Genomic DNA, 57,671 nt, shown 5'->3' on the forward strand with positions numbered 1-57,671 from the left:
ATCCTGTCTGATTAAGTCAAAATAACGTTGCCCTTCTAATGCTAATTCTAATTGACGCTCTGTCATAATAGTTTCTTTAGAAACAACAACTCTGTTAGTAGTACTTTTAAAAGCTCTGTCACGAACTTTATCTAAATCTGCTTGTGCTAACCCTGGATTTGAAAGTAAATTCAATTCTGCAGCCATCAGTAATACATCAGCATAGCGAATCATTGCAAGATCCTGATAATTATCAATTTGGAAATTTCCACCATTTGTTTCAACAATTGCTGTACCTGCTGCGTCGGTAATAGGGCAATATTTTTTCCATGAATATCCTGTATACTGACGTTGTTCTCTTGCTTCTGCATCAAAACTTAAACTTTCTTCTGCATAAGCAATAATAGTTGCATCTCTACGAGTATCTCCTCCCTCATATGCTTCATATAATTTAGGGTTAACGGTTGCTCCTCCCCATCCTGTAGCATATTTGTTGTTAACACTTCCACCACGTGGTGCAATGTTTACCTGGAAACGGTTTCCTTCATGTAAGTCCCAATTTCCTTTTCCAGAACTATTAAAACGAACAGCCCAAACCATTTCTGTATTATCTTCTCCTGCAAAATTTGCGAAAGAAGCTGCTAACCAAAGATTAGCAAAATCCGGAACCAATCCGTGTCCGCTATTGCTTACTACATCATTTATGTATGTAATCGCCTGATCTTTGGTAACAACACCAGCTAAATCAGGTTTTTCATAATAATCTGTATAGAATAAAAAAGTTCTTGCCAAATAAGCTTCTGCTGCCCATTTTGTGATACGTCCGAAGTTTGCATTTCCTTTTTGAGAATAATTCTCAGGTCCTAAATTATCTGCCGCAAATTTTAAATCGTTAGCAATTAAGGCATAAGTAACCTCAGCAGCTTGTCTTGGCAATTGAAATTCGCTTGTAGTCACGGTGTGATCTAATGGAACAATTTCTCCAAACATTTTAGCAGCCTGGAAGTGAAAGTGCGCTCTTAAAAAACGAGCTTCAGCTTCGTATTGTGTTTTCAGGGCAGTTTGAGATCCCCAGTTCACTTTATCAAGATTTTCTAATAAAATATTAGCTCTGTAAATTCCTAAATAAGAGTTGGTCCAGATAAGTGCATTCATATCTTTATCTGTCGTATACTGAAAGCGATCCCATTGTAAATCTGTTGTTGGATCTGCAATACCAAATCCTCCAAAACAATCATCAGATGCCTGTTCGCTCACAATTAATTGTGTTCCGTATGCTTCTCTTTGCAACACATCATAAACAGCAACTAATCCTTCAAAAGCGTCAGATGGCGTTTTATAAAAATTGTCTGTTACCTTATCTGTATAAGGCTCATTTTCTAAAAAATCTTCCGAACAAGCTCCTAAAACCAGTAAGCTTGAAAGCGCAAATAATTTTATATATGTTTTCATCGTTTTCATAAATTAAAAGTTAACATTAAGACCCATCATATACGTTCTTGGCTGTGGATAAAATCCAACATCAATTCCTCTTGCCCATTCTTGTCCTACAGTAGTATTTCCGAAACCAATTTCCGGGTCCATACCTTTATATTTTGTGAAAGTGTAAAGGTTATTAGCAGCAACATACAATCTGAATTTGCTAAAGAAATTTAACTTGTTTGTTAATTTTGTCAAATCACATCCGATAGTAATATTCTTAATTCTGAAGAAATCAGAATCCTGAACATATAAATCCGAGAATTTAGTATAGTTTCCATTAGGATCTGTTCCGTAAGTTACTCTCGGTGTTGTGTTAGAAGTTCCTTCAGAAGTCCATCTGTTTAAAACTTCAGTTGTGTTATTTGTATAAGCACGAGTATAATCATGAATTCCAAAAACGTTTTGACCACCTGCAGATCCGTAAGTATTAACCGTTAAGTCAAATGCTTTGTACGATAAATCAAAATTAACTCCATACGTATAATCAGGATTTGGGTTACCAACTTCTGTTTTATCATTGGCATCAATTTGTCCGTCTTTGTTTAAATCAACAAAACGAACGTCTCCAGGTTGTGCATTTGGCTGAACTCCCGCTGCAACTTCTGCTGCATTTTGAAAAATACCAGCTGTTTTTAAACCGTAGAAATATCCCATTGGTTTTCCAACCTCAACACGGTTCATCTCGTCTAAACCTTGAAACAATAAGTTAGATTCTCCGTGAATGATTCCTTCGTTGTTTGCAATTCTAAGTACTTCATTTTTGTTATGAGAAACGTTTGCATTGATACCAAAATTCCAGTTTCCGAAACTTTTACGATATGCTACTGCAACCTCAAAACCTTTGTTGCTTACGTCTCCACCATTAACATAAGGTGCAGAAGCTCCGGCATAAGTTGGAATAGAAGCCAATACTAACCAGTCTTTTGTTTTTTTGTCGTAATAATCAAATGTCAAACTAAAATTAGTAAACAATGTAGCATCAAAACCGAAATCTAATTGTTCTGACGTTTCCCATTTTAAGTTAGGATCTGAAAGCTGATCTGGACTTGAACCTACAAGTAAAGTTTCGTCTCCTGTACCAAAATGATATGTTTTGTCTTTTGAGCTAATTGTTGACATGTAAGCAAATGTTCTTGAGAACTGATCGTTACCATTTTGTCCCCAGCTCGCTCTAAGTTTAAATGTATTTACAACTGCATTTTCTTTAAAGAAAGCTTCGCGGTCTAAATTCCAACCAGCAGAGAATGAAGGGAAAATTGCATATTTATTATTTGGTCCAAATTCTGAAGATCCATCTCTACGTACTGTTGCAGAAAATAAATATTTGTTGTTGTAGTCGTATAACATACGTCCAAAGTAAGATTGGATTGCATAATCTTTACGATTTCCTTTTACCACATTTGATGTTGGATCTTTAGCATTATCTAAATAAGCATGTTCAAAATCAGTAAAAATTAAATTTCTACCCTGACCTTCCATATAATCTGCAGTATTCTTTTTTGCAGAAGTACCTACCAAAAAGTCAAAATTATGGGCTCCTGCAATTGTAGTTTTATATTGAAGTGTGTTTTCAAAAATCCATCCTAAACTTTTAGTTCCGCTTTGTGTAACACTTGAAACTGTATTGTTATCACTTGAAGATAAAGAATAAACAGGTCTGAAAGAACGATAATTACTATCTGTCATATCAACACCATAACTTGTTCTGAAAGTAAAATCTTTAAGAAATTTTAATTCTGCAAAAATATTCCCAACATAACGATTTACCTTAGTCTGGTTGAAATTATTATAATAAAGTGAACCAACCGGGTTGCTCACGTCTGCAGAAATAGTTGATTTAGCAAAATTTCCATCAGCATCATAAGCAGCGTCAATTGGAGCAGCGTTTAAGAAACTTCTAATCCCATTGCTGTAAATACCATCATCTGCAACTCCACTAGATTTTGTATTTGATAAAGTGAAGTTTTCTCCAATTTTCAAGTGATTTTCGATTACTTCTGAAGTTGAATTCACACTAAAAGTAATACGATCGTATTGAGACTGGCTGTTTGCACCACCAATCATACCTTCCTGACCATAGTATGAAATACCTGTAGCAATAGTCGATTTTTTATCACCTCCTGTAATCAAAAGAGAGTGATTTTGTTTCATTGCTCCTTCATTAAACAAATCATCCTGCCAATCGTGATTTGGCAATGCTGCAACCTGAGCTGGCGTGTATAATGGCGTAAGCCCAGAGTTTACACGAGCTTCATTCATGATTGTTGTATATTCCTGTGTATTCATCAAATCAAGTTTTTTAGCAACTTGCTGAAAACCTGTATAAGAATTAAATGACACATTCATTTTTCCGTCTTTACCTTTTTTAGTTGTCACTAAGATAACTCCGTTTGCTGCTCTTGCTCCGTAGATAGAAGCCGCAGAAGCATCTTTAAGTACATCGACCCTTTCGATAACCGAAGGATCAAGATAGGAGATTCCGTTATCAACAACAACACCATCTACCACATAAAGCGGATCACTTTTTCCTGCTGTACCGGCTCCACGAATGTTAACCACCATGTTAGCGCCTGGCTGTCCAGAAGATGAAGTAACGTTTACCCCAGATGCCTGACCTTGCAAAGCATTTGTAACATCAAGACTCGCAACTTGCTGAATATCTTTTCCAGATACTAATGAAGTTGCAGCGGTGTTAACCTTTTTCTTTTGTGTACCGTAACCAATAACTACAATTTCTTTTAGTTCTGCAGTTTCAGCCTGCATGGTTACATTTATTTTTTTATTTTCTCCAACAGTGATTTTTTGCGTTTTATATCCCATAAAACTAAATACCAGTACATCACCGGTCTTCGCTTCAATTTTGTATAATCCATCAAAATCAGTGGCAGTACTTGTCTTAGTTCCCTGTACCAAAATAGTGGCACCAGGAACTCCCATGTTATCATCTGCCGAAATAACATTTCCGCTTACAACCTTGGATTGCTCTTGGGCAAAACCAGATTGTATCATAAATAAGCTAAGCAATAGTGCCATATAATATGGCAGCATTGTTGTTTTTATACAATATTTGCTTTTCATAATAATTAAGAATTGGTTTAAATTTATAGTTAGTTACCTTATAATTTAATATTAGTATGCATTCGAAATAATCTGTTCGAATAATTCTTGTCTACCACTTAATGGTTGAGGCTCTCCGCTTGCACGGGCAATTTTGCTAAGATCTTCAAGAGATAATTCTCCTTTTTCAAACTTGGCTCCGTTACCACCGTCAAACGAACTGTAACGCTGTGTGCGTAATTTTCTGTAATCTGTATTTTGTAAAATTTGATCTGCGCATATTAATCCTCTTGCAAAAACATCCATTCCTGAAATGTGTGCAATGAATTTATCTTCTAAATCGATTGAATTTCTTCTCACTTTTGCATCAAAGTTTACTCCACCACCTTGAATTCCGCCACCTTCAAGGATAACCAACATAGCTTGTGTTACTTCCTGAAGATTGATCGGAAATTGATCTGTATCCCAACCGTTTTGGTAATCTCCGCGGTTAGCGTCAATACTTCCTAACATTCCGGCATCAACAGCAACCTGCAATTCATGTTCGAAAGAATGTCCGGCAAGTGTTGCGTGGTTTACTTCTAAGTTTAATTTGAAATCGTTTTGAAGTCCGTATTTATTAATGAAACCTAATGAAGTCGCTGCATCATAATCATATTGATGTTTCGTTGGTTCCATTGGTTTTGGTTCTATAAGGAAGTTTCCTTTAAAACCTTCTTTACGGGCATAATCTTTACAAGTATTCAAGAATCTTCCCAAATGGTCTAATTCTCTTTTCATGTCTGTGTTCAACAAACTCATATATCCTTCACGACCTCCCCAGAAAACATAATTTTCTCCACCAAGAGCGATAGTAGCATCGATAGCAATTTTTGCCTGAGCTCCGGCGTAAGCCAAAACATCAAAGTTTGGGTTTGTCGCTGCACCGTTCATATAGCGCGGATTACTGAATAAGTTTGAAGTTCCCCACAACAATTTAATTCCAGATTCTTGTTGTTTTTGTTTTGCATATTCAACCATTGTTTGAATACGAGTTTCAAATTCTGCCAAGGTTGGCGCGTCATCCACAACATCAACATCATGAAAACAATAATATGGCAAACCTAATTTTGTCATGAATTCAAAAGCTGCATCCATTTTGTCTTTAGCTCTTAGAATCGCGTTTTCATTTTTATCCCATGCAAAAGTTTCAGTTGAAGCTCCAAACGGATCTCCACCTGTATTACATAGCGTATGCCAGTAAGCCATTGAAAAACGTAAATGTTCTTTCAAAGTTTTTCCTGCAACAACACGATTTTCATCGTACCATTTAAAAGCTAACGGATTGTCACTTTCTCTGCCTTCGAACTTAATTGTATCGATGTTTTTAAAATATTGATTGGTAGTGCTCATTATTATTGTTCTATTTTAATTTGATTTTTCCATTCCTGATAGAAATCCTGATATTGTGAAGTCAGGACTTTGTTGGGTTCAATTCGGTCTAAACACTGCAATCCTGAAAAAGCTTCGTCAAGTGAATTGTAATATCCTAATCCGTAAGCGGCGCCTCTTGCAGCACCTTCTGCTCCCGAAGTATTGTATAATTCTAAAGTAGTTTGGGTGGTATTAGTGAAGATTTCCCTAAAAACCGGACTTAAAAATAAGTTCGAATTTCCTGCACGAACCACAGTTCCGGAAACGCCAACTTCTTTCATAACATCAAAACCGTAGTTCATTGCAAACACGATTCCTTCGCAGGCTGCGCGCACCAAATGTGATGGCTGATGAATATTGAAATTTAAATTCTGAATTCCTGATGTTGCATTTTTATTGTTGAAAATACGTTCAACACCATTTCCGAAAGGGTAAAAACGAAGTCCGTTGCTTCCCGCCTCGACTTTTGCAGCTTCGGCATTTAGTTTTTCGTAGGCGATTAAATCAGCTCTGTCAACAGACATGATTTTACGAAGCCATTGGTATAAAATTCCAGAACCGTTGATGCACAGCATTACGCCATTTTTCTTTTCAGTTTCTGTATTGTTAACGTGTAAAAAAGTATTGATTCTGTTTTGTTTGTCATAAGCATCCTGATCGCTTACGGCATATACAACTGCTGAAGTTCCGGCTGTTGTAGCAATTTCGCCAGGTTTCAAAACATTTAATGACAATGCATTATTTGGCTGATCTCCTGCGCGATAAGTAATTTTTGCATCTGGATTTAATCCTAATTCCTGAGCAATTTCAGAATTAACTGTAGCCTGAATTCCAAAGTTTGAAACAATTTCAGGAACGATATCCGAAGATAATCCCATTTGAGAAAGGATTTCAGTTGCCAATTTTCCTTCCGAAAAATTCCATAAAGCCGCTTCTGATAATCCCGAAGTACTAATTTGAGCTACTTTTGATAATTTCGCAGCAATAAAATCGCCCGGAAGCATCATGTATTTTGCTTTTGCGAAAATTTCTGGCTGGTTCTCTTTTACCCATTTTAGTTTTGAAGCCGTAAAATTTCCCGGACTTCCTAAAATTTGTTTTTGGCAGTTTTCGGCACCAATTTGAGCATAAACTTCATCCCCAATAAGAGCAGCACGGCTATCGCACCATATAATCGAAGAACGAACCGGATTCAAATTTTCATCGGTTAAAACCAAACCATGCATTTGATACGCAATTCCAATTCCTGCAATTTTCTTTAAATCGATATTAGATTTAGCACCCAATTGTTTAATTCCGTCTTTTACATATTGCCACCATGACTCCGGATCTTGTTCTGCCCAGCCAAATTGTTGTGCGATAATGGGCATTTCAAAATCTGGAACGCTTACTGCGCCAATAGTCGTTCCTTTCTCAGGATCGAAAACTGATAATTTTATTGAAGAGCTTCCTAAATCAATTCCTAAAAAAAACATTTGTGGTACTTTTTAATTAGTTATAGATTTGTCCATTTTAAACTTATAGTCAAACTGAACTTATCTTATGGTTATTTTGACTACAAGTGTAAAACATTTTTTCTATATTAACAAAATATTAGATGTTTTTTTTGGCTATTCAGATAAATTGATGTTCATTTTTACAGATACAACAAAAAATGAATTAAAAGTGAAATAAAAATTGTCAAAAAAATAACGAATTATGAATTTGACAATCAGACATTTAAGAATTATAATTTGAAAGTGGAAAAATTGCCAATTAAATAAGGCACTGATTACCAGAAAATTGTTACGTTGAAAAAAATATAAAGCTTTTACGAAGGCAATTATTCATTTTATTTATTTAATTTGTCAAAATTTTAATAGCATATGGTTAAAAATGTAGAGGATAATTCAGTTTTGAAGAACGGACAAACTGCAATGAATGCAATCACGATTGACTGTGTAATATTTGGTTTTGATAAAGGAAGTTTAGAAGTACTTTTGGTACAGCACGGAGAAGGGATTAGTAAAGGAAAATGGGGACTTCCCGGAGGATGGATTTATAAAAAAGAAAGTACAGACAACGCCGCACATCGTTTATTGAATGAACTTACCGGTCTTGACAATATTTATCTGGAGCAGTTAAAAGCGTTTGGCGACCCCGATCGTTTCCCGCTTCGACGCGTTATTACGATTGGTTATTATGCTTTGGTAAAACGCGAAGATTACAATATTAAAGCAGGTTTTACAGCATCTGATGCCAAATGGTATAAAATAAATAATATTCCGGATTTGATTTATGATCATAATGAAATCCTGTCCTACAGTTTAAAACATCTTCAAAACAGAGTTCGCCAGGCTCCGCTTGGATTTAATCTTTTGCCTGAAAAATTTACTTTACTGCAATTAATGCATTTATATGAAGAAATTTTAGGAATCGAAATGGACAAATCTAATTTTCGCCGAAAAATTCTTCACATGAAATTATTGGTCGCTTTAGATGAAAAACAACAAGATGTCTCGCACAGAGCCGCAAAATTGTATAAGTTTGATCCTGATATTTACAAAAAACTGACTGAAAAAGGATTTAATTTTGAATTTTAATGGCTTTTTCTTCTTCTCAAAATATTTCTGAAACGAATACCAATATAACTGCAGATAAAAAAACAGTTATACATGGCATCACGATTGACTGTGTTATTTTTTCTTTCGATAAAAAAAACCTTGAAGTGCTTTTGGTACAACATGCCGGAGGAGCAAGTGTTGGAAAATGGGGACTTTTGGGTGGGGATTTATATTTGGACGAAAGTATTGATAATGCTGCCCTTCGAATAGTATATGAATTGACCAGTCTTGACAACATTTATCTGGAACAGCTAAAAGCTTTTACGGATCCGGATCGTGTAAAAAGTACAAGAGTTGTAACTGTTGGTTATTATACTTTGCTCAATAGGGAAGATTATGATATTAAAGCCAGCATTTCTGTAATTGAAGCCAAATGGTATAAAATTAAGGACATTCCGGATTTGATATTTGACCACAACGAAATTCTCGAATTTAGTTTGATGCAATTGCGTAATCGTGTTCGCCAGGCACCAATTGGTTTTAATCTTTTGCCGGAGAAATTCACTCTTTTGCAGTTAATGCATCTTTATGAAGAAATATTAGGAATTGAATTAGACAAATCCAACTTTCGCAGAAAAATTTTGCACATGAAATTATTAGTTGCACTTGATGAAAAACAAAAAGACGTCTCGCACAGAGCGGCAAAACTCTATAAATTTGATCCTGAAATTTACAAGAAACTGACCGAAAAAGGTTTTAATTTTGAATTTTAAAAGTAATTTTAAAACGCAGATTCTAACAATCAGAGATCTTCATTCCAGAATCCAAAACTTTGCGCTATCTTTGCCCCTTAATAACACGCTCTAAAGCAATTGCCCAAGAGTAAATTTATACCCGGAATTACTTAAACTCGTATAGAGAATTGATATTATAAAATGAAGAAGATACGTAACTTTTGCATTATTGCACACATTGACCACGGTAAAAGTACATTGGCAGACAGATTATTGGGAGCCACACAAACCGTTACAGCTCGTGAAGAAAAAGCACAATTGCTTGACAACATGGATCTGGAGCGCGAGCGTGGAATTACCATTAAAAGTCACGCCATTCAAATGGAATATACTTATAAGGGAGAAGAATATATTTTAAATTTAATTGACACTCCCGGTCACGTTGACTTTTCATACGAAGTTTCTCGTTCGATTGCTGCCTGCGAAGGTGCGCTATTGATTGTTGATGCTGCACAAAGTATTCAGGCACAAACGATTTCAAATTTATATCTTGCTTTAGAAAATGACCTGGAAATTATTCCGGTTTTGAATAAAGTAGATTTACCAAGTGCTAATCCTGAAGAAGTTAGTGATGATATTATCGATTTATTAGGATGTAAATTAGAAGATATTATTCATGCTTCGGGAAAAACAGGTTTTGGTGTTGAGAATATCTTAGCTGCCATTATCGAAAAAATCCCACCTCCGTCAGGAAATGTTGATGAGCCTTTACAAGCTTTGATATTCGATTCGCACTATAATCCGTTTCGTGGAATCGAAGTTATTTTTAGAGTTGTAAACGGGCAAATCAAAAAAGGGCAAAAAATTAAATTCATGGCTACCGGCAATGAATATTTTGCTGACGAAATTGGAACTTTGAAATTAAATCAGGTTCCTAAAAACGTAATTTCTGCTGGTGATGTTGGTTATTTGATTTCCGGAATTAAAGAAGCGAAAGAAGTAAAAGTTGGTGATACCTTAACGGATGCAAAAACGCCAACCACAAATATGATTACAGGTTTTGAGGATGTAAAACCAATGGTTTTCGCCGGAATTTATCCTGTTGATACTGAAGATTATGAAGATTTGCGTTCTTCTATGGAGAAATTGCAATTGAATGATGCTTCGTTAGTTTTTACACCTGAAAGTTCTGCAGCGTTAGGATTTGGTTTCCGTTGCGGATTCTTAGGAATGCTTCACATGGAAATTATTCAGGAACGTTTAGAGCGTGAGTTTGATATGACTGTAATTACTACAGTTCCCAACGTTTCGTATTTGGCTTACACCAAAAAAGATCCTGAAACTCCATTCGTTGTAAATAATCCTTCTGACTTACCTGAACCTTCTCGTTTAGACAGAGTTGAAGAACCTTATATTAAAGCTACAATTATTACAAAAGCTGATTTCGTAGGAAACGTAATGAGTTTGTGTATAGAAAAACGTGGTCAAATTACCAATCAAACATATTTGACTACAGAACGTGTTGAATTGAATTTTGACATGCCTCTTGCTGAGATTGTATTTGATTTTTACGATCGTTTAAAAACAGTTTCTAAAGGTTATGCTTCTTTTGATTATTCCCCTATCGGAATGAGAACGTCGAAATTAGTAAAACTGGATGTTCTTTTGAATGCTCAAACGGTTGATGCACTTTCTGCCTTAATTCACGAAGACAATGCTTATAACATCGGTAAAAAAATGACCGAGAAATTACGCGAATTGATTCCGAGACAACAGTTTGACATTCCGATTCAGGCCGCAATTGGAGCAAAAATTATCGCTCGTGAAACGATTAAAGCACTTCGTAAAGACGTTACCGCAAAATGTTATGGTGGAGATATTTCGCGTAAGCGTAAACTTCTTGAAAAACAGAAAAAAGGTAAAAAACGTATGAGACAAGTTGGAAACGTTGAAATTCCGCAAGAAGCTTTTATGGCTGTTTTGAAATTGAACGATTAGATTTTTGTTTTTTTAGAAGAAAGAAGCAAGAGTAAAGAATATAGATTTAAACCCGATGACGAAAGTTGTTGGGTTTTTTGTTTTTTTTGTTTTGTCTAGACATAATACATTCCACAACGCATATCGTAGAGGCGCACAGCAGTGCGTCTCCCGCAAAGAAATTCGACAATCAATACAAATATTGTGAATACGTTTCCTTTAACGAAACGGACATACGTTGTGAATAAAATGTTCTATTTTTAACCAATAAATCTGTCCTAATTTGGAACATCTTTTTTATTTCTTTAAACTTTGAACCTTTGTATCTTTGAACCTCTGAACCTCAAAAGAAAAAAAATGGACGAAACCCCAAAACGATTTGACCGTATTGTTGCCATTCTGATTCAGTTACAATCTAAAAAAATTGTAAAAGCTCAGGAATTGGCTGATCGTTTTGACTGTAGTTTGAGAACGATTTACAGGGATATTCGAACTTTGGAAGCATCGGGAGTTCCTATTTACAGTGAAGCCGGAGTTGGCTATGCTTTAATGGAAGGTTACAGATTACCGCCTGTAATGTTTACGCGCGAGGAAGTAAGCAGTTTTATTGCTGCCGAAAAACTGATGCAGAAATTTACAGATCCTTCTTTGGGAAATCATTACGCATCGGCGATGTATAAATTGAAATCGGTTTTAAGAAGTAATGACAAAGACTGGCTTTCGAATATTGAATCAAGGGTTGTCATGCAAACTGCAGAACCCATGTTTAACGATAATTCGCCTAATACGCTGGCGGTTCTTTTTGAAAGTATTGCCGAGAAAAAGCAAATTTTGTTATCCTATAAAACCTTTGATAAAGAAGAAGTAACGCAGCGAAATATTGAACCCGTTGGCGTTTTTCACGACCACAATAATTGGTATTTTCTGGGTTATTGTCATTTACGAAAAGATTACAGACAATTTCGAACCGATAGAATTCAGGCAATAAAAAAAACAGACTGTGATTTTACGATCGAACATGATTCATTAGAAACATACTTAAATAAAACAGAAACAATTCCAACGACGAAAGTCCGAATTTTGATTGAAAAGAAAATTGCAAGATATCTTGTATCCGAAAAAAAATATCACGGTTTTGTTTCAGAAAAAGAAGTGGACGGGAAAATTGAAATGACTTTTATGTCCAGCAGTGTCGACAATGGTTTTCCGCGGTGGTTTTTAATGTTTGGAGATTATGCCACAATATTAGAGCCTGAAAGCCTTAAAACTAGAACTTTAGAATTATTAGAAGTCAACAGAAAAAGACTTTTATAAAAAAACTCCCGAGAGAATATCTTCGGGAGTTTTTTATTTTATTGCTGAGTTTTCACAACATTATAAAAGTTATAATCTGTATTTGAGGCATCTGTAATTCCGATGTTTCTTCCCATTGTTACAATCTGGCCTCTGTGATAAGAGCCGTGATTAATAACCTGAAGTAAATAGTCAGAAATTGGAAGTTCACATTCAAACCAGGGATTAATGATTTTAACTTTTTTTACCAAATCTTCTTCTGACAATGAATTAATATAATCGGCCAGTTTTTTAGATGAATTTAATAAACCTGAAAGAATTTCTTCTTTAGACAATTCACTTTCAAGCTTCTTTTCTAATAAAGAAGTTTCAGAAATAACAGAAAACCAATATTCTTCTGTCGACCAAATGTGATCGAGCGTTTTCATAATAGTCGAAAAACTCGAAGGTACTTCTGCATAAAGCAGTTCATCAGATTTCGGCGAAAGCCAATTCACGAATTGTTGATTTACCCATAAATTGTAATCTGCATAATTGGACATTATATTTTTTAGGCTCATGGTCAATAATTTTAGATTTGTTCAATAAAGTTATAATATAAAATTTGTCTAATTATCTTTCCCAGAAAAAAGGAGGTTCAATTCCTAAAGCTCTTAGGTACACATAACCTTGTCCGCGATGATGCACTTCATTATCAATAAAATATAGAATATTCTGAATTACCGGAAATTCATATTGACCAAAAAGATTAAAATTTTCATTAAAATCTTCTATCGAAAGTTTTTGCCAATACTCGTTAATTTCTGCAGTTGCTTCATCCCATTTTTCAAGATATTGTGCTTTAAAAACTAATTTTTCTGAGTCTTCTGCAAATGGTTTTGTTTCTTTAGTCACGATTCCTTTTAAACCCGGAACCGCAATGGCTAAAAGTTCATCGGCTAATTTTGCAAAAGGTCGCATTCCTGCAATAGAAAATTCAAAAAAGTCTTTTTCAGGAAAAGCTTCAATTACACGACGCGTTAAGGCGCGGTGACCTTGCCAATGTTTCAATAAATCTTCCGGAGTAATTACCTGAGCTGCTAATGTTTTCATGATTTTAAAGTTTTAATTATTTAATACTTCAAAATTATTGAGGGTTGGTGACAACAGTTTGTCAACAGGAAATAAAAAAAATAGAAAATTTCTATTTTTTTTATTTCCGTAGAGACGCATTTGTAGAGACGCACAGCAGTGCGTCTCACACAACGTAACCCCATTTTATTCCGTTATGCCAAACCCGACAGGTTTTAAAAACCTGTCGGGTTTAGTATTGCATTTACGATGTGTAATAAATTGTGGTTACGGTGCGGGAGACGCACTGCTGTGCGCCTCTACCATTTAGATCGACGATATAAATTGTGGATAATATCTGTTTCTTTAAATATTATTATTGAAAATTTATTTATTCTCTGTAGACAAACGAAACTCATAATTGATAACTAATAACTTATAACTAAATTACCTATTCTTCAACCATTCAAATAAACGATTGGCATCTTCAAATTTAAATAATTGTGTGCCTTCATTCATTGTTGCGGCAGATCCGCAGGCAACGCCCCAGCGAATTACTTCTTTCAGGTTTTTATTTTGAGATAATGCCCAAACCATTCCGCCCACCATACTATCTCCAGCTCCAACGGTACTTTTTTTAGCCACATTGGGTGCCGGAACAAAATCACAACTATCTTTTGTGACTAAAACTGCTCCTTGCGGACCAAGAGAAACTACTACAATTTCTGCTCCGCCGTTGGCAATGATTTTTTTAGCGGCATCGTCTACTTCTTCCATCTCCAGACGGTCAACGCCTATTAATTTTGCCAGTTCACCAACGTTTGGTTTTATGAGATAAGCACCCGTTTCTAAAACTTTCTTTAAGGCTTCGCCAGAAGTATCTACAACTAATTTTGAGTTTGATGTTTTTGCTATTTCTGCTATTTTTTGATAAAAATCATCAGACAATCCCTCATTTAAGCTTCCGCTTGCCACGAGAAATTTTGGTTTTAAATTCGAAATTGTTTCTAAAATCTTCTCAACTTCTGAATCTTCCAAAACATCACCCGAAAATCCAAAGCGATATTGCGAATTTGTATGATCATCAACAGCAATAAAATTTTCTCTTGTTGCTGTTTTGGTTTCGATTACTTCAAAATCTATTTTTTCTTCTGCAACCAAATTTTTTAGCATTTCTCCAACTGGTCCGCCTGCTGTAAAAACGGCTAATGAATTTCCGCGCAAGCGGGAAATTGCTTTAGAAACATTTATTCCGCCACCGCCTGCGTCAAATTGAGGGTCTTTACATCTTATTTTTTGTTCAGCAATCAACCCCGAAAAATGGGTGCTTTTATCAACCGAAGGATTTACGGTTAGTGTAACTATATCAAATGATTTCATTTTTTCTGTTTTTTAATTCTCTTAAAGATCCGAAAAAAATGTCAATTTTAGTATCCTATTATTAATGGAACCAAAGTGATTCTCATTAAAATAAGCCAAAACCTTTGCTCCCGAAGCTTCGGGATTGTACCTTTGTAGCATAAAAACATTGGAACTTAGAAAAAATGATCGAAGATAAAAATCCGCAACGTACCAGTTTAGCGCAATTAGGCGAGTTTGGCCTGATTGAACATTTAACCAAAAATTTTGATGTTACACAAGAATCTACTTTAAAAAGTATAGGCGATGATGCTGCGGTTCTTGATTTTAAAGATAAAAAAGTAGTTATTTCTACCGATTTATTAATTGAAGGCGTACATTTTGATTTGGCTTATATGCCATTAAAACACTTAGGTTACAAAGCTGTCGTGGTAAATGTGTCTGACATTTGTGCGATGAATGCCAAACCAACGCAAATAACGGTTTCTGTAGCCGTTTCTAATCGTTTTCCACTAGAAGCCCTGGAAGAATTATTTGAAGGCATTACACACGCCGCAAAAGAATATAAAGTTGATGTTATTGGCGGAGATACAACCTCATCTCAAAAAGGATTAATTATTAGCATTACTGCTATTGGTGAAGCTAATGAAGATGAAATTGTTTATAGAAATGGAGCCAAACAAACTGATTTGCTTGTTGTAACGGGTGATATTGGAGCTGCTTATATGGGATTGCAGGTTTTGGAGCGCGAAAAACAGGTTTTTCAGGTTAATCCAAACAGTCAGCCTGATTTAGATCCTTATACTTATTTGGTAGAACGTCAATTAAAACCGGAAGCCCGAAAAGATGTTCGTACTTTATTGCATGCTCTTGAAATTAAGCCAACTTCGATGATTGATATTTCTGATGGATTATCTTCAGAAATTATTCATTTGTGTAAACAATCAAAAGTGGGTTGTAATTTATATGAAGATAAATTGCCGCTTGATCCGCAATTTATTTCGACTTGTGAAGAATTCAATATTGACAGCACAACGGTTGCAATCAATGGCGGAGAAGATTATGAGTTGTTGTTTACGATTGACATTAATGATTTTGATAAAATAAAAGGAAATCCAAACTTTTCTATTATTGGCCACATGGCTGATGAAAGTGAGGGAATAAATCTGGTTACACGCGCAAACACTCAAATTCCTTTAAAAGCTCGTGGCTGGGATGCCTTAAGCGAATAAACTTTTAAATTCCAAAATAAAAATTCCAAATTCCAACGATATGAGTATCAATTGGAATTTGGAATTTTTTTATTGGAATTTTTATTCTAAAAAAGCCCTTTACTTTTGGCTTCTTTGACCAATTCTTCGTCAAGTCCGGATTTTATTTTTAATAGCTCTTTCAGATTGATTTTTCGTTTCTCGATTGCGTTTAAGGAAATCGGAATATATTGTGGCATTTCGTGTGTTGGAGTTCCTTTTGATAAATGAAATAATATTTGTTTATCAAATTCGTCAATTTCAATGGAATTATGAGGCGACTGATTCAGCATTTTTTGAACGGACTGACTGTAATATTTATCATTTTTCATTACTTTATCAAAGGCAAAAAGCAATTCATCAAACGTAAGGTCGTTTTTAATTACTAAACCATTTGGGTTTATGGTTCTGATTATGGTTTTAATTTTTAGTAATTCTGTATACATCGTAAGCAGAATAACACTGCAATTGGGCATTTTTTTCAGAATTAACTTTGCCAGGTCTTCACCAGAATAAAGATCTTTTTCTTCATAAGCCGGCATACTAATATCTAAAAAGGCAACATCGAAATTCGGAGTTGCTTCATTCTCGATTAAATCATAAGCAGATCTGCAATCATAAGCCTGCGAAATAACAAAATCATATTTCTTAGGGTTGTACCGTGTAATAGCATTTTTGTATCCTTCAATAATAAAAGGATGATCGTCAACTATTAATACATTACGTCTAATTAATTGAGAAACTGGGGGGTTTTGTTCAATTGTCATTATTTTGCAGGTTAATTTTTTGATCTATTGGCACTTTTACAACTAGTAAGGTTCCTTCTCCCTGAACAGATTTTATTGACATACTTCCTTTACATTCTGCTGCTCTGTATTCAATATTATGCAAACCTATTCCGTTTTTTGTTCTCTTGGTATTAAACCCAATTCCATCATCATAAATTGATAAAATCAGATAGTTTATTTCACTTTTAAATTCAACAGTAATTTTTTCTGCATTAGCATATTTATTACAGTTTTGAAGTGCTTCCTGAATAATTCTGTACATATTAATCTTTACAGCATTACTCACTAATTCCCACTTTATTTGGGGATCAATAGAAGTGATCAGTTCCGAATCATAAGTATTTTGTTGGTTTTCAAACAATTTGTTTAAAATTAGGACAAAATTATTAATTAGTTCGGATTTTTCTCTATTTAAATCATGGGAAATTTCACGTATATCTTCTTCAATATTTTTAAGCTCCATTAAATATTTTCTTCTTTTCGGTAATGCTTCGTCTTCATCCATTTGTTCCAGGCTGTCAAGGCTTATTCTAATGCCAAACATTCTGCCCAAAACTCCGTCGTGCAATTCTTGGGCAACCTTTTTCTTTTCTTTTATACGTGTTAATTCGATATCGTTTTGCTGAGAAATCAGCAAATTATAAATATCTTCATTGGCAACCTGCTGCTGCTGTTTAAAAAGCAATTCCCTATTACGGGCTTGCTGGGTTTTATAAACGTAGAAAAATAATCCCACCAAAGTACAAATACTAAAAACATAAACTAAAGTTTTGTTCTTTTCCTGTAAGTTGGAGTTTTGATCTTTAATTTCATTGGTTTCGTATTCAATCCGCGAGAATTTCTCCCCCATATTACGTTCAGCTTTCAACATTTTATCATTAAGATGAATATATTCTTTTGAGTAAGAGGAAGCATTTTTTGGATCAACAATTGCAATTTGTTTAAGAGCAATTAAGGTATTAATTAATTTATCTGATGTACGAGCCTGCATTAAGGCTTGTTTTGAAAATTGTATGGCTTTAAATGTATCTTTTTTAAAAGCAAAATACTCTGATAAATGAATTTTGGTGGCTATTATTTCTGCCTTAAGCTTTAAACTATCTCTAATCTTTAAAGATTGGTAAAACAAGTCCGGCAATTGATCAGATTCTTTTAATTTAAATTTAGTGTAAGCCAAATTATCCAATAGTATAGCATATAAGGTTGGTTTGTCCTTAAACAGATTGGTTTGTTCTAATCCTTCTTTAAAAAAAACTTTCGCTTTTTTATAATTATATGTCTTTAAATAAACATATCCTATATTATTTAATGAAGTCGCTTTATATTGAAATTCTAATGGTATTGATTTATCTTCTAATACCAATAAGGCTTTGTTTTGAAACTCGAGTGCCTTGTCATATTCTTCTCTTTCATTATATAATATTCCCAAAATATTATAACTCTCATAAAAAAGATCATTCACATTTTTTTGCTTTTTTAAACTACTTAAAGCCTTAAAGACATTAATTTCACTCTCAAAAAAATCACCTTCGTTATATTGAAGACTAGCTTTATTTAAAAACGTTTTAGCAATATGATATTCATCTTTTAACCTTAAATAAAGTTTTTCAGCCTTATAGTAATTCATAAAAGCACTATCAGCAATAGATTTTACTACATAATAATCTCCTAAATATGAATAGGCTTTAGCAATATTAGCCGAGTCATTAGATTTTTTTGATCGTTCTAAAATTAACCTGGTGGTTTCGGTGTATCCCTTCCAATCGCTCATATTGTAATATCGATTGGCAACTTTAAAAAGATTTACTTTATTTATTGAATCATCTTTTTGATTTAAAATAATAGACAAGGCTTTTCTATTATAATCTTGCTTAAAATTTAAAGGTAATTTTTCTTCATTGGCCAATGAAAGATAAGTTGGAAGACTGTCTGAGGAAGAAATTATATTTTTATCTGAATTTGTTTTTTCAGAACAAGCTCCAAAAACAAAAATTAAAAATAATAGTATGTGAAATTTTCTTTTCAACGTTGTCAATTTCATCAAAAATACTAAAACTATACATACAAAAATAAGGCTGCCAAAATTTTGGCAGCCTAAAATATTATCAGGTAAATTAATTAAAATTAATCTTGCTTTTTGTTTAAGCCTAAAGATTGATTAACAGCTGTAAAATCTAAGTTATTGTTTATTAATGTAGATTGTTCAGTTGGCATTAGTCCATCAACTTTTTTAGTTTGGCCACCTGTTGCACCGCCTCTGGGATCAATAGATTTTTCAAAATAGGTGTTTTTATTTAAAGCATTTGCTGCCATTTCTGGTGCCGTAAATGAAGTTGTTACTACTACTAAAGAAAATAATCCGATTGTTAAAGCTGCTTTTTTCATGTTTTTGAGGTGTTTAGTTTTGATTTATTTTTGGGGCTTATGATTGCTTTGGTTGCAAATCATGGGACAAAGCTAAGACCACGACATAAAAAAATTGTGTGAAAAAATCAGTTTATGGTAAAACATGCCCAATTGATAGTCAATGAACGTCAAATCGATGTAAATACTTAGTTTTTAGACTTCTAAGTAATTTCCTGCAGAAAAATTAGTAATAATCAAATCAACATTTGATTTATAGGTTTTTGAGAAGGGAATTTTTTTCGGAGAATTTTTAATGTAACAAACTGAGTGTCCGCTATGAATTCTGGAAATGTAATTTTGATTGATAATAAAGCTATTGTGAATTCTTACAAACGGGTGCGATAAAACAAACTCAAAATGTTTTAAGGTTTTAAAAGCGGTTATCATTTCGCCGGAACTCAAATAAATATCTGTAGAATTATTATCGGCTTGAAAATAACAAATATCGTCTGTAGATATATAACGATAATCGCCATATGATTTAATGCATAAAATAAGCGGTTTATCAATTTGAGCAGGCTGCAAAGCTGGAATTACTGAAGTATTAATTCTATTTTTAATTTTTGCAGCATTTGCTTCTAAGGTCGTTTTATCCAGCTTTAAAATAATTTTAAGCAAATCAATCTCTAAAACAGGTTTCAGGATATAATCAAAAACATTGTATTGAATCGCATCAAAAGCAAGCTCTTTTGCAGAAGTGGTAACAATTATTTTAGGCACTTCTGTAAGATATCGATGCAATTCATTAATGAAGGAAAGCGATAAATTGCTGGACAATTCTGTGGGATCAATTTCTAAAAAAATAAAAGAGGGCTTATGTTCTAAAACCAAATTCAATCCGTCCTGATAATTTGTAGCCGTTGCAATACAGGTAAGTTCTGAAAACTCTCCGGCCAGCGCGTGAGTTTTCAAAATATCTTCGGCGTTATCATCAATAATAATATAAGAATACTTTTTCAATATTATTTTTAAAATGGTGTTTAGACTTTGTATGCGCATCTAATTTACGCAATTCTGTTAATCAAACATTTCATTGTTAATAAGTATAAACAAATGTTAAAATAAGGAAATAAACACGCCAATGCAAAATTAAAAAATCCCAAACTCCTATTGGAATTTGGGATTTTAATATATGAAATTTAAAAAAATTACATTTTCATCAACCAGTTTTTCATAGAAACTTCGTTTTCGATAATATCTTTCAATTCAGAAATTTTTACACGATCTTGTTTCATGGTATCTCTATGACGAATTGTTACTGTTTCATCATCGATTGTTTGATGATCTACAGTGATACAAAACGGAGTTCCAAGTGCATCTTGTCTTCTGTAACGACGACCTACTGCATCTTTTTCGTCATAAGCTACACTGAAATCCCATTTTAAATCTTCGATGATTTTTCTGGCGATATCCGGTAAACCGTCTTTTTTAACCAATGGTAAAATAGCGGCTTTTGTTGGTGCCAGAACTGATGGTAATTTCAATACTGTTCTAGTTGAACCGTCTTCAAGAGTTTCTTCTTGTAATGAAGTGGCAAAAACAGCCAGGAACATACGATCTAAACCTACTGAAGTTTCGACTACATATGGCACGTAGTTTTCATTTAATTCAGGATCAAAATATTGCAATTTTCTACCAGAATATTGTTCGTGTGCTTTTAAATCAAAATCTGTACGAGAGTGAATTCCTTCTAATTCTTTAAATCCGAACGGGAAGTTAAATTCAATATCGGCAGCAGCATTGGCATAATGGGCTAATTTTTCGTGATCGTGAAAACGATAATTCTCTCTTCCTAATCCCAAAGATAAATGCCAGTTTAAACGGGCTTCTTTCCAGTGGTGATACCATTTCATTTCTTCACCCGGACGAACGAAAAATTGCATTTCCATTTGTTCAAATTCACGCATACGGAAAATGAATTGTCTTGCAACAATTTCATTTCTAAACGCTTTACCCGTTTGAGCAATTCCAAAAGGAACTTTCATACGACCTGATTTTTGAACATTCAGGAAATTCACAAAGATACCCTGAGCTGTTTCCGGACGTAAATATAAATCCATTGCAGAATCTGCAGAAGCTCCTAATTTTGTTCCGAACATTAGGTTGAATTGCTTAACATCTGTCCAGTTTCTTGAACCGGTTTCAGGATCAGCAATTTCTAATTCTTCGATTAAAGCTTTTACATCCTGAAGATCTTCGCTCATTCCTTTTGCAAGTCTTGATAAAATTTCTTTATATTTTGAAAGATATTCTACAACACGAGCATTTGTGGTAACAAATTCTTCTTCATTAAAAGCATCTCCAAAACGAGCTTTTGCTTTTTCAATTTCTTTTTGAGCTTTTTGATTTAGCTTTTCAGCATAATCTTCAACTAAAACATCTGCTCTATATCTTTTTTTCGAATCTTTATTATCAATTAACGGATCATTGAAAGCATCAACGTGGCCTGAAGCTTTCCAGGTTGTTGGATGCATCAATATTGCAGCATCAAGGCCGACAATATTCTCGTTCATCTGAACCATTGATTTCCACCAATATTCACGGATATTCTTTTTTAATTCGACTCCATTTTGTGCGTAATCATACACTGCACTTAATCCGTCGTATACTTCGCTTGACGGAAAAATAAATCCGTACTCTTTTGCGTGCGAAACCACATTCTTAAATATATCTTCTTGTTTTGCCATAGTGATGCAAAAATATAAAAAGTACGTTTAAAAAAAAGAAAAATTATAAAGATTGAAGCATTGATTTAATTATTTTTGTAACTAAATTCTGTCTATTTGTGTTTAATTCTCTTCTTAACCTGTTTTTCCCTAAAGTTTGTGCCGGATGTCGCAAACTTTTATTAGCAACCGAAAATGTTTTATGTACAAATTGTCGTCATGAAATGCCTCTGACTCAATATCATTTGGATAGCAAAAATGAGGCTGTTAAAAAATTTTACGGCAAGATTGAAATCGAGTATGCATCTGCATTTTTATATTTTAATAAAAAAGGAATAGTTCAGGAACTTATTCATAATCTAAAATACAAAGGCCAAGAAGATATTGGTACTATTTTAGGAAACTGGTATATTGAAGATCTAAGAGAACTGCAATTGAAAATTCCTTTTGATGTTGTAATTCCGGTGCCATTACACAAAAGAAAACTTAAGGAACGAGGTTATAATCAGGTTACAACCTTTGGAAAAACTTTGGCAAAAGGTCTAGAAATTGCTTATGATGATACTGTTTTATACAGAAAAAAGTATTCTAAAACACAATCCAAAAAAAATCTTTTGGGGAGATCAGAAAACATCGAAAATATATTTGATGTTCATTCTATAGAAAAGCATCAAAACAAACATTTATTAATTATTGATGATGTACTTACTACAGGCGCCACGCTTGAAGCCTGTTCACGTGCTTTACTAAAAATTCCCGGAATTAAAATAAGCATTGTTTGTATGGCGATGGCGAACTCTTAAAATTTCAATTTTTTAAATACCAAAAAACAATAGATAATTAAACTGGAATTTGGTATTGGATTTTAATAAATAATTATTTTTTTCACTGTTCTTTTATCTCCATCAATAACTGTTACAAAATACATACCCGCTGCTACATCAGATAATTTAATATCTTGTTTAAAGTTTGGTGTACTTTCGAAAGTATTTAAATATATTCTTTTACCTAAAACATTATGAACAAAAACCTGAACTTCGGTTTTTGATTCGGTTGTAAATTGAATTGTAAAACTTCCTTTGTTTGGATTTGGATAAAGAACAAAAGCAACATCATCAGGTTCTTTGACTCCTAAGGTAAATGTCTGACTACAAATATTAATTGATGCTGAATTTATAGTTCCAAATCTGCCTGTAACGGCATCGCGAACTCTTAAAGTCCAGGGTCCTTGCGAATTTTCTCCATTAAAAGCAGCTAAAGCATCAACCGGAAGAACAATTTGAGCTGTTGTTTTGGCACAATCTAATTCAATTCCCGAATCATCATATTGCAATGCTAATGTAGAATCTGTACCTGAACAGCCTTTATTAAATAACTGAACAACAGTTCCGGCTGGACTAACGATTTGAATTTCTAAATCAGAAAATCGTGCATGTGTCACATTCAAATCGACACTTACATTTGACACAGTTTCTGTTGATGTTTGAACAGTGATAGTTCTTGATGTATAAGTACTTGAAGTTGGAATACTAAACGAACTGCCAAAACTATATGAATTACATGTCGTTGTTGATGTATATCCTATTGCAAAAGATTTACTATTTAAAGCGTAATAAATATTTGCTGTTGGCTCAATCAAAATTCTGCAACTTGTTGATGAAACCACACTTGTTGGAATCAAAATGGATTCTGAACCATCATTTGGAGTGTTTGCTGCTAAAATTAGAGGAAATGTTAAACCTCCATCGGTAGATAATTTTATATTTACATTTGATGAACCTTCAAGATTAGTGGTGTTATTTACATTCCATGTAATAGTTTGAAATGATCCTTGTGCCCAACTTAAGTCAGCAGTATTTTGAGACGTAACTGCAAATGGCCCAGCTGAAGAAGATACATTTACAGTCATTTCGTCGGTATTTGTTTGAGCCGTTCCAAAAATCCCATTATCTCTGGCTGTTAAAGTAAAATGTAACATTCTTGCAATAGACGAAACAGATTCCCATGTTGTCGTTAATCTATTTTGAAGAACAGAACTAAAACTTGGCATATATCGAATTAGCGAACTATTAGGAGCTACAGATCTAAATAATGGTCCGTCTGGCTTAGTAGCGTATGCTACACTATTTCCACTTGAAGTTGTTGTTGCATTATCATTTTCTTCCCAATTATAAGTAGTGGCACTGCCTTCAACATTTGATCCTGTACCGGTTAAAACGAAAGGGGTACTAATTGGAATTGTGTAATCTGCCCCCGCGCCAATTGTTGGCGGATTATTAGTTAATGCTGTACTAACCGGACAGCTTTTTCCTGCAAGATTATTTTGAATTTGTAAAATACTAACATAAGCAAAATAGTCGTCAGAATTGCTTTGAACATCATAATCTGTTATTCCGGCATATCCCATAATAGTAGAACCACTTCCCGGTTCAACATTTACGTTTGTTCTTTCTCCGGCATCATATGAAAAAGTATGATTTGCTCCCAATTGATGTCCTATTTCGTGAACTACAAAATCAATATCAAATGTATCACCTTCAGGTTTTCCGTCTGATGGTGAGGTGTAAGCGCTTCCTTTTTCAGAATTTATACAAACGCATCCAATACAATTTGCATTACCTCCTCCGCCAGAAGCTCCAAACAAATGACCAATATCATAATTTCCTTCCCCAATAACACTAGTCAGTGTACTTTGAACTTCCTGATTCCATGCACCATCTACCCCTACTCCCGCGTTTGAATAAGGATCTGCTGAAGCATCTGTATAAATTACGGCATCATTGTTTGCGATTAAAATAAGGTGTAATGCCAAATCTTTATTTAAAACCCCGTTAACTCTTGATAAAGTTGCATTCATTCCTGCTAATGCACCTACCTTAGTACCTCCAAAATACGAAGTGTATTCTCCTGTACATGACAATGCCAATCGCATTGTTTTAAAAACTTTATTATTTGAAGCTTCTTTGGCAGTTTTACCTGAACTATTAGTATCTGTTATAACATTATCTGTTTTACAAATTAATTTTGAAGAAGCAGTTTTATTTGAAGTAAATAAAACATATTCCGATTTATCATCCGGATTTTGCTCTATAAATTCAGATGGTTTATCGGCACGAATTACCATTGTCTGTGTGCCAATTGGTGAAACGCTAAAGTGTATTTTTGCCGATTTATCGTCTATTCCACGGCCTTCGTAAGCTCTAATTTCAGGATATTTTGCCTGTAATTCAGGATCAAAATTTGAAAATTCCCAAACTGAAAATCTTTCCAAAACACCTTCCGAATTAGGAATTGTAATTTCTGAACTACTATTTTTTGAACTTTTATTGGTTGCAGATGAAAGTTTTGCTTTCAGATAATCTGAATTCAATTTATAATATAATTTATGTGAATCAGACGAATTTACACTTTTATTCAAAACTGAACCAGAACTCCTCTGCCATAAATTATCATTTTGAGCATGAACTTTGACACAACAAAAAATAAGTAATAAAAATAGTAGCTGTTTATTCATACTCAAGGGATTTAGAAAAATCAAAATTAAGTGAATTAAATTAAATTCTTACATATATACGACAATTAATGGTTTTTTATCGACCAGCGAGTCAATTATCACAAAAAGTGACTTTATAATCTTAAAAAATCAATTAACCTTAGTGTCAAATTTAAAATAGATAGTATAAATTTGCACCATCCTAAACAATTTGCTTTGAAGCTCTTTCATTCTATAAACGATTTTCAATCACCCAAGAAAACTATTTTAACTCTTGGTACCTTTGATGGCGTACATATTGGTCATAAAAAAATTTTAGAACGAATTACCCAAAATACTGAAAACGGGAAATACGAAAGTTTAGTGCTTACTTTTTTTCCGCATCCGCGAATGGTTCTACAGGAAAAATCAGAAATAAAACTTTTAAATACGATTGCCGAAAAATCGAAACTACTCGAAGAAACCGGAATAGAAAATCTTGTTATTCATCCGTTTAACGAAAGTTTTTCGAGATTAACAGCCGAAGAATTTGTTCATTCTATTTTAGTTGATCAATTTCATATTCAAAAGATAATTATTGGGCATGATCACCGTTTTGGAAGAAACAGAACGGCTAATATTGATGATTTAATCGCTTTTGGTGCTGAATATGGTTTTGAAGTAGAGCAAATTTCGGCACAGGAAATTCAGGATGTTTCGGTAAGCTCTACCAAAATCAGAAAAGCTTTAGATGAAGGAAATATAACTTTGGCCAACGATTATTTGGGTTATGCTTATTTTTTAAGCGGCGAAGTTGTAAAAGGAAAACAATTAGGAAGAACAATTGGTTTCCCAACGGCCAATATCCAAATTGAAGAAGATTATAAAAAAATTCCTAAAAACGGTGTTTATATCGTGAAAACCTTTATTGACAACAAAGAGATTTTTGGAATGATGAATATTGGTTTTAATCCAACTGTAAATGGACAAAAGCAAACTATCGAGGTCAATCTTTTTGATTTTGATGCTGATATTTATGGTCAAAAACTGGAAATCTCTTTATTGGAATATATTCGGGAAGAACAAAAATTCGGTTCGGTAGATTTACTTAAAGAACAATTAAATCAGGATAAAAAGACTGCCTTAGACTTTGTGGGACAACTTTAGGAATATTTTCCATTCATTTTTTATAAATATTTTTTTTGCAGATTATAATATATGTAGTCCCTACGGGACAAAATTGTGCTATCTAATATTTTTTGCTACCAATAGATAATCTCTCCGAGATATTTTAAGATTTTCCATGCCGGGACAAATCCGATATCTAACTATATTTTCTACCAATCTCTCCGAGATATTTATAATGTCAATATTTTACAAAATACTCCGCCAGGAGTTAAATATTGGTAACAAACGAAATCACGATACTCAGAAATGTCCTGTAGGGACTACCCCTGATATCTATTATTGCCACTATATATACTTTATGCCCATTTAAAAAACTTTGTACTTCTTTTTTTAGTAAATTTGATATACAACTCTGTTTGTCAACAATTTACTATTAACTTCTTTAAAAATAACCACTATGAAATTACCTAAAGAAATTACCAACGGTTTTTTAATTTTCCTGGGAATTGGCATCTATTTTTTATTGATGAATCTTTTAGGACTCGCTGATTTGTTTTATTTACGTACGCTAAATGTCTTTTTTATATTTTATGGCGTAAACAGAACCATGCAGATGAATCTTCATGAAGGAGAAACCAACTTCGTATCCAACGCAGTTTCTGCTATGACAACATCTGTCGTTGGTGTATCCATGAGCGTTTTTGGCTTGTTAGTTTACAGTTACGCACGAGGTGGTGATGCATATGTAAAAACACTTTCTGAAGCATTTATGTTTGGAGGAAATCCATCTGTACCAACTTATTGCATTTGTTTATTATTTGAAGGACTCGCCTCTTCTGTTATTGTAACTTTAATGATGATGTTGTATTGGAACAATAAATATGCAGCCGATTAATTTTTTAGAATAAAATACATAATTTAAACACTCTAAAATCATAAAAAGATATAATTATATGATTTTAGAGTGTTTCTTTTTTGAAAATAACTATCAATTGTTCATTTACAGAATTCGGCATTGGTTGATTAGAACAATTTCGTTACTTTTGAAGCTTCAAAAACAATGTACCTAATGAGTATTACAAAACACAACTGGACAAAAGACGAGATAATCGCCATATATAATAAACCGATGATGGACTTGCTGTATGAAGCAGCAACAATTCACAGACAAAAACATGATCCGAACGTAGTTCAGGTATCTACATTACTATCTATCAAAACCGGGGGCTGTCCTGAAGATTGCGGTTATTGCCCTCAAGCTGCACGCTACAACACAGGAGTTGAAGGAAACGACTTGATGAGTGTAAGTCAGGTAAAAGCTCAGGCTTTGCGTGCAAAATCAAGCGGATCATCTCGTGTTTGTATGGGAGCTGCCTGGAGAAATGTAAAAGATGGTGAAGAATTTGATCAGGTTTTAGAAATGGTGCGTACCATCAACAAACTCGATATGGAAGTTTGCTGTACTTTGGGTATGATTACCGAAAACCAGGCGCAACGTTTGGCTGAAGCAGGTTTATATGCTTACAATCACAATTTAGATACTTCTGAAGAATATTATAAAGATGTAATTTCAACACGTGGTTTCGAAGACCGTTTGCAAACTATCGAAAATGTTCGTAAAACGAATGTTACTGTTTGTAGCGGAGGAATTATTGGAATGGGAGAAAGTATCGAAGACAGAGCAGGAATGCTTGTTGCGCTTTCGACTTTAAATCCACAACCAGAATCTGTGCCAATTAATGCTTTGGTTGCTGTTGAAGGAACTCCGATGGAAGAAGAAAAACCAGTTGAAATCTGGGAAATGATTCGTATGGTGGCTACTACAAGAATTGTAATGCCGGATACACAAGTACGTTTATCTGCAGGAAGAACCAATATGAGCCGCGAAGGACAAGCAATGTGCTTTTTTGCAGGTGCCAATTCTATTTTTGCAGGAGACAAATTACTTACAACACCAAATCCGGATGTACACGAAGACATGAAAATGTTTGAAATGTTAGGATTAATTCCGCAAAAACCATTTACAAAAGTTTCGCAGCCAAAAACTGTTGAAGCATCAGATTCTCAATTTGCTCCTTTAGGCGAAAAACCAAAATGGTCAAGACCGGGACATACAATTGAAAGAAATCTTGAGGCTTCGATCAAATCAAAAATTTAAGTTATTGAGTTAATAAATCTCGAAAAATATTTTTAAATTGCTTATAACAAGTGTTATAAGCAATTTTTTTATTTAATAGAGATGAATTTAAAACAAATCGAAAGGGTAAAAAAAATCTCTAAATCTGATTTTATTTCCCAATACGTAAAAAACCAAATTCCCGTTGTCATAGAAGAACTGACTGAAGACTGGCCAGCTTATTCTAAATGGAAATTATCATATATGAAAGAAATCGCAGGTGATACTATCGTTCCTTTATACGATAACAGACCTGTAAACCACGAAGATGGCTTTAATGAAGCGCACACTAAAATGAAGATGAGCGACTACATTGATCTTTTAGAATCTAAGCCAACAAACTACCGCATTTTCCTTTATAATTTAATGAAAGAAATACCAACGCTAAAAGACGACTTTTTATGGCCTGATATTGGTTTGAAATTAGTGAAGCAAATGCCTATGTTGTTTTTTGGTGGAGAAAATTCAAAGGTTTTTATGCATTATGATATTGATTATTCTAATATTTTGCATTTTCATTTTCATGGAGAAAAACAATGCATGCTTTTTGCTCCGGATCAGTCTAAATATATGTACAAAGTTCCGCACGCTTTAATTTCGAGAGAAGACATTGATTTTGATGATCCTGATTATGAAAAATGGCCCGCCCTTAAAAATGCCGAAGGTTATATTACTAATCTTAAACATGGCGAAGTATTGTACATGCCAGAAGGATATTGGCATTATATGAAATACTTAACTCCTGGTTTTTCTATGAGTTTGCGTGCTTTTCCAAAAAATATTGCCCATTTATCAAAGGCGGCTTATAATGTATTTATTATGCGGCATTTTGATGTTTTAATGCGAAAATTTAAAGGTCAAAAATGGATTGACTATAAAAACGAAAAAGCAATTCAGAATACACATCAAAATCTGACGAAATCTGAAAATCTGGCAAAGTCTGCCTGATATAATTAAAAAAGCCGTTGTAAACTTTAAAGTTCACAACGGCTTTTTTATAAAACCATTATTAGAATGCCATTTTTGTAGTAGTTACATTTCCATTATCCAAAATTGTTTTAATCAACAAAACCTGATTAGATTGTAAATTGGATATCTGCAATTCTGTACTATCTATTTTCTTTTTATTATAAAGCAATTTTCCGGTAACATCAAAAATAAAAACCTCTGTGATATTTTCTTTGGTTGATGTTAACTTGATAATTTTCTCTTTTGAAGAAACCAAAATTTTCTGTTCCACATCCTCAATAGCAACTTTTTTCAAAGTTTTATTATTACTATAACGCAGTACAAAACGACCATCAAAAGTACCTGTTGAAGTTGTAAAGGTATAATTGCCGGTTCTTAAGTCATGAATTGAATTGGTTGTTTTGTCTTCTAAATAAATAGCCTGATTAACCAAATTACCATCGGTCTGATCTATAGAAATAGTAAAATTGCCGGCAATTGTGCTTTTATATCCAAGCGGTACAATATCAGTATCCGAAAAAGGTACGGCGCGTCCCTGAATTACAAGTTTATGTCCATTATTTACACTATAAAAATCCAAATATGGATTACCATCAATTGTTTGACCGTCATATCTGGTTTCATAATCGTTAGTAGCTCCTTCAATATAACCAATTAAAATTTGTTTAAAGGCACCACCATCATTAGTCATATTAAGCCATAACCGATTTTTTTCAAGTGCAGCTTTTGAAGTTTTTGCTAGTTTAAAAAACTGACTGTTTGAGCCAAAACGCATCGCATTTGTAAAAGTTACTGTTCCGGACGAGCTTGTTTCAGTAAAAAAACCTTGCCCGGCTGCTATTTTACCGCCTGGTATTTCCTTATTGTTTCCTGATGCTGTGGTTGCTGTTTTGGCTGCAACGCCCCCAGTTAAATTATAACTTGCATAATCATCTGAATTGTATTTATAAGAAGTTCCAAATACTACGGGCGTGTTGTGTGTCCAGAAATATAAGGTTCCGGTTAAAACCGGGTTATTCAAAATAAATTCATCGGCATCTAATGCTGAAGGATAAGGATTTCCCAGCAAATAAAATTTTCCGCTATCTAATGTCGCACTGGTTACATTTCCATTATTAGGAACTCCAATAAAAGAAGCTGTGTAATCGGTCCTGATTGTATTAGAATAATTTTGCGGACCACGAATTATATAACCTTCTCCAACAACCATAGTCGTACTTCTGTTTGTGATTACCCAATTTGTTCCGCTATATCTAAAATATTTATCTCCAAGCGTTAATGGCGAAACATCAACCAGTTTTTGCGGGTTTACGGGAGTTGACCAATATACAAAATCGGCCTGGCGAATTTGCGGGCTTATTCGTTTGTAAATAATATTTCCGGTATTAATTACATTATTACGCTGTATTAAACTTGCATTATTCTCGAATATTAATTTTGTTCCTGTTCCAGATTCTACCGTAAGACCGTTATCAATAAATAATGTATGTGGAGAATTTATTGTCACTTCTTTTCCCCCTTTTACTTTACAAGAGCAACCGCTTATATCTCCTGTTGACTGATAGTTTTCGGCAAATTCAATGATATCAGAAGATATCGGCACGCTCCCTTTCGACCATGTTGTTCCATTCCACGTATTTACATCCGGTGCTTTTATTACAATACTAACTGTTGGCAATGAAGTACAGTTTACACCATCCTGTGCCGTAAAAGTGTATGTGCCGGGAGCTAAATTAGCAATTGTATAATTAGAGCCTGAAAATGAATAAGTTTGAGTTGATGAACCGCTTTGGTTAATTTGTCCATTTGTTGCAGATATAAATCCGTTAAGTTCTACACTTCCTGTTGAGATAACACAAGTTGGTTGTGTAATAGTAACAACATTGGGTGTGGGTAATGAAGATTTAACGGTTACAGTAGTGACTGAAGAAGCAAGACTTTGACATCCTGTAGCATTTGTTACCTGAACAGAATAATTTCCAGATGTTGCTACCACTATACTTTTTGTAGTTGCACCCGTTGACCATAAATAACTTGCTCCAGTAATGGAAGTCAATGTAACATTTCCACCATCACAAAATGTTGTAGCCCCGCTTGTGGATATTGTGGGGACCGCAGGTTTGGCATTAACGGTTGCAAAAATAGTTTTAGAACTGGTATAAACAGATCCTCCATAAGTAGTAGTATAGGTAAGATTGGCTTCATAAGAACCTGATATAGCATTTGCAAAAGATACTACTGATTGTTTATCTGGATAGTTTACAAAAGATGCCGCACCGGGAAGTTTTACAGACCAATGCCAGTTCAATGCAGCTCCGTCTGCCCCATCTTTTGCTGCGGTAAAATTAAGAGTGTTCCCTTCACAAACTGGCGCATTACTTGTAGGGTTTGATTGTAAAGTTCCTCCTAAATTATTAAGCTGCGCGAAAGTATATTCAGCATTGCCACTTCCTACACAAACGGCAAATTTTACTGTACCAATATACAAAGCAACCTGATTTGAGCATCCTCCTCCTGTGTCATCAATTTTCCCCGGTGGATTGATATCTACGATTGTCCCAGCTGGAAAACGAATAGAACTCTGATTTGTATTAAAATCCAGTACTCCATTAATAGTAACAACCAGAATATTTCCTGCAGAAGTTGATACTATTGGATCTCCGGAAGCCAACAATGTTCCGTTTATCGTTAACGATTTTATTGAAACATTTGTGCTAAGCGTTATGGTTGATCCGGAAGCAATAATAACATCATCATTTATAGTAGGTACTGTTCCGCCAATCCATGATGCTGTAGCTGTCCAATTTCCCGTTCCTGTACTTGTTATGGTAGCTCCATTTGAAAATCCAAAACAAAATAACATTGATAAAATAAATAGTAATTTTCGGTTCATCTCACGTGGTATTTAAATTTAACAATAGATCTTTTTTAGTAAATTATTTTTCAAAAAAAGCTCCTAAGATTTTGCTTTTTTTTTAGTCCATCCCTGAGGAAATTTTAAGGCCTTTTTTATCACCTGTTTTTTCCTCAAAACACCATAAACAATTTACAATTTTCTATTAACTAAGGTTAAATTAACACTCTGTATTTCAGTCAATTAAACTCGATTTTGCTATTTTAAGTTATTTCTCATAAATACTTTTTTTTTAAGTAATTCATCATATAAAAAATGCAAATCATCTGATTTTATAAATATGCATTTTTCATTATTTTTCAAAAATTATAATAATTTGAAAAAAAATTATGTTAAAAATAAATTTAACCCAAAAAAAAACGTCTGGAAAACAATATTGAGTCGAAATTTTATTTAAAAAATAGTCGTTCTTTAAACGCGAAATAATCACTCAAAATGGAAGCTAAAAACGTACTAAAATAAAATTTTACGTGTTGAATGATATCCGTTTTTCAACGATATTTTGAGTAGCAAAATTTGATTTTTGGATGATAGATTTTCAATACTAAATCTGGAGTTTTCTATCTTAGTTTTTCTGTAAATCTGTTTACCCGAAATGTCAAAAATTTGAATATTCTTAATATCATTTTTGTTTGCGTCGACAATTATATTATTGTTGTTTACAAAAACTGATATTTGATTTATTTCTCTCTCCGGATTATCTGTTTTTAAATCTTTACTAATGAAATTCAACTCAAAACGTTCATTAAAATTTCCCTTTTTTGTAGAAAATAAATAGGGAGATTCTTTTAGATCATGTTTAATTTTCAAGTCCTTATCTTCAATAAAAACATTTAGATTACTAAACAGTCCATCATCATGATCAATACTAACACTAAATTCGCCATCGATAGTGCTTGAATAGCCTAACAAAATAGACTCAGTATCTTCGAAAGGCAAACCTCTGGCCTGAATTACTAATTTTTTATTTTCAACAACACTATAAAAATCTACAAATTGATTTCCATTAAAAGATTCCGCATCATAACTTTCATCATACAAATTGGTTGCCCCATCGATATATCCAAATAAAATCTGTTTAAAAACGCCTTCGTTATTTTTAAGATTCAACCAGATTCTATGTTTTTCAACAATATTTTCTTTTGTTTTGGCTTGCTTAAAAAAAGCAGAATTTCGACCAGAAATGCGCATACTATTATTGAATTCAGCAATTTCAGAATTTTTACTGATTACAAAAAATGCTTGTCCTGAGGCAATAGTTCCATCGGGAATACTTTCATTTATACCCAATGAAACTGCGCCACGTGTACCAATACCTCCCAGCAAATTGTAAGCAGCATAATCATTAGATGTATATTTATTATTAGTTATTGGTGTATTATGTGTCCAGAAATAAAGAGTCCCTAAAATATTTGACGTGTTGTTAGTCAAAAAAGCATCGGCACTTATTGCTGATGGATATGGATTACCAATTAAATTAAAGCCATTTTGTTTTTCCAAACTTACCTCCACTTTTCCATTAACCGGAACACCTTTAAATGTGGCTTCAAATTTTGAAGGGTTTGTTGTTGAAAATTGCTGTGGACCACGTATACTATATCCTTTGCCGGGAATCATAGTATTTGATGCATTTTCTATCTTCCACTTATCCGAAACAGCATCATAAGAAAAAAACTTATCCTGTAATGTATTGGGTGAAACATTTATTAGTTTTTCATTATAAACAGGTGAAGACCAATAAGTATAATCAAATTTTAATATCGGCGAAGATTTTCTTTTGACAGCAGCAATACCCGTATTTACAATATCATTGTCCCGCTGATATAAACTTGCTGTATTTTCTAAAACTAAAGTACCAAGACCCGAATAGTCGAACTCAATTGCTAAAGTATTTCCACTTAAAAGTGTTACTGTTTTGCCTTCGTTAATATAACAGCTGCAAATATTTGAAGACGTTAAGGCCGGATAATCTTCTTGAAAGTAGATTTGCTTTCCGCCTGACGGTAAACCATTTGACCAGCTGTGACCATTCCAAATTGAGGAATCCAAACAAAGGTTTAAACGTGCAATTCTGTGTTTGGATATTCCTGATACAGAATTGAAATCTCCCCCAATCATTAATTTAAAATCTGATGTGAAGGCCATAGTGTATAATTTACTATTTAAACGGGCATCAAAAGAAGCATCATAATCTCCTGTTTTTAAAAGTCTTATTAATCGTGACGAAACGGAGTTTTTATAAGTTCCGGAAAAAGTTCCACCCACCAGAATACGATCGTCCGGCTGTACCAAAATACTTCGAACGTCACCTTTATTAAAACCTGTACCTGAATCAAAAGTCGTATCTAAACTTCCATTGGTATTTAACCTAAGAATTCTCTTTTGGGACGTGCCATTATAAAATAAAAAACTTCCTCCAACAATAATTTTCCCATCAGACTGCAATGCCATTGCATAAATGTAGTTGTCAAAACCTGCACCAACATTGAAACTGGAGTCAATACTTCCATCCGCATTTAACCTCACCAGTTTTGCAGCAGAATTTCCATTAAAATTATTAAACCTTCCACCAAGCAATATTTTCCCATCTGGCTGAATCAAAACAACTTCGATAATACCATCGGCACCATGACCAATATTAAAACTTAAATCCCGAGTTCCATCAGGTAATAACCTCACTATTCGCGCTGCTGGATTGGCAGTACCATTATAATTTGTAAAGCTTCCCGCCGCAATTATTTTCCCGTCAGACTGAGTTGCCAAAGCGTAAACCTGACTATTAAAACCTGAACCGATATTAAATGTTTGATCAACTGATCCGTCAGACAAAATTCTAATTATCCGATTACAGGCTGTCTCGTTATATTTTGTGAAATTCCCGCCAAGAATAATTTTTCCATCAGGTTGCAAAACGGCTGTTTTAATTAAATTATTCGCACCTGATTGCTTCAAATTAAAACTTTCATCATAAGTTCCATCTTCTAAAAGCCGAACAATTCTTGAAGCCTGTTCGCCATTAAACTTTTTAAAATTTCCAAATACCATTGTCTGTTTATTTTCCAGAGGAATCACTTTATAAACAGAATTATCAAAACCAACTCCTGCTGATAAATATGCTGTATCATATTCTCCTGCCGGATTAATTTTTGCTAATCGGCCTTGATTTAATCCATCGAAAACAGAAAATGAACCACCAACATACCAAGAACCTTCTGCGTCATTTTCTAAAGCTAAAACTGAAGCTGTTGCAGGTCCTGAACCAAAATCCAAATCAGTTCTAATAGTTCCGTCCCGGTTTAAAACACAAATCCGATTCACCTCAGCTCCATTATAAAAACCAGTAAAAGATCCTCCAATCATTATATTACCAGAAATATCTGTTTTTATAACCTGAACTGCGCCTCCATTAAATCCCGATCCTGATAAAAAAGTCGAATCTAAACTTCCGTCTTCATTAATTCGAATAATTCTATTTGCCGAAATTTCATTATAACTGCTAAATTTTCCGCCTAATAGAACTTTTCCATCCGATTGTATAAACATTGCATTTACATCATCGTTAAACCCTGTTCCGATATTAAAACTTTCATCAACTCTTCCTTCGGGAAATAGTTTTATTATTTTATTAGAAGAGATTCCATTGAATGCTGTAAAATTGCCGGACAAAAGTATTTTTCCGTCAGATAAAATTTCGACGTTTGTAATATTTGCTGTTGTGCCAATTCCTGTATTAAACGTAGTATCGATCGCGCCATTGGGCAAAATACGTGCAATTCTATTTACGGTGATACCATTGTATTTTGTAAAACTACCAACGATGATAATTTTTCCATCAGCCTGCTCGCAAACATCATAGATAATTCCTGTTGCTGCACCGATTGTTGTATTAAATGAAGCATCATAGGAACCATCTGAATTTAATCTGACAAGTCTTCCTGAATTATTTCCATTATAGGATGTAAAGCTTCCGCCAACGATTATCTTCCCGTCTCTTTGAATGTGTGAAGTATAAACTTTACCGTTGAACCCTGTGCCAACATGAAAATTTTCATCAAGTATTCCATCCGGATTTAAGCGGGCAAAATAAGGAGAAGGGATTCCGTTAAGATTCAGATAGTCTCCGCCAACAATTAGGTATTGATTAGATTGTATTGATAAAGTTCGAACTGTATTATCAAAACCATCTCCGTTTAGTCCATCATCAATGGTATTAAAATAAGTATCTACTTTGCCTTGCTGGGCCAAAAGTTCCAGACTAATAAAAGGTAAAAAGAGGATCAGGGAAAAAAGTATTTTTTTTATCAAAATGTAAATAAAATTTAGTCAATAATTATTTTGTAAGAATTGGACTAAATTTATAATTCGTTTTGAAACCCTGCAATACCCACTTACCGTGATTTTTCAGGTGTTTTTTTCTGGTTAGTTTGATGTCAAAAAACAAAAAAGACGCACTATTTGTGCGTCTTTTTAGAAATAAACTAATTTATATTTTTAATTAAAAATTATCTTTTTAGTTGCAGTAAAGTCATTATCAAGAGTAACTTTTACAAGCAGTACCTGATTGGATGATTGCAGGTTTTGTATTTGAAGCTCTGTTGTGCCTGCTTTCTTTTTGCTGTAAAGCAGTTTTCCCGAGATATCGAAAACCGTTACCTCTTTTATGTTTTCTGCCGAAGAAGTTACCTTGATGGTTTTGTCTTTTACAGAAACCAGAAGTCCGTTTTCAACATTTTCAAAATCTCCCGTTCCAAGTGTTTTGTTGGTGTAACGCAATACCAAACGATCGCTAAAAGTTCCTTTCTCGGTAGTAAAGGTATAATCGCTTGTTGTTAAATCGTGTATTACCCCGGTTTTCTTGTCTTCCAGATAAATGGCATGGCTGCTCAAATCACCATCGGTCTTATCAATAGAAATCGTAAAATCTCCGGTTATCGTTGTATTGTACCCCAAAGGAACCTGATCTGTATCTGTAAAAGGCAGGGCACGTCCCTGGATAACATAATTGTTTCCGTTGTCAACACTATAGAAATCAACATACGGATTGGCATTAAAACTCACCCCGTCGTATCGGTCTTCGTATTCATTGGTTGCCCCTTGTACATAACCTACCAGCATTTGCTTGAAAACTCCCTTTGTATTGGTCATATTCAGCCATACGTGGTGTGCATCAGTAGTTTCTTTTGATGCGGATTTGAAAAACTGCGTGTTATCGGCAGCTCCAAGTCGCATGTCATTGTTAAAGGTCACTGTTCCGCCAGCTTTGGACGTTGCAAAGAAGGATTGTCCGGCGCCTATGAATCCAGATGGTTCCTCGTTGTTATTTCCGGGTGTTCCTCCGGTAATGGCACGTTCTTTTACCACTGTGCTTCCCGTTAAATTATAACTGGCATAATCATCTGAAGTATAAGTGTAGGCACCTGTTAAGGTAACCGGTGTATTATGGGTCCAGAAATACAGGGTTCCTTCTAAAATAGCTGTGTTTTGGTCCAGGAATTTTTTGGCGCTCAGGGCAGAAGGATATGGGTTTCCGATCAAATACGGTTTGCCTGCCGTTAGTGTTTCACCTAAAATTACACCATTGTTGGGCACGCCGTTAAATTCAGCAGGATAATCTGCTTTTACTGTCAGCGAATAGGTTTGCGGCCCACGGATGATATATCCTTTACCCACTTTCATAACCGTGTTTTTATTGGTAATTACCCAACTATCACCACTGTATCCGAAATATTTATCCCCTAAAGTCAAAGGAGAAACATCAATAAGTTTTTGCGGACTTACCGGTGTTGACCAGTATACGAAATCACCTCGTCTAATTTTTGGGGCAATACGTTTGTATTTTATGTTTCCTGAGTTCACGGCATTGTCGTTTACCTGAACCAGGCTTGAATGGTTCTCGAATGTCAACGATGCAGTTGCAGAAACCGTAAGTGCGTTTACAACTGTAAGGGTATAGTTTGAAGGTACTGTGATGGCTATTGCCGGATTGATGGTAAGGGAGCAGGCAGTCAAATCAGAAGATATTGTAAAGGCTCCTGCAATAATGGCTGCTTTGCTTGCATCAGGAGTACCGTTTGACCACGCTGTGCCGTTCCAGGTCGTAGAGGATTGGTTGGTAATAACAACGTTTCCTGTAGATGGTGATTTACAACCAACGCTATTTGTTACTCTAAAAGTATAGGTTCCGACCGCTAGACCTGTAACTGTATAACTTGTTCCTGAACCAGATGTTGTAACAGCGCCTGGATTTCTTTCTAATGTCCAGGTACCAGAAGGCATATCGGTTAATGTAACAGTTCCTTGGGCAGTACAGGTTACGGGTGTGGGAGTTCCTGTTGTAGGCGGTGTTAATAAAATAGTTGTTGTTGCAATGTTATCATTATTTGTAGCTCCCGAAATATCTTCAATTATATTTAGTGAAGGATCTTTTCCGGTTACTTTTGCCGAATTAACAACTCGGCCAGCGGCCACATCAGCAGATGTAATTGTATAAGTGCCTGTTAATGTTGCTTTTGCTCCTGGAGCCAGCGAAGCGATTGGATTGCCTGTAATAGTTGGTACGAGTGGATCAGTAACAGTGATATCAGTAATTGGCACATCTCTGGTATTGGTAACTTCAAAAGTATAATTGATCTTATCGCCTAATTTGCCACAAGATGACATGGAGGCTTTTTTAACAAGACTTAGTTCTGCAATTTTTAATGAATTACTATTAAAAGCAATAAAGGCGCAATCTGAACTTCCTGAAAAAGTAACAACAAAGCGATCCACTTGTGCAGCATTAGAAGCATTAATCCCAAATGCACTTGCTTCAATCCCTAACATCCTGATATCTCTCGTTGCTGCAGGACTAAAAGCGACAGCACCATTATCAGCCCTAAATAAATCAAGGCTATAAGTGCCAATTGCTGTAACGGTATCAAATTTTATAGATAATACAGTTCCAACTGTGTTTCCTGCCGCATCTATAAATTTAAAAGTATCATATTGATTTCCTGGTTCAGCTACCTGAGTTACTATTATATCCGGAATATTATCATTTAAACCGTTCGTATTTATATTATTGGTTCCAATTTTAAATTCAGCTACCCCAGCTTTTATATTTGCAATACCTGTTCCAAGACTCAAACCATTAGTGCCATCCGTAAGTCTGGAAGCAAGTTCAGCTCCTGTAGAGGTTGTTCCGGTTAGTGCGGGACGTAAAAAAGCGCTACCTGCTGATTCGTCTATCATTGAGCCTTGCAGATAATACATATTTGTATCTAATCCTAAAGTTTGAATTTTTAATGCTCTAAATTTTTGAGCATTAAAAGTTACTCCATTGCTAGTAAGCACATTATCATTAACTCCGGTGGAATAAGTTACACCGTTCCACGAAAACGCCAGTAAATTATTCTCTCTGTCGGGTCTATTTCCTGATCCTGTTATAGCATTTGATGTCCAATATCCTTTCCAGTCGGTATGGATTCTTGAGACAGGAATAATGGTACTTTGGCTTAACATATTAAAGGAAACCAGAAAAAAAAGTATTCCTATATTTTTTAAAAATAAAGAACGAATGGTTAAAAGTATTTTTGGGGACATACAATTTAAGTTTGGTTATAGTTTCTTTGGGGATAATTATAATTATTAGTTTTTTGATTTTATTTTTAAAATATGACTACCTGCATTTTGATTATTATTGCAATTGTCATTATCCAAAAAAATCCAACAACTTTCGCTGTCGGATTTAGTACTAAATTTGAGATATTATCTAAACATTGATTTTACTGTATTTATATGTTCGTTTTCTAATATCACTTTTACAAGAATTATTTGTTGACCAATACCCAGATTGCCTATAGTTAATTGTTTATCATCAACTTGTTTTTTCTTGTATAATAATTTGCCTGAAATATCATAGATATAAACTGTATCAATATTTTCTTTTGATGAATTTATCGTTATCGTTTTATTTTGAACTCCAACCACAACAGTTTCTGCTGTACTTTCAAAATCTCCTGTTCCTAATGTTTTATTTGTATAACGTAGAACAAAACGGTCGTTAAAAGTACCTATAGCTGTAGTAAATTTGTAATCGGTTTGAGATAAATCAGTAATTGTTCCTAATGTTTTATCTTCAATAAAAATATTTTTGCTTGCTAAATCACCATCTGCGTTGTCAATTGCAATTGTAAAATCTCCAGCAATTGTAGATGAATATCCTAAAGGCACAACATCGCTATTGTCTAGGGGCAAAGCACGTCCCTGAATGGATAATAATGTTGATTCATTATAAATGCTGTAGAAATTCACATAGGCATTCTGATTAAAAACTGCTCCGTCAAAATCGTTATCAAAATCGTTTGTTGCTCCGTCAACATATCCAATTAAAGTTTGCTTAAAAGCACCTTCATCATTGGTTAAATTAAGCCATACACGATGTTTTTCTAAACTTGCAGCTTTAAAGAACTGAGAGTTATTTCCAATAGCACGCATACTATTGTTAAAGTATGCATTACCAGCTGTTTTTGTAACAGCAAAGAATGATTGCCCTGCTGCAATTTCTCCTAGTGGAGCATCAGTGTTAACTCCTCCTGTTTTTGAGCTTTCTGCCTTTGTTGCTATTCCTCCAAGTCTGTTATAAGCAGCATAATCATCCGAAGTATATTTGTTTTTCGTAATTTTTGTATTGTGGGTCCAGAAATATATAGTTCCTTCTAAAAATGAATTATTTACGTTTGATAAAAAAGCGTCTGCATCTATTGCTGATGGATATGGATTACCAATTAATTGAGGACTACCAGCCTTAAGTGCTTCACCAGTTATAATTCCGTTATTTGGGATTCCAATAAAATTTACCGGCTGAGCATAAGTAGTTCCTGTCCAATAGTCTTTACCATTTGAATAAATGCTATTTGGTTTAGGAACACGAATAATGTATCCTTTTCCTGCTTTCATTACATTATTACCATTTTCAATTGCCCATGAAGTTCCATTATATGACATATACTTGTCACCTAATGTATTAGGAGATAATACTTTTAATTTTTGTCCTATAACAGGAGATGACCAATAAGTATAATCGAAGTTTTTCATAGGAGTCGAGATACGTTCCATTTGAAATGAATCAGCGCTTCCTGTATATGTAGCGGTATTATTTGTTTGTACTAATGATCCGTTGTTTTTTATAACAAGTTTAGCATTTGTATTTACAACAATGTTTTCGTTAACCGTTAATGTTAAATCTGCAGGTATTGTAAAAGTTTTACCTGCAGCCACTGTACAAGAACAAACTTCCAGATTTCCCGTTAAGGTTAAGTCATTATTTACAATTATTGAAGAACCTGTTGGAATTACATTCGTCGATCCGTCATAAACAGAAGGAGCATCAATAAAATTAATCGCAACATTTGCATCTCCTCCGTCTTCTCTTAAACGTACTTCAACTTTTGAGCTAGCGTTTAAAAGATAAGTCTGCCCATTATTAATTAATGTTGATGCAGTAGTATAACCATTTTGAGTAAATATTTTTGTGCCATCAATATAAATTTCAGCAACATCATCACAGTTTACTAATTGTATTTGGTAACGTCCACAAGCAAATCCTTTACGCTTATATGTGATAGCAAATTGATCTACATCTATTGGGGCTCCTTGCCAGCCTGAGTAATAAGAAGGCGATTTTGTTTTGTTCCAGAATGTCTGCGTGTTGATATTTAAATTAGAATCTACGTAAGTACCTGCATAACTTGCTGCTACTAAAGAAATGTCCGGAAGTGTAAAGCCATAAACGTTCCATTTATAATCTCCAAACGGAAAAGTAGTATCGCCTTTTATAGCACCGTACGAAAATGAAACTCTCGCAGCTTGCGCATTCTCATAATATTCTAATACAAAATTATGTGTTCCGGCTGTTAAAGTATATTGTGCAGCGTATCTGATATAACTATGATCGCCCCATGAATTTGTAGGGCTCATCGTAACCAAATTTCCATCAATATACAATCGAACACCGTCATCTCCTCCAATATTAAAACTGTAAGTTTCAGTTGTTGCTACGTCAGTTTGCATTAAATAACGAACAAAGAATTTATCGCTTGGTGCAGTACCGCAAAAGTTGTTTGCTTCTACAGTTGCATCTCCGGTAATTGTACTTTCACCAACATTTCTGTCAAAAATTGATTTTTCGGCTATAGATCCTACATATGTTGTCGCGGCAGGTGCATTACCTGTATAGGTATAAACAAACCCTTTCCAGTAGTTAATTCCCGGAGTTGGTGTAGCAGTACATAATGGCGCTGTTCCGTTTACATAAACAGTTGCAGAAGAATAATTTGAATTTGCATTACGTAATGTGTATGTAAATGTTGCTGTTCCGGTAAAATTACTTGCCGGTGTAAAAGTGATATTAGTAGTACCGTTTACAGTTACACTTCCGTTTGAAGGTTGTGTAACAGTAATTGCTTGTAAAGCAGAACCACCAACAACATCATTTGCTAAAATTGGAATTACTACAGCTGCATTAATTGGAGTTGATATAAAATCATCGTTTGCAGTTAAGGTGTTAACGTCTTTTACTGTACCGGTTATATATGGACCTTCACTATTACCATTTCCATTTTTTATTTCGAAAGTATTATACGTGCTGTAAACATAAAACCTTACATAAACAGTTTCTGTAGTAAGTACCGGATTTGTATCTGAAGAAAAAGTACCGCTTAAATTTGTCCAATCCGTAGCACTATTTGTTTCAGGAATCAATACTTTAACCCCTGTTGCAAAATTAACATCTTTCGAATATCTAACCTGGAATTTCTGACCGTTTGCCCCTCTGTAAGTAAAGTTAAATTGCTTTAATGTTAATTGATGATTGGAGTCAGGATTTATTTTAAATTGAATGTATTTGTTCGCATCATAACTACCGCCATTTTCCGACGGGTTTGGCCAGCTTCCGGTTTGAAAAAAAGCTGTAGTTGTATTTTGATATTGATAATTTAATGATGCGCCGATAGCTGTTATTGGTGAATTAGAATTAACATAGGCATTTGTAACCGGATTAAAACTATTTGAAGCTCCGTTCCAAAGAGATAATGTATTATCTATATTATCTACAATTGTTATTTTTACAGTAGCTGTTGAAGTTTCGGTTGCATTTGATATTGTATAGCTAAAAGTCACGGAACCCGTAAAACCTACTGCGGGATTAAAAGTTATTGTTTTATCCGGATTAATAATTGCAGTTCCTGTTGACGCTGATGGCGGAGTAGAAATTACAAGTGAAGTAACATTTTCTTTTTTTACGTCGTTATTTAACGGATTGATGTTGACTGCTAATTCTTTTTTTGTATCTACATAATCATTTATAGCCAAAATTTTAGCAGAATCAAAGTTTGTTATTGTTCCTCTTAAAAGAGGTACAATATTGGTGTTTTTTGTACCTGTTTTTATTTCAAAAGTATTGTAAGTACTGTAAGAATAAATTCTGATGTAAACAGTTTCGGTACTTAGAACCGGATTTATTTCTGTAGAAAAACTTGGGCTATAAGTCGTCCAGGAACTTGGAGATGCTGTTTCGGCAACTAAATCTTTAACTCCAGTTGCAAAAGTTGCGTCTTTAGAATACTTAATTCTGAATTTTCCAGATCCAGATCGGCATTCAAAAGTAAAAGTGCTTAAGTCTGCTTTATAATTTGTATTTGGTTTTATTGCAAATTGAATATATTTGGCAGGATCGTACTCTCCGCCTTTATCTGCAGGAGTTGGCCAGCTTCCTGTTTGAAAAAATACACTATCATCATTTTCATAAACATAAGATAAACTTGCGCCGTTTGATGTTACATTTTGACCAGTTACTGTACTTGCAATGTTTGTAGATGTAAATCGATTACTGTTTGATGCCGCATCCCATTTTATTAAGTCAACCTGACTAAATCCAAAAAAAGGTAAAAATAAAAATAAAAGTAAAGTTTTCTTCATGTTAAATGTTTTCTATCAGGTTGTTATGCTGGCATAATAATTTGACCGAGCAAAGATAGATACATCTACGTGTTTGTTTGAAAAGGGGTTTTCTGAAGCGCTATATAATCGATGAAATGTTAAAAAAATCGTTGAACTACATCGAAAAAAATGACAATTAATGTTATTTCTTATAAAACGTCAAAGTCAAAAATAAGAAAAATCTCTAATATAATCAGAAATGGACGTATTTTTTTGGAGTAATTATCAAAAAAACGTCAGATATGGTGAATTATCCTCAAAATAATGATTTTCTGACATTTCTTAAAATGTGTAAAATTATAGGTTTTTTACGACTGTTATTTGAAATGCAAAAGAGATTTTCCTCACAAGCTTTTTAAAGGGAATAATCGTTATAAATTTTGTTCAAAATCTTTCAGTTTATCATAAACCAAATTACTTTCGTAACCTCTTCTTAACAGATAATCACAAAATTTCTTTCGCTTTTTTAAAGTGTTTTTTTCACTTATACTGTGCCAGCATCTTTCAGAAAGTTCGTCAAATGTGTTTTGGTATTCTTCAGCAGAAATTTCCTTCAACGCCAAAGTTATATTAGCATTAGAAATCTGCCTGAATTTCAACTCATTTGTAATTCTGATTTTACCCCAATGTTTAATACGATGCTTTCCCCGGGCAAAACTGCATGCAAAACGAGTTTCATTTAAAAAATTTTCCTGAATTAAGTGAACAATAATCTGGTCCATTTCTTCGGTAGTCATTTTCAAATCATATAGTTTGGAAGTTACCTCAGCATGACAACGTTCCTGATAGGCGCAAAATTGTTCTAATTTTTGTATTGCTTCTTTGATTGTCATATAGTTACAGCAAAATTGATAGTGTGAAAATATTAAACATTTTTAGCCAAAAGTAAGAATTTACAACTAAAAATTTAATTTTTTAAGAAAACAAAGATAGAAAATTTCTAAATATGTAATTCTTGTAAGTAAATAGCGCTTTTATTAATATAAATACCTTTAATTCAATAACTTAGATATAGTGCGTTTTTAAGAAAAAAGTACATGTAATCATTTACTGAAATCAATATTCTTTTTCCTTAAAGATAGCACAGGTAAATTATTTGTTAAACTCTTAAATACCACTATTATGAGGCTAAAACTATCTTTATTATTTTCTATTATCTATGCTTCTTTATGGGCTCAGCCTCCACACACATTTACAGCCAATGGTTCATTAGTAGTTCCTGCGGGAATTACAAGTATGGCAGTTCAGGCTTGGGGAGGTGGCGGAGCCGGAGGTGGAGCTGCTGGCGCTGGATTACTTTTGGGAAGGGGTGCTGCAGGTGGAGGAGGTGGAGCTTATGCAGCGGCTAATATTACAGTTGTTGCAGGTAACACTTTATCGGTCTCAGTTGCAGGAACTACTTCTGGAACCCTTGGTAATGGAAACACGGGAGGAAGTTCTACTATTTTAGGTTTTGAAAGCTCAATTCTCGCAGCCGGAGGCGCCGGAGGCTTTGCAAATACTACAGGTAATACTCCTACAGGAGGTCCAGGAGGCACGACAAGCGCCTCGGTTGGAACAACAAAAAATCCTGGTACAAATGGAGGAAATGGAAGTTCTGCTCTTCTATCGCTAGGACTTACCTCTGGTGCAGGTGGAACAGGAGCTACACCAGGAGGAGGAGCTGGAGGAGCTGCGATCTCAAGTTTAATTTTAGGTACTGGTCCTGGAAATGCCGGAACCGCACCTGGTGGTGGAGGTTCAGGGGCCATTAATTCTGCTTTAGGTGCTGCCCAGATTGGAGGTACAGGAGCACGTGGTCAGGTAATTGTTACCTATACCTGTCCTACTTATCAAATTAACGCAACTTCAGCAGCAAATGTTTGTGTCACATCAGGAACTTCTGAAGTAACAATCACATCTTCCGCTACCTTTTTACCGATAGGGGTTTATACTGTAACTTACAATCGTAGCAGTCCAGCCGGAACTGCCTTAACAGCGCCAATGACAATCACTACAGCAGGTACAGGAACCTTTACTGCTAGTGGTTTTACAACTCTTGGAACGAGTAATATAACTATTACATCATTAACATCTGGTGTTTGTGTTTCTAATATATCTACAAATAATACCGCGACTGTTACTGTATCTCCTGCATCTGTAGGAGGAACGGTTAATGGCGGCACAACAATTTGTAGTGGTTTTACAAGTGCTCAATTAACTTTAACCGGACATACGGGAACAGTTGCAAAATGGCAATCTTCAGTGAGTCCATTTTCAACATGGGCAGATATTGCAAATACATTAACAACTTATACTTCAGGATCACTTACTCAAACAACTCAGTTTAGAGCAATTGTGCAAAGTGGAACATGTGCATCTATAGAGTCAAATTTTACAACTGTAATAGTAAACCCTTTGCCTGCAATTACTTTGGGTACTATCTCACCCGTTTGTGCAACTGGACTTGCTCAAAATACAACTTTAGCATATACCGGTACGACACAATCTCCAACAACTTACAGCATTATCTGGAACGCATCTCCTGCCAATACTTTTGCAGCAGTTACTGATGCTACTTTAAATGCAAGTCCAATTAGTATTGCCGTACCTGCGGGAACGGCTGCCGGAACTTATACCGGAACTATAACTGTCAAAAATGCGAATTCTTGTACTTCAAGTCCGGGTGTAGCTTTTAGTGTGGTCGTCAATCCTTTGCCAACTATAACTCTTGGTACAGTAGCTCCGGTGTGTGCAACGGGACTCGCTCAAAATACAACTTTAGCATATACAGCAACTACAAATTCACCCACAACATACAGCATTAGTTGGAATGCATCTCCTGCCAATACTTTTGCAGCGGTTACAGACGCAACTTTAAATGCGAGTCCAATTTTAATAGCAGTACCAGCGGGAACGGCTTCCGGAACTTATACGGGAACAATAACTGTCAAAAATGCGAATTCTTGTACTTCGAGTCCGGGAGTAGCTTTTAGTGTAGTTGTCAATCCTTTGCCAACCATAACTCTTGGTACAGTAGCTCCGGTGTGTGCAACGGGACTCGCTCAAAATACAACTTTAGCATATACTGCAACTACAAATTCACCCACAACATACAGCATTATCTGGAACGCATCTCCTGCCAATACTTTTGTAGCGGTTACAAACGCAACTTTAAATGCAAGTCCAATTTCAATAGCAGTTCCTGCCGGTACCGCACCCGGAACTTATACTGGAACTTTAACTGTAGCAAATGGTAATTCTTGTCTTTCCAGTTCTGGTGTGGCTTTTAGTGTTGATATTAATCCTCTTCCAACCATTACCTTGGGCACAGTTGCGCCTGTATGTTCAAGTACAAGTTCTCAAAATACAACTTTAGCTTATACGGGAACCACCAATTCTCCAACAACCTATAGTATTGTCTGGAATGCTTCTCCTACGAATAGTTTTGTCGCGGTTACCAATGCAACATTAACAACTAGCCCAATTTCAATAGCTGTTCCGGCCGGAACTGCACCCGGAACTTATAGTGGAACTTTGACTGTAGCAAATGGTAATTCATGCGTTTCCAATTCTGGTGTGGCTTTTAGTGTTGATGTTAATCCTCTGCCAACCATTACCTTGGGTACAGTTGCGCCCGTATGTTCAAGTGCAAGTTCACAAAATACAACTTTAGCTTATACGGGAACCACCAATTCTCCAACAACTTATAGCATTGTCTGGAACGCATCTCCTGCGAATAGTTTTGTAGCGGTTACCAATGCAACATTAACCACTAGTCCAATTTCAATAGCTGTTCCTGCCGGAACTGCACCCGGAACTTATAGTGGAACTTTGACTGTAGCAAATGGTGATTCTTGTGTTTCCAGTTCTGGTGTGGCTTTTAGTATATTGATAAATGAATCACCTGCATCTCCAATTATTGGAGCCATAACACCTGCATCATGTACGGTTGCCACAGGTAGCATCGCTTTAAGCGGATTACCTGTCGGAGGGACATTAACGTTATATCCCGGTGAAATAATAAAACCTTATTCAGGAACAACTGTTACTATTTCCGGACTTTCATCCAATACTTACGCTTTTACAGTAAGTAATGGGATTTGTACTTCGGTAATTTCTGCAAATGCAGTCGTGCCCAGTCTAGTTACAAATACCTACACCACTTCATGGTCTAATGGAACACCTACAGCGGATCAGGACATTATTTTTGCGGGAGATTTCATCTCAGCTGGTGGCGGTGCCGGAGACATTACAGCTTGTAGCTGTACTGTAAATGCAGGAGTAAACATTACAATTCAAGCTTTAGACACTCTTACCTTAATGAATTCATTGTCAAATAATGGAGGAAGTGTAACTTTCGAAAATAATGCCAGTTTATTACAAATAAATAATGCTATCAATACAGGTAATATTACTTATCAACGAACTACTACTCCAATTCTTAGGGGAGATTTTGTCTATTGGTCAACACCTGTAAATCCACAAAGGCTTTTTGATGTATCTCCTTTGACCTTGGGTGATAAATATTTTTCTTATAATGGAGATCGTTGGGCAATCATCAATCGAAACAGTTATATGTTAATTGGAAAAGGGTACAGTATTCGTGCTCCTCAAAATTATTCAAATACTAATAGAGTTACTTTTACGGCTTCTTTTATCGGTCAGCCAAATAATGGTGATTTATTTGGAGAAACCGTAGCGGCGGGTAAATTTTATTTAATTGGAAATCCGTATCCATCTGCTTTAGATGCAAATCTATTTTTAAGCGCAAATCTTTTTTTAGACGGAACTCTATACTTTTGGACACATAACACTCCTGTGGTTTTGGTAGGTGCTTACCGATATAATTCGGATGACTATGCCAGTTATAATTTTACTGGTGGTGTAGGTATAGGAACACCAGCACCAACGGGAACACCACAAAATAACGACAGTACTCCAACCGGTAAAATCGGGGCGGGTCAATCTTTCTTTGCAACCGCTAATAATGCAGGAACAGTTGCATTTACCAATAATATGCGATTGGGAGGTATTGACAATTCTCAGTTTTTTAAACCTGAAAATAATTCAAATTCAGCATTAACTGAAAGACATCGAATATGGTTAAATATGACTAATAGCGAAGGAGCCTTTAAGCAAATGCTGATTGGTTACATTGAAGGAGCAACTAATGATTTTGAAAGCAAATACGATGGCGTAACATTTGATGGTAATCCGTATTTGGATTTTTATAGTATCGCAAATGATAATAAATATGTAATTCAGGGTCGAGCCTTGCCATTTACAAATACAGATATTGTTCCATTAGGTTACAGAAGCACTATTGCCGGCGATTTTACAATTTCAATAGACCACGTTGACGGTGATTTACGCAATCATGCTATTTATATTGAAGATAAAGTCACAAATACAGTTCATAATTTAAACAGCAGCAATTATACATTTTCAACTGCAACGGGAACTTATACAGATCGTTTTGTATTGACTTATGTAAACAAAACATTAGGTTTGGGAGAATTTGAGGCGAACGATAAAAATGTTTTGATTGCCGTGCAAAATAAGGTAATTACTATTACATCCAGTACTGAAAAAGTAGACACAGTTTATATTTATGATCTTACTGGTAAAATGATTTATAAAACAGCAAATTTATCAGATATAGTGGTGAAAATTGACAATTTGAAAGTCAAAAATCAGGTTTTATTAGTGAAAGTAATTTTGGATACCAACGAAACAAAAACATGTAAAATAGTTTACTAGAAAGCAATAATACAGCGAAAAGTCCACTTGTTATAGACGAGTGGACTTTTTTTTTGCGAAAAAATCAAAAAAATCAAGGTATAAAAAGTAGGGTTTTTAAAGCAATCGTTTTTTTGTTAACACAAAAAAATGCATTTGGTCGGTAATTGATGCTATTTGTCGGAAAAGTTAATTTTTAAAATAAAATACTTGTAATAAACTGTTTTTTACGCTTTATTTGGACTAGAATAATCTTAAAAGGAATACTTTATTTTAAAAAGTTCTGATGTTTAAAGAGTTAGCTTTTTTTGAAAGTTGAATTGGTTTTTAATGTATTTATTTTCAAAATTTGTTTGTAAATAAATGCTTTCAAAATGTTAAAATTTATTTTAACATTAACATTTAAAAACTGTTCTAATCATAAAATCGTAAGTGATTAAATATCAGTGTTTTTTATTTTTTAAAGAATGCTGATAAGTTTTTTTCAAAATGTAATCACAAATACCACTACTATATGATTAGAAAACTACTTTTATTAGTAAAGCTTTTATTTACTATAATTTTTACTGAAAAATCTTTTATTCCTAGCGTGAAACTGCTTTGTTTGGGGATGTTTTTTGTTGTTTCATTTGCTAATGCAGCTACTCGATATTCTGTGAATAATGGAAATTGGAATTCTACTGCAACCTGGTCTACAAGTGCAGGTGGTGGTTCAGGTGCAAGTGTTCCGGTAGCAGGAGATGTTGTTTATATAGATGGAAATTCAATTACTGTTACCGCAGATGCTGCTTGTACATCAATTACTTTTCGTGGAAACATCAACACCTTGACAATTAATTCAGGTGTTTCGCTAACTTTAGCAACAACTGCAGCAGGAACAATAATTTATGAGTCTTCAGCTTCCAGTAGCAGATCAACTACTATTACAGGTGGTGGAACCTTAAATTGTACTTCTTTGACTGTTGGTAGTAATGTTAATCCCAATGCACAGTTAAGTACATCAATAACTTCAACTATTTCGAATTTAAACATTACTGGAAATTTGACACTTGACAGTAGAAGAAGTGGTGGTAATACGGTTAATGCAGCATTTTATTTGCAAAGTGGTATTTTAAATTTAGATGGTCAAATTATAACTACTAACGAGCATTCGTCAAATACTTCAACATTTTCTATGGCTAGCGGTGCACAATCTGGGACATTGTTAATTAGTAATACAACTCCCTTTTCACTATCTGGAACAGGAGGCAGTACCGTTGCATTAAATGGAACATCATCAACGGTAAATTATGATGGGGTAAATCAAACAGTTAGATCTACTGCCTATACAAATCTTACACTTTCAAATGGCGGAACAAAAACTTTTGCAGCAGCATTAGCTATTACCAATCTATTATCCATTTCTACAAATACTGTTGCCGCTTTAGGGAGTTTTCAGCATACTGCCGGAATTCTAACTTTAGGAGGTGCCGGACCATTAACTTCTACTTGGGGACATACAAATTCAAATCCGGTAGCTGCAAATACTAATAATACTTTTTTTGCTGCCGCTAATACCGGAAGAATAACAGTCGCCGGAGCACCTTATCCAGCTATTGATAATAATTATGCATCCTACGGTATAACAGGGCAAATAACCGGAGTAAGAGGAGAAAACGATGGAGTTTTAACATTAACAGCTCCAGATGGAACTGTTTTCATAAATGTTAAATTTGCAAGTTATGGCCTTCCGGGCGGAACTTCTCCGAATTTCACAATTGGATCTTGTCATGCATTCAATAGCCGTACTGTTACTACAGGATTGTTAGGTAACACTTCTGCAACTATTCCGGCGTCTGGGGCATTTAACGATACATTTGGCGATCCATGCTTTGGAATTGTTAAAAATTATTATGTTGTGGCAACATACGCCAAGCCTATTTGTTCAGGTACAACTCCAAGCACTATAATTGGTTCTGATCCTTCTGGAGGAAATGGAACTTACAATTATTTATGGGAAGTTAGTACAACTAGTGCCATTGCAGGATATACAACTGCTCCTGGAATAAGTACTGGCAGAGATTATACAATTCCTTCAGCTATTAGTCAAAAAACCTGGTATAGAAGAACTGTAACTTCAGGTATTTATTCCGATCCAACAATTGTGGTAATTCCTGTAAATACAACTTCAGAAATTAGTGCGCCGACTTCAGTAACTTCATCTTCTAGTACAGTTTGTTCTGGGAATGCTATTACACTAACAGCTGTGGGAGGAAGTTTTGGTAGTGCTGGTGGATATGCAGAATGGACTACAGGCTCATGTTCAGGACCGGTAATTGGAACATCTGCTCTTCCAGGTGGGGCTTTAACTTTAACTCCTACAGGAAATGCAACTTATTATGTTAAATATAAAAATTCTTGTGGTGCGACAACATGTGCCTCAATAAGTGTTAACAATCCAACGTCTGTAACATTAACAAATAGTAACTACAGTACTTGTTTTAATTCTACATTGGTACAAAATAGATCTATTACTTATTCTGCTACGACAGGTTCTCCAACTTCATTTAGTATAGATTGGGATACAGCCGCAAATACTGCAGGAATAGCAGATAGAACAAATATAGCTAATACATTTGTCGCTACTCCTTCAACAATTAACAATGCAATTGTAGTGCCTGCAAATACACCAGCTGGAACTTATACCGGGATATTAACTGTAAGAACAGGAACATGCGTAAGTTTTGGAAATACAATAACCATTACAGTTAATGCATTACCAACACCAACATTTACTGCCCAGCCTGCATCATCAACTTGTATTGGAACTTCTGTTACTTATACGACACAAGCGTCAATGTCTAATTATGTTTGGGGATTTCCAGGAACTGCAGGAACAGATTATACAATTGTTTCTGGTGGAGCGACTACTAATAACACAGTTACTTTAAAATATCTTACAGCGGGGAGTAAAACTGTAACTATTAATTATACTAATGTTTCTGATGGATGTACTGCAGCTTCTGCAACATCATCATCTGCAGTTACAGTAAATGCATTACCAACGCCAACTTTTATTGCACAACCAACAGCGTTAACTTGTATTGGCACTGCTGTTACTTATACTACACAAGCGGCAATGTCCAATTATGTTTGGGGATTTCCGGGAACTGCGGGAACAGATTATGCAATTGTTTCTGGTGGAACTAGTGCTGATAATACGGTTACTTTAAGATATCTAACAGCTGGAAGTAAAACAGTAACTATCAATTATACAAATGTTCCTAATAGTTGTACAGCAACTTCAGCGACATCTTCATCTGCAACTACTGTAAATGCGTTACCAACACCAACATTTACTACCCAGCCTGCAGCATCAACTTGTATTGGTACTTCTGTTATTTATACTACACAAGCGGCAATGTCCAATTATGTGTGGGGATTCCCGGGAACCGCAGGAACAGATTACACAATTGTTTCTGGTGGAACTAGCGCTGATAATACAGTTACTTTAAGATATCTAACAGCTGGAAGCAAAACAGTTACGATTAATTATACAAATGTTCCTAATAGTTGTACAGCAACTTCAGCGACATCTTCATCTGCAACTACTGTAAATGCGTTACCAACACCAACATTTACTGCCCAGCCTGCAGCATCAACTTGTATTGGCACTTCTGTTACTTACACTACACAGGTATCAATGTCTAATTATGTATGGGGATTACCGGGAGTAGCAGGAACAGATTATGCAATTATTTCAGGAGGAACTAGCAATGATAGTTCAGTAACGTTAAGATATTTAACAACAGGAAGCAAAACAGTAACTATTAATTATACAACTGTTCCTAATAGTTGTACAGCGACTTCAGCGACATCTTCATCTGCAACTACTGTAAATGCGTTACCAACACCAACATTTACTGCCCAGCCTGCAGCATCAACTTGTATTGGTACTTCTGTTACTTACACTACACAAGGTGCAATGTCCAATTATGTTTGGGGAATCCCGGGAACCGCAGGAACTAATTATACAATTGTTTCTGGTGGAACTAGTGCTGATAATACGGTTACTTTAAGATATCTAACAACTGGAAGTAAAACAGTAACTATTAATTATACAACTGTTCCTAATAGTTGTACAGCAACTTCGGCGACATCTTCATCTGCAACTACTGTAAATGCGTTACCAACGCCAACATTTACTGCCCAACCTGCAGGATCAACTTGTATTGGTACTTCTGTTACTTACACTACTCAAGCGGCAATGTCTACCTATGTGTGGGGATTTCCGGGAACTGCAGGAACAGATTATACAATTGTTTCTGGTGGAACTAGCGCTGATAATACAGTAACTTTAAGATATCTAACATCTGGAAGTAAAACAGTAACTATTAATTATACAACTGTTCCTAATGGATGTACTGCAACTTCGGCGACTTCTTCATCTGCAATTACAGTAAATGCGTTACCAACAACACCAAGTATAGCAGTACAAACAGAGGTTAACTGTACTACTTCGGGAAGTGTAACATTAAATAATTTACCTGCAGGTAACTGGACAATAAATCAAACTGGTTTCGTTTCAAATACAATCAATAACACAGGAACTAGCTATACAGTTACAGGTCTTGCAGCCGGAACATACAGATTTACAGTAAGTAATGGGACTTGTACTTCATCAGTTTCTTCAGATGTTACAATCCTCGATCAATCTTCTACGACGTGGAGCGGTACAGCGTGGTCAAACGGTACCCCTGATGCAAGCAAAGCGGCCATTATTGCAGGAGCTTTTACCATATCTTCTGATTTGACTGCCTGCTCCCTTACCATAAATCCGGCAATAGCCATAACAGTACCTTCAAACTATACCCTTACAGTTGTAAACGCACTTACGGTTTCTGCAACTGCATCGTTGACATTCGAGAACCATTCAAGCCTGGTTCAGGTAAATGACAATGCCGTGAACTCAGGAAACATAAAATACAAACGTATTGCCCCAAAAATCAGGCGAGGTGATTTCGTATACTGGTCAACACCGGTAAGTCCTCAAAAACTTATTGATGTTTCTCCTTTGACTTTAGGGGATAAATATTTCGGATACAGTGGCGATAATTGGGTAATTACCAATAAAAATACGGTTATGAAAGTCGGTAAAGGATATATCATCCGTGGGCCGCAAACCTATTCGCTGACAGTAAAAGCAGATTATCCTGCTGAGTTTAACGGCGTGCCCAACAATGGTGTAATTTTAGGTGAAACACTAACGGCAGGCAAACCGTATTTGATCGGAAACCCATATCCTTCTGCCCTGAGCGCCAAAAAATTCCTGGACCAAAACACAGCTATTTTAGAAGGAACCCTGTATTTCTGGACCCATAATACACCGGTTACCTTAACAGGTGCCTACACTTATACTTCAGATGATTATGCCAGTTATAATTTAACGGGAAGCACAGTTGTAAAAGAACGTGCCATTACCGGAGGAACACCCGGAAATAACAACGAGGAACCATCTGGATTCATAGGCGCCGGACAATCCTTCTTTGCAACGTCCAAAGCTGGCGGAACAGTGACCTTTAACAATGACATGCGACTTGGAGCTGCCGATAACACGCAGTTTTTCAAATCCGCATCAAAAGAAACTACTGATGCACACCACGTATGGCTGAATATGACCAATACAAAGGGAGTCTTCAAGCAAATGCTGGTAGGTTACGTGCAGGGGGCAACCAATGAATACGAGGACAGATACGACGGGGTGAGTTTTAATGCCAATCCGTATGTTGATTTCTATAGTATTGACAACGGAAACAATTATGTAATCCAGGGACGTGCCCTGCCTTTTACAGATACAGATCAGGTTCCTTTGGGGTACAATACAACGATAAACGGAGATTTTACGATTTCTATTGATAAGACCGATGGTGATTTGAGCAGCCATGCCATTTATCTGGAAGACAAGAAAACCGGGGTAATACACGATTTAACAACAAGCGATTATACCTTTACTACCGAGAAAGGAACTTTTAGCGATCGTTTGGTATTGCGTTACACCAACAAAACACTTGGAACGGGAGATTTTGAAAATGTTGAAAACGGACTTCTGGTTTCTGTAAAAGACAAAACCATCAAGGTAACTTCTTCGGCAGAAAACATAAAAGAGGTAACGGTTTTCGATATCTCGGGAAAACTGCTTTACAGCAAAAAGAAAGCAGGCACAACAGAGCTTCAAATACAAAACCTGCAATCATCCAATCAGGTATTGCTTGTAAAAGTTACTCTTGAGAATGACTTTACTGCAACTAAAAAGATTATTTTTAATTAAAAGTGGCAATCTTAAATAAAAAATCCATTCCGCAAAACGGAATGGATTTTTTTATGGCTAAAATTCGATTCAAATACTATGCTTTTTCAATCAAAATACTAACAGCATTTCCACCAAAACCAACAGCATTAATTAAAACCTTTTTTATTGTTTTCGTGTGATTCTGTTTTGCTGAAAAAGGTACTTCAATAAAAGTATTATTTTTCATCATTAAAAGAGCTAACTCTAAACTCAATATTCCGGAAGCACCAAAAGTGTGTCCTATTTTCCATTTATTTGTAGTTAGTAAAGGTAATTTCTCTCCAAATACTTTTTCTATTGCACGCAACTCTGTCAAATCTCCTTTTATTGTTCCCGGTGCATGCATTACAATTGCATCAATATCTTCTAGATTTTCATCTTTTAAAGCCATTTTCATAGACTTTTGAAAACAATCTGCTTCTGCAGAAATTGAAATATTATGCTCTAAAATCTCGGTTGCATAACCTACTCCGGTAATATAAGCAATTGCGTTTTCTTTCTCTCCCGATTCTAAACAGCAAACTGCCGCACCTTCACCCAAAATCATGGTGTTTTGTGTTTTCTCAAAATCAAAAGCCAGATTTGGCCAAAGTTCTTTTTCCTGATCAATACGCGAATATATTTTTAGAGCACGCATTTGAGCAATCGTAAAATCAGTCAACGGAGCTTCACTTCCTCCTACCAAAAATTTATCGGCCATGCCAGATTTCAGCCATGCAACTCCATTCAATACTGCATGAAGCGCTGTAGAACACGTAATAGAGTGTGAAATTTCCGGACCTACACTTTGTAAATCGTGAGCAATCCAGGATGAAATATTTCCTAAAGTAGTTGTTGGCGATGCTAAAGTTTGTGCTTTTCCGCTATCTAAATATGCTGCATAATGTTTCTCGAATAGATCTGTCGCTCCACGTGAAGAACCAATATTAATTCCGAAAACATCATTCGAACTCCAGCCTGCCTGTTCAACCGCTTTTCGTGAAGCCGTTA

General features: G+C 35.0%; 31 protein-coding genes (2 of these 31 running past the window's edge). 12 read left to right on the forward strand and 19 right to left on the reverse strand.

Translation table 11 applies throughout. The features are described from left to right. The 4 genes in view from AC4FQ3_RS10475 to AC4FQ3_RS10490 are tightly spaced (at most 51 nt apart) and all read right to left on the reverse strand, a layout consistent with a single transcriptional unit that may run on beyond the window. Positions 1-1,431 carry the 5' portion of a RagB/SusD family nutrient uptake outer membrane protein gene (locus AC4FQ3_RS10475; protein WP_491181812.1) on the reverse strand. Its footprint begins 150 nt before the window's first position, so the window shows 1,431 of its 1,581 coding nt (coding positions 1-1,431); its start codon is at positions 1,429-1,431; the stop codon falls past the left edge of the window. Positions 1,432-1,443: 12 nt separating this feature from the next. Then, positions 1,444-4,539, reverse strand: coding sequence for a SusC/RagA family TonB-linked outer membrane protein (locus AC4FQ3_RS10480; RefSeq protein WP_491181813.1), 3,096 nt, complete (start codon positions 4,537-4,539; stop codon positions 1,444-1,446). A 51-nt stretch (positions 4,540-4,590) separates the two neighbouring features. After that, positions 4,591-5,910, reverse strand: coding sequence for a xylose isomerase (gene xylA, locus AC4FQ3_RS10485; RefSeq protein ID WP_059116557.1), 1,320 nt, complete (start codon positions 5,908-5,910; stop codon positions 4,591-4,593). Positions 5,911-5,912: 2 nt separating this feature from the next. Further along, complete coding sequence (locus AC4FQ3_RS10490; protein ID WP_491181814.1) at positions 5,913-7,406, reverse strand: xylulokinase; 1,494 nt, start codon at positions 7,404-7,406, stop codon at positions 5,913-5,915. Positions 7,407-7,796: 390 nt separating this feature from the next. On the opposite strand from AC4FQ3_RS10490, the gene AC4FQ3_RS10495 reads away from it, so the two are divergent. From AC4FQ3_RS10495 to AC4FQ3_RS10510, 4 genes are all read left to right on the forward strand, one after another. After that, complete coding sequence (locus AC4FQ3_RS10495; protein WP_491181815.1) at positions 7,797-8,513, forward strand: NUDIX hydrolase; 717 nt, start codon at positions 7,797-7,799, stop codon at positions 8,511-8,513. Further along, on the forward strand, positions 8,513-9,247 hold the full coding sequence (locus AC4FQ3_RS10500; RefSeq protein ID WP_073397403.1) for an NUDIX hydrolase: 735 nt from the start codon (positions 8,513-8,515) through the stop codon (positions 9,245-9,247). Before AC4FQ3_RS10495 ends, AC4FQ3_RS10500 begins: the two co-directional genes overlap by 1 nt. 162 nt (positions 9,248-9,409) lie before the next feature. Then, positions 9,410-11,206 carry a translation elongation factor 4 gene (gene lepA, locus AC4FQ3_RS10505; RefSeq protein ID WP_491181816.1) on the forward strand — a complete coding sequence of 599 codons (1,797 nt, stop codon included), beginning with the start codon at positions 9,410-9,412 and terminating at the stop codon, positions 11,204-11,206. A gap of 336 nt (positions 11,207-11,542) precedes the next feature. After that, complete coding sequence (locus AC4FQ3_RS10510; RefSeq protein WP_491181817.1) at positions 11,543-12,499, forward strand: helix-turn-helix transcriptional regulator; 957 nt, start codon at positions 11,543-11,545, stop codon at positions 12,497-12,499. A 38-nt stretch (positions 12,500-12,537) separates the two neighbouring features. Here the strand turns inward: AC4FQ3_RS10510 and AC4FQ3_RS10515 are convergent, their stop codons facing one another. The 3 genes from AC4FQ3_RS10515 to AC4FQ3_RS10525 all read right to left on the reverse strand — a co-directional run bounded on the left by AC4FQ3_RS10515 (position 12,538) and on the right by AC4FQ3_RS10525 (position 14,908). Beyond that, complete coding sequence (locus AC4FQ3_RS10515; protein ID WP_491181818.1) at positions 12,538-13,038, reverse strand: DinB family protein; 501 nt, start codon at positions 13,036-13,038, stop codon at positions 12,538-12,540. A 52-nt stretch (positions 13,039-13,090) separates the two neighbouring features. Continuing rightward, positions 13,091-13,570, reverse strand: coding sequence for a DinB family protein (locus AC4FQ3_RS10520; RefSeq protein ID WP_302093942.1), 480 nt, complete (start codon positions 13,568-13,570; stop codon positions 13,091-13,093). A gap of 405 nt (positions 13,571-13,975) precedes the next feature. Further along, entirely contained in the window at positions 13,976-14,908 is a 933-nt protein-coding gene (locus tag AC4FQ3_RS10525; RefSeq protein WP_491181819.1) for a 1-phosphofructokinase family hexose kinase, read from the reverse strand. 164 nt (positions 14,909-15,072) lie between these two features. Here AC4FQ3_RS10525 and thiL point away from each other — a divergent pair, with 164 nt between their 5' ends. After that, positions 15,073-16,119 carry a thiamine-phosphate kinase gene (thiL, locus tag AC4FQ3_RS10530; protein WP_073397391.1) on the forward strand — a complete coding sequence of 349 codons (1,047 nt, stop codon included), beginning with the start codon at positions 15,073-15,075 and terminating at the stop codon, positions 16,117-16,119. A gap of 86 nt (positions 16,120-16,205) precedes the next feature. Here thiL and AC4FQ3_RS10535 read toward each other — a convergent pair whose 3' ends face one another. The 5 genes from AC4FQ3_RS10535 to AC4FQ3_RS10555 all read right to left on the reverse strand — a co-directional run bounded on the left by AC4FQ3_RS10535 (position 16,206) and on the right by AC4FQ3_RS10555 (position 22,018). Beyond that, a complete protein-coding gene (locus AC4FQ3_RS10535; RefSeq protein ID WP_042562959.1) occupies positions 16,206-16,904 on the reverse strand; it encodes a response regulator in 699 nt (232 codons plus the stop codon). After that, a complete protein-coding gene (locus AC4FQ3_RS10540) occupies positions 16,894-18,951 on the reverse strand; it encodes a tetratricopeptide repeat-containing sensor histidine kinase (RefSeq protein ID WP_491181820.1) in 2,058 nt (685 codons plus the stop codon). The genes AC4FQ3_RS10535 and AC4FQ3_RS10540 overlap by 11 nt, the downstream gene beginning before the upstream one ends. 98 nt (positions 18,952-19,049) lie before the next feature. Beyond that, positions 19,050-19,310: a hypothetical protein gene (locus AC4FQ3_RS10545; protein WP_491181821.1), complete on the reverse strand. Its 261-nt coding sequence runs from the start codon at positions 19,308-19,310 to the stop codon at positions 19,050-19,052. Positions 19,311-19,484: 174 nt separating this feature from the next. Continuing rightward, entirely contained in the window at positions 19,485-20,291 is an 807-nt protein-coding gene (locus AC4FQ3_RS10550; protein WP_491181822.1) for a LytR/AlgR family response regulator transcription factor, read from the reverse strand. A 188-nt stretch (positions 20,292-20,479) separates the two neighbouring features. Continuing rightward, on the reverse strand, positions 20,480-22,018 hold the full coding sequence (locus tag AC4FQ3_RS10555) for a glycine--tRNA ligase (RefSeq protein WP_463459453.1): 1,539 nt from the start codon (positions 22,016-22,018) through the stop codon (positions 20,480-20,482). A gap of 98 nt (positions 22,019-22,116) precedes the next feature. On the opposite strand from AC4FQ3_RS10555, the gene AC4FQ3_RS10560 reads away from it, so the two are divergent. Then, positions 22,117-22,800, forward strand: coding sequence for a ComF family protein (locus tag AC4FQ3_RS10560; protein WP_073397381.1), 684 nt, complete (start codon positions 22,117-22,119; stop codon positions 22,798-22,800). Positions 22,801-22,862: 62 nt separating this feature from the next. Here the strand turns inward: AC4FQ3_RS10560 and AC4FQ3_RS10565 are convergent, their stop codons facing one another. Further along, complete coding sequence (locus AC4FQ3_RS10565; protein WP_491181823.1) at positions 22,863-25,511, reverse strand: zinc-dependent metalloprotease; 2,649 nt, start codon at positions 25,509-25,511, stop codon at positions 22,863-22,865. A gap of 195 nt (positions 25,512-25,706) precedes the next feature. On the opposite strand from AC4FQ3_RS10565, the gene AC4FQ3_RS10570 reads away from it, so the two are divergent. The 4 genes from AC4FQ3_RS10570 to AC4FQ3_RS10585 all read left to right on the forward strand — a co-directional run bounded on the left by AC4FQ3_RS10570 (position 25,707) and on the right by AC4FQ3_RS10585 (position 29,721). Further along, the gene (locus AC4FQ3_RS10570; RefSeq protein ID WP_491181824.1) at positions 25,707-26,636 is read left to right on the forward strand and encodes a bifunctional riboflavin kinase/FAD synthetase; all 930 of its coding nucleotides are present in this window, start codon (positions 25,707-25,709) and stop codon (positions 26,634-26,636) included. A 418-nt stretch (positions 26,637-27,054) separates the two neighbouring features. Next, positions 27,055-27,492 carry a hypothetical protein gene (locus AC4FQ3_RS10575; RefSeq protein ID WP_073397377.1) on the forward strand — a complete coding sequence of 146 codons (438 nt, stop codon included), beginning with the start codon at positions 27,055-27,057 and terminating at the stop codon, positions 27,490-27,492. A gap of 174 nt (positions 27,493-27,666) precedes the next feature. Beyond that, a complete protein-coding gene (bioB, locus tag AC4FQ3_RS10580) occupies positions 27,667-28,755 on the forward strand; it encodes a biotin synthase BioB (RefSeq protein WP_042562967.1) in 1,089 nt (362 codons plus the stop codon). A gap of 81 nt (positions 28,756-28,836) precedes the next feature. Continuing rightward, complete coding sequence (locus AC4FQ3_RS10585) at positions 28,837-29,721, forward strand: cupin-like domain-containing protein (RefSeq protein WP_491181825.1); 885 nt, start codon at positions 28,837-28,839, stop codon at positions 29,719-29,721. A gap of 61 nt (positions 29,722-29,782) precedes the next feature. On the opposite strand, the gene AC4FQ3_RS10590 is transcribed toward AC4FQ3_RS10585, so the two are convergent. From AC4FQ3_RS10590 to AC4FQ3_RS10610, 5 genes are all read right to left on the reverse strand, one after another. After that, the gene (locus AC4FQ3_RS10590) at positions 29,783-32,635 is read right to left on the reverse strand and encodes a DUF8693 domain-containing protein (RefSeq protein WP_491181826.1); all 2,853 of its coding nucleotides are present in this window, start codon (positions 32,633-32,635) and stop codon (positions 29,783-29,785) included. A 474-nt stretch (positions 32,636-33,109) separates the two neighbouring features. Next, entirely contained in the window at positions 33,110-36,961 is a 3,852-nt protein-coding gene (locus AC4FQ3_RS10595) for a DUF8693 domain-containing protein (protein WP_491181827.1), read from the reverse strand. A 186-nt stretch (positions 36,962-37,147) separates the two neighbouring features. Continuing rightward, on the reverse strand, positions 37,148-40,237 hold the full coding sequence (locus AC4FQ3_RS10600) for a DUF8693 domain-containing protein (protein WP_491181828.1): 3,090 nt from the start codon (positions 40,235-40,237) through the stop codon (positions 37,148-37,150). Between the two features lie 165 nt (positions 40,238-40,402). Next, the gene (locus tag AC4FQ3_RS10605; protein ID WP_491181829.1) at positions 40,403-44,611 is read right to left on the reverse strand and encodes a DUF8693 domain-containing protein; all 4,209 of its coding nucleotides are present in this window, start codon (positions 44,609-44,611) and stop codon (positions 40,403-40,405) included. Positions 44,612-45,003: 392 nt separating this feature from the next. Beyond that, complete coding sequence (locus AC4FQ3_RS10610; RefSeq protein ID WP_491181830.1) at positions 45,004-45,465, reverse strand: regulatory protein RecX; 462 nt, start codon at positions 45,463-45,465, stop codon at positions 45,004-45,006. Positions 45,466-45,754: 289 nt separating this feature from the next. Between AC4FQ3_RS10610 and AC4FQ3_RS10615 the strand changes: the two genes are divergently transcribed. Both AC4FQ3_RS10615 and AC4FQ3_RS10620 read left to right on the forward strand, forming a co-directional pair. After that, positions 45,755-50,374: a DUF8693 domain-containing protein gene (locus AC4FQ3_RS10615; RefSeq protein WP_491181831.1), complete on the forward strand. Its 4,620-nt coding sequence runs from the start codon at positions 45,755-45,757 to the stop codon at positions 50,372-50,374. Positions 50,375-50,867: 493 nt separating this feature from the next. Beyond that, the gene (locus AC4FQ3_RS10620; protein WP_491181832.1) at positions 50,868-56,660 is read left to right on the forward strand and encodes a DUF8693 domain-containing protein; all 5,793 of its coding nucleotides are present in this window, start codon (positions 50,868-50,870) and stop codon (positions 56,658-56,660) included. Positions 56,661-56,736: 76 nt separating this feature from the next. Here the strand turns inward: AC4FQ3_RS10620 and AC4FQ3_RS10625 are convergent, their stop codons facing one another. After that, on the reverse strand, positions 56,737-57,671 hold the 3' portion of the coding sequence (locus AC4FQ3_RS10625; RefSeq protein ID WP_491181833.1) for a beta-ketoacyl synthase N-terminal-like domain-containing protein. 235 nt of this gene lie beyond the right edge of the window; the window shows 935 of its 1,170 coding nt (coding positions 236-1,170); its start codon lies off the right edge, out of view; its stop codon occupies positions 56,737-56,739.

The sequence above is a fragment of the Flavobacterium sp. AK-345 genome (assembly GCF_058310175.1).

What these genes read in the sequence shown, in the direction of transcription:
- AC4FQ3_RS10615 (WP_491181831.1), top strand. Translation starts at nt 45,755, where the DNA reads ATGAGGCTAAAACTATCTTTATTATTTTCTATTATCTATGCTTCTTTA.
- AC4FQ3_RS10515 (WP_491181818.1), bottom strand. Translation starts at nt 13,038, where the DNA reads ATGAGCCTAAAAAATATAATGTCCAATTATGCAGATTACAATTTATGG.
- lepA (WP_491181816.1), top strand. Translation starts at nt 9,410, where the DNA reads ATGAAGAAGATACGTAACTTTTGCATTATTGCACACATTGACCACGGT.
- AC4FQ3_RS10500 (WP_073397403.1), top strand. Translation starts at nt 8,513, where the DNA reads ATGGCTTTTTCTTCTTCTCAAAATATTTCTGAAACGAATACCAATATA.
- AC4FQ3_RS10555 (WP_463459453.1), bottom strand. Translation starts at nt 22,018, where the DNA reads ATGGCAAAACAAGAAGATATATTTAAGAATGTGGTTTCGCACGCAAAA.
- AC4FQ3_RS10605 (WP_491181829.1), bottom strand. Translation starts at nt 44,611, where the DNA reads ATGAAGAAAACTTTACTTTTATTTTTATTTTTACCTTTTTTTGGATTT.
- AC4FQ3_RS10610 (WP_491181830.1), bottom strand. Translation starts at nt 45,465, where the DNA reads ATGACAATCAAAGAAGCAATACAAAAATTAGAACAATTTTGCGCCTAT.
- AC4FQ3_RS10535 (WP_042562959.1), bottom strand. Translation starts at nt 16,904, where the DNA reads ATGACAATTGAACAAAACCCCCCAGTTTCTCAATTAATTAGACGTAAT.
- AC4FQ3_RS10575 (WP_073397377.1), top strand. Translation starts at nt 27,055, where the DNA reads ATGAAATTACCTAAAGAAATTACCAACGGTTTTTTAATTTTCCTGGGA.
- AC4FQ3_RS10565 (WP_491181823.1), bottom strand. Translation starts at nt 25,511, where the DNA reads ATGAATAAACAGCTACTATTTTTATTACTTATTTTTTGTTGTGTCAAA.
- bioB (WP_042562967.1), top strand. Translation starts at nt 27,667, where the DNA reads ATGAGTATTACAAAACACAACTGGACAAAAGACGAGATAATCGCCATA.
- AC4FQ3_RS10590 (WP_491181826.1), bottom strand. Translation starts at nt 32,635, where the DNA reads ATGAACCGAAAATTACTATTTATTTTATCAATGTTATTTTGTTTTGGA.
- AC4FQ3_RS10600 (WP_491181828.1), bottom strand. Translation starts at nt 40,237, where the DNA reads ATGTCCCCAAAAATACTTTTAACCATTCGTTCTTTATTTTTAAAAAAT.
- AC4FQ3_RS10545 (WP_491181821.1), bottom strand. Translation starts at nt 19,310, where the DNA reads ATGAAAAAAGCAGCTTTAACAATCGGATTATTTTCTTTAGTAGTAGTA.
- thiL (WP_073397391.1), top strand. Translation starts at nt 15,073, where the DNA reads ATGATCGAAGATAAAAATCCGCAACGTACCAGTTTAGCGCAATTAGGC.
- AC4FQ3_RS10510 (WP_491181817.1), top strand. Translation starts at nt 11,543, where the DNA reads ATGGACGAAACCCCAAAACGATTTGACCGTATTGTTGCCATTCTGATT.
- xylA (WP_059116557.1), bottom strand. Translation starts at nt 5,910, where the DNA reads ATGAGCACTACCAATCAATATTTTAAAAACATCGATACAATTAAGTTC.
- AC4FQ3_RS10620 (WP_491181832.1), top strand. Translation starts at nt 50,868, where the DNA reads ATGATTAGAAAACTACTTTTATTAGTAAAGCTTTTATTTACTATAATT.
- AC4FQ3_RS10525 (WP_491181819.1), bottom strand. Translation starts at nt 14,908, where the DNA reads ATGAAATCATTTGATATAGTTACACTAACCGTAAATCCTTCGGTTGAT.
- AC4FQ3_RS10490 (WP_491181814.1), bottom strand. Translation starts at nt 7,406, where the DNA reads ATGTTTTTTTTAGGAATTGATTTAGGAAGCTCTTCAATAAAATTATCA.
- AC4FQ3_RS10495 (WP_491181815.1), top strand. Translation starts at nt 7,797, where the DNA reads ATGGTTAAAAATGTAGAGGATAATTCAGTTTTGAAGAACGGACAAACT.
- AC4FQ3_RS10585 (WP_491181825.1), top strand. Translation starts at nt 28,837, where the DNA reads ATGAATTTAAAACAAATCGAAAGGGTAAAAAAAATCTCTAAATCTGAT.
- AC4FQ3_RS10520 (WP_302093942.1), bottom strand. Translation starts at nt 13,570, where the DNA reads ATGAAAACATTAGCAGCTCAGGTAATTACTCCGGAAGATTTATTGAAA.
- AC4FQ3_RS10480 (WP_491181813.1), bottom strand. Translation starts at nt 4,539, where the DNA reads ATGAAAAGCAAATATTGTATAAAAACAACAATGCTGCCATATTATATG.